This is a genomic window from Hydrogenophaga sp. A37 (genome assembly GCF_002001205.1).
GTDB lineage: Bacteria > Pseudomonadota > Gammaproteobacteria > Burkholderiales > Burkholderiaceae_C > Hydrogenophaga.
In genome coordinates, this window is sequence record NZ_MUNZ01000150.1 from 1 (window position 1) to 54791 (window position 54791).

64 protein-coding genes and 1 pseudogene (1 of these 65 running past the window's edge) are annotated in these 54791 nt (G+C 64.5%); 35 read left to right on the forward strand and 30 right to left on the reverse strand.

What is annotated here, in order from left to right; translation table 11 throughout:
- The 9 genes and pseudogenes from B0E41_RS20785 to rfbF all read left to right on the forward strand — a co-directional run.
- Positions 1-422, forward strand: a pseudogene (locus B0E41_RS20785) (hypothetical protein); the annotation flags it as partial.
- Between the two features lie 22 nt (positions 423-444).
- Positions 445-2295: a hypothetical protein gene (locus B0E41_RS20790; RefSeq protein ID WP_077334153.1), complete on the forward strand. Its 1851-nt coding sequence runs from the start codon at positions 445-447 to the stop codon at positions 2293-2295.
- Between the two features lie 6 nt (positions 2296-2301).
- A complete protein-coding gene (locus tag B0E41_RS20795) occupies positions 2302-3126 on the forward strand; it encodes a GH25 family lysozyme (protein WP_077334021.1) in 825 nt (274 codons plus the stop codon).
- Between the two features lie 49 nt (positions 3127-3175).
- Positions 3176-4360, forward strand: a complete 1185-nt coding sequence (locus tag B0E41_RS20800; RefSeq protein ID WP_143433941.1) for a hypothetical protein — start codon at positions 3176-3178, stop codon at positions 4358-4360.
- A 707-nt stretch (positions 4361-5067) separates the two neighbouring features.
- A complete protein-coding gene (locus B0E41_RS20805; RefSeq protein WP_077334025.1) occupies positions 5068-6090 on the forward strand; it encodes an SDR family oxidoreductase in 1023 nt (340 codons plus the stop codon).
- The gene (gene rfbC, locus B0E41_RS20810; protein WP_077334027.1) at positions 6090-6620 is read left to right on the forward strand and encodes a dTDP-4-dehydrorhamnose 3,5-epimerase; all 531 of its coding nucleotides are present in this window, start codon (positions 6090-6092) and stop codon (positions 6618-6620) included. The genes B0E41_RS20805 and rfbC overlap by 1 nt, the downstream gene beginning before the upstream one ends.
- 67 nt (positions 6621-6687) lie before the next feature.
- A complete protein-coding gene (locus B0E41_RS20815) occupies positions 6688-7983 on the forward strand; it encodes a Gfo/Idh/MocA family oxidoreductase (RefSeq protein WP_077334029.1) in 1296 nt (431 codons plus the stop codon).
- A gap of 39 nt (positions 7984-8022) precedes the next feature.
- The gene (locus tag B0E41_RS20820) at positions 8023-8958 is read left to right on the forward strand and encodes a glycosyltransferase family 2 protein (protein ID WP_077334031.1); all 936 of its coding nucleotides are present in this window, start codon (positions 8023-8025) and stop codon (positions 8956-8958) included.
- Positions 8959-9030: 72 nt separating this feature from the next.
- Complete coding sequence (rfbF, locus tag B0E41_RS20825; protein ID WP_077334155.1) at positions 9031-9804, forward strand: glucose-1-phosphate cytidylyltransferase; 774 nt, start codon at positions 9031-9033, stop codon at positions 9802-9804.
- A gap of 28 nt (positions 9805-9832) precedes the next feature.
- Here rfbF and modC read toward each other — a convergent pair whose 3' ends face one another.
- The 5 genes from modC to B0E41_RS20850 form a co-directional block, all read right to left on the reverse strand.
- Positions 9833-10906, reverse strand: a complete 1074-nt coding sequence (gene modC / locus B0E41_RS20830) for a molybdenum ABC transporter ATP-binding protein (RefSeq protein ID WP_077334033.1) — start codon at positions 10904-10906, stop codon at positions 9833-9835.
- A 61-nt stretch (positions 10907-10967) separates the two neighbouring features.
- Positions 10968-11639, reverse strand: a complete 672-nt coding sequence (gene modB / locus B0E41_RS20835) for a molybdate ABC transporter permease subunit (RefSeq protein ID WP_077334035.1) — start codon at positions 11637-11639, stop codon at positions 10968-10970.
- Between the two features lie 33 nt (positions 11640-11672).
- Complete coding sequence (gene modA, locus B0E41_RS20840; protein ID WP_077334037.1) at positions 11673-12431, reverse strand: molybdate ABC transporter substrate-binding protein; 759 nt, start codon at positions 12429-12431, stop codon at positions 11673-11675.
- 39 nt (positions 12432-12470) lie between these two features.
- On the reverse strand, positions 12471-12857 hold the full coding sequence (locus B0E41_RS20845; RefSeq protein ID WP_077334039.1) for a hypothetical protein: 387 nt from the start codon (positions 12855-12857) through the stop codon (positions 12471-12473).
- 22 nt (positions 12858-12879) lie between these two features.
- Positions 12880-13704, reverse strand: coding sequence for a TOBE domain-containing protein (locus B0E41_RS20850; protein WP_077334041.1), 825 nt, complete (start codon positions 13702-13704; stop codon positions 12880-12882).
- Positions 13705-13841: 137 nt separating this feature from the next.
- Here B0E41_RS20850 and B0E41_RS20855 point away from each other — a divergent pair, with 137 nt between their 5' ends.
- Positions 13842-14270, forward strand: coding sequence for a TOBE domain-containing protein (locus B0E41_RS20855; protein ID WP_077334043.1), 429 nt, complete (start codon positions 13842-13844; stop codon positions 14268-14270).
- A gap of 18 nt (positions 14271-14288) precedes the next feature.
- On the opposite strand, the gene B0E41_RS20860 is transcribed toward B0E41_RS20855, so the two are convergent.
- From B0E41_RS20860 to nifB, 18 genes are all read right to left on the reverse strand, one after another.
- The gene (locus B0E41_RS20860; RefSeq protein WP_077334045.1) at positions 14289-14531 is read right to left on the reverse strand and encodes a hypothetical protein; all 243 of its coding nucleotides are present in this window, start codon (positions 14529-14531) and stop codon (positions 14289-14291) included.
- Positions 14528-14920, reverse strand: a complete 393-nt coding sequence (locus B0E41_RS20865) for a hypothetical protein (protein ID WP_077334047.1) — start codon at positions 14918-14920, stop codon at positions 14528-14530. The genes B0E41_RS20860 and B0E41_RS20865 overlap by 4 nt, the downstream gene beginning before the upstream one ends.
- Before the next feature lie 766 nt (positions 14921-15686).
- Positions 15687-16046 (reverse strand): hypothetical protein, encoded by a 360-nt coding sequence (locus tag B0E41_RS20870; RefSeq protein WP_171984838.1) that lies wholly within the window; start codon positions 16044-16046, stop codon positions 15687-15689.
- Positions 16047-16064: 18 nt separating this feature from the next.
- Positions 16065-17675, reverse strand: a complete 1611-nt coding sequence (locus tag B0E41_RS20875; protein ID WP_077334051.1) for an NAD(P)/FAD-dependent oxidoreductase — start codon at positions 17673-17675, stop codon at positions 16065-16067.
- Between the two features lie 129 nt (positions 17676-17804).
- Entirely contained in the window at positions 17805-18101 is a 297-nt protein-coding gene (locus tag B0E41_RS20880) for a 2Fe-2S iron-sulfur cluster-binding protein (RefSeq protein ID WP_077334053.1), read from the reverse strand.
- A 48-nt stretch (positions 18102-18149) separates the two neighbouring features.
- Positions 18150-18989 carry an SIR2 family protein gene (locus tag B0E41_RS20885; RefSeq protein ID WP_077334055.1) on the reverse strand — a complete coding sequence of 280 codons (840 nt, stop codon included), beginning with the start codon at positions 18987-18989 and terminating at the stop codon, positions 18150-18152.
- A 9-nt stretch (positions 18990-18998) separates the two neighbouring features.
- Complete coding sequence (locus B0E41_RS20890; protein ID WP_077334057.1) at positions 18999-20162, reverse strand: DegT/DnrJ/EryC1/StrS family aminotransferase; 1164 nt, start codon at positions 20160-20162, stop codon at positions 18999-19001.
- A 106-nt stretch (positions 20163-20268) separates the two neighbouring features.
- On the reverse strand, positions 20269-20529 hold the full coding sequence (locus tag B0E41_RS20895) for a hypothetical protein (RefSeq protein WP_077334059.1): 261 nt from the start codon (positions 20527-20529) through the stop codon (positions 20269-20271).
- 5 nt (positions 20530-20534) lie between these two features.
- A complete protein-coding gene (nifT, locus tag B0E41_RS20900; RefSeq protein WP_077334061.1) occupies positions 20535-20759 on the reverse strand; it encodes a putative nitrogen fixation protein NifT in 225 nt (74 codons plus the stop codon).
- A 26-nt stretch (positions 20760-20785) separates the two neighbouring features.
- Positions 20786-21931 carry a cysteine desulfurase family protein gene (locus B0E41_RS20905; RefSeq protein WP_077334063.1) on the reverse strand — a complete coding sequence of 382 codons (1146 nt, stop codon included), beginning with the start codon at positions 21929-21931 and terminating at the stop codon, positions 20786-20788.
- The gene (locus B0E41_RS20910; protein WP_077334065.1) at positions 21928-22260 is read right to left on the reverse strand and encodes a hypothetical protein; all 333 of its coding nucleotides are present in this window, start codon (positions 22258-22260) and stop codon (positions 21928-21930) included. Before B0E41_RS20910 ends, B0E41_RS20905 begins: the two co-directional genes overlap by 4 nt.
- Complete coding sequence (locus tag B0E41_RS20915) at positions 22257-22538, reverse strand: nitrogen fixation protein NifZ (protein WP_077334067.1); 282 nt, start codon at positions 22536-22538, stop codon at positions 22257-22259. Before B0E41_RS20915 ends, B0E41_RS20910 begins: the two co-directional genes overlap by 4 nt.
- Positions 22535-22912 carry a nitrogen fixation protein NifZ gene (locus B0E41_RS20920; RefSeq protein WP_077334069.1) on the reverse strand — a complete coding sequence of 126 codons (378 nt, stop codon included), beginning with the start codon at positions 22910-22912 and terminating at the stop codon, positions 22535-22537. Before B0E41_RS20920 ends, B0E41_RS20915 begins: the two co-directional genes overlap by 4 nt.
- Positions 22905-23795 (reverse strand): 4Fe4S-binding leucine-rich repeat protein, encoded by an 891-nt coding sequence (locus B0E41_RS20925; RefSeq protein ID WP_077334071.1) that lies wholly within the window; start codon positions 23793-23795, stop codon positions 22905-22907. Before B0E41_RS20925 ends, B0E41_RS20920 begins: the two co-directional genes overlap by 8 nt.
- Positions 23792-24376 carry a hypothetical protein gene (locus B0E41_RS20930; RefSeq protein WP_077334073.1) on the reverse strand — a complete coding sequence of 195 codons (585 nt, stop codon included), beginning with the start codon at positions 24374-24376 and terminating at the stop codon, positions 23792-23794. The genes B0E41_RS20925 and B0E41_RS20930 overlap by 4 nt, the downstream gene beginning before the upstream one ends.
- A gap of 10 nt (positions 24377-24386) precedes the next feature.
- Positions 24387-24794 carry an iron-sulfur cluster assembly accessory protein gene (locus B0E41_RS20935; RefSeq protein ID WP_077334075.1) on the reverse strand — a complete coding sequence of 136 codons (408 nt, stop codon included), beginning with the start codon at positions 24792-24794 and terminating at the stop codon, positions 24387-24389.
- Between the two features lie 160 nt (positions 24795-24954).
- Positions 24955-25149: a 4Fe-4S binding protein gene (locus B0E41_RS20940; RefSeq protein WP_077334077.1), complete on the reverse strand. Its 195-nt coding sequence runs from the start codon at positions 25147-25149 to the stop codon at positions 24955-24957.
- Positions 25150-25189: 40 nt separating this feature from the next.
- Positions 25190-26791 (reverse strand): nitrogenase cofactor biosynthesis protein NifB, encoded by a 1602-nt coding sequence (gene nifB / locus B0E41_RS20945; protein ID WP_077334079.1) that lies wholly within the window; start codon positions 26789-26791, stop codon positions 25190-25192.
- 241 nt (positions 26792-27032) lie between these two features.
- On the opposite strand from nifB, the gene B0E41_RS20950 reads away from it, so the two are divergent.
- Positions 27033-27398, forward strand: coding sequence for a helix-turn-helix transcriptional regulator (locus B0E41_RS20950; RefSeq protein WP_077334081.1), 366 nt, complete (start codon positions 27033-27035; stop codon positions 27396-27398).
- On the opposite strand, the gene B0E41_RS20955 is transcribed toward B0E41_RS20950, so the two are convergent.
- Positions 27370-28140, reverse strand: a complete 771-nt coding sequence (locus B0E41_RS20955; RefSeq protein ID WP_077334083.1) for a DctP family TRAP transporter solute-binding subunit — start codon at positions 28138-28140, stop codon at positions 27370-27372. The two genes, B0E41_RS20950 and B0E41_RS20955, sit on opposite strands and share 29 nt — an antisense overlap.
- Before the next feature lie 599 nt (positions 28141-28739).
- The gene (nifA, locus tag B0E41_RS20960) at positions 28740-30428 is read right to left on the reverse strand and encodes a nif-specific transcriptional activator NifA (protein WP_253195059.1); all 1689 of its coding nucleotides are present in this window, start codon (positions 30426-30428) and stop codon (positions 28740-28742) included.
- 331 nt (positions 30429-30759) lie between these two features.
- On the opposite strand from nifA, the gene B0E41_RS20965 reads away from it, so the two are divergent.
- From B0E41_RS20965 to fdx, 6 genes are all read left to right on the forward strand, one after another.
- Positions 30760-32004 carry an IscS subfamily cysteine desulfurase gene (locus B0E41_RS20965; protein ID WP_077334085.1) on the forward strand — a complete coding sequence of 415 codons (1245 nt, stop codon included), beginning with the start codon at positions 30760-30762 and terminating at the stop codon, positions 32002-32004.
- A gap of 45 nt (positions 32005-32049) precedes the next feature.
- Positions 32050-32487: a Fe-S cluster assembly scaffold IscU gene (gene iscU, locus B0E41_RS20970; protein ID WP_077334087.1), complete on the forward strand. Its 438-nt coding sequence runs from the start codon at positions 32050-32052 to the stop codon at positions 32485-32487.
- 30 nt (positions 32488-32517) lie between these two features.
- Positions 32518-32895, forward strand: a complete 378-nt coding sequence (erpA, locus tag B0E41_RS20975) for an iron-sulfur cluster insertion protein ErpA (protein ID WP_077334089.1) — start codon at positions 32518-32520, stop codon at positions 32893-32895.
- 93 nt (positions 32896-32988) lie between these two features.
- Entirely contained in the window at positions 32989-33312 is a 324-nt protein-coding gene (gene iscA / locus B0E41_RS20980; protein WP_077334091.1) for an iron-sulfur cluster assembly protein IscA, read from the forward strand.
- Positions 33313-33365: 53 nt separating this feature from the next.
- A complete protein-coding gene (gene hscA / locus B0E41_RS20985; protein ID WP_077334093.1) occupies positions 33366-35243 on the forward strand; it encodes a Fe-S protein assembly chaperone HscA in 1878 nt (625 codons plus the stop codon).
- Positions 35244-35250: 7 nt separating this feature from the next.
- On the forward strand, positions 35251-35586 hold the full coding sequence (gene fdx, locus B0E41_RS20990) for an ISC system 2Fe-2S type ferredoxin (RefSeq protein ID WP_077334097.1): 336 nt from the start codon (positions 35251-35253) through the stop codon (positions 35584-35586).
- 22 nt (positions 35587-35608) lie between these two features.
- Here fdx and B0E41_RS27225 read toward each other — a convergent pair whose 3' ends face one another.
- Positions 35609-35782: a hypothetical protein gene (locus B0E41_RS27225; protein WP_171984839.1), complete on the reverse strand. Its 174-nt coding sequence runs from the start codon at positions 35780-35782 to the stop codon at positions 35609-35611.
- Between the two features lie 593 nt (positions 35783-36375).
- Between B0E41_RS27225 and nifV the strand changes: the two genes are divergently transcribed.
- The 9 genes from nifV to B0E41_RS21035 all read left to right on the forward strand — a co-directional run bounded on the left by nifV (position 36376) and on the right by B0E41_RS21035 (position 43439).
- Positions 36376-37533 carry a homocitrate synthase gene (gene nifV, locus B0E41_RS20995; protein WP_077334099.1) on the forward strand — a complete coding sequence of 386 codons (1158 nt, stop codon included), beginning with the start codon at positions 36376-36378 and terminating at the stop codon, positions 37531-37533.
- Positions 37530-38324, forward strand: a complete 795-nt coding sequence (gene cysE / locus B0E41_RS21000) for a serine O-acetyltransferase (protein WP_077334101.1) — start codon at positions 37530-37532, stop codon at positions 38322-38324. Before nifV ends, cysE begins: the two co-directional genes overlap by 4 nt.
- A 6-nt stretch (positions 38325-38330) precedes the next feature.
- Complete coding sequence (gene nifW, locus B0E41_RS21005) at positions 38331-38669, forward strand: nitrogenase stabilizing/protective protein NifW (protein WP_077334103.1); 339 nt, start codon at positions 38331-38333, stop codon at positions 38667-38669.
- A 20-nt stretch (positions 38670-38689) separates the two neighbouring features.
- Complete coding sequence (locus B0E41_RS21010) at positions 38690-39538, forward strand: electron transfer flavoprotein subunit beta/FixA family protein (protein ID WP_077334105.1); 849 nt, start codon at positions 38690-38692, stop codon at positions 39536-39538.
- 115 nt (positions 39539-39653) lie between these two features.
- Entirely contained in the window at positions 39654-40754 is a 1101-nt protein-coding gene (locus tag B0E41_RS21015) for an electron transfer flavoprotein subunit alpha/FixB family protein (protein WP_077334107.1), read from the forward strand.
- Positions 40755-40778: 24 nt separating this feature from the next.
- Entirely contained in the window at positions 40779-42089 is a 1311-nt protein-coding gene (locus B0E41_RS21020) for an FAD-dependent monooxygenase (protein WP_077334109.1), read from the forward strand.
- Positions 42086-42391 carry a ferredoxin family protein gene (locus B0E41_RS21025; RefSeq protein WP_077334111.1) on the forward strand — a complete coding sequence of 102 codons (306 nt, stop codon included), beginning with the start codon at positions 42086-42088 and terminating at the stop codon, positions 42389-42391. Before B0E41_RS21020 ends, B0E41_RS21025 begins: the two co-directional genes overlap by 4 nt.
- A gap of 138 nt (positions 42392-42529) precedes the next feature.
- Positions 42530-42853, forward strand: coding sequence for a (2Fe-2S) ferredoxin domain-containing protein (locus B0E41_RS21030; protein ID WP_077334113.1), 324 nt, complete (start codon positions 42530-42532; stop codon positions 42851-42853).
- Positions 42854-42983: 130 nt separating this feature from the next.
- Positions 42984-43439, forward strand: coding sequence for a DUF192 domain-containing protein (locus tag B0E41_RS21035; protein ID WP_077334115.1), 456 nt, complete (start codon positions 42984-42986; stop codon positions 43437-43439).
- A gap of 100 nt (positions 43440-43539) precedes the next feature.
- Here the strand turns inward: B0E41_RS21035 and B0E41_RS21040 are convergent, their stop codons facing one another.
- From B0E41_RS21040 to xseA, 3 genes are all read right to left on the reverse strand, one after another.
- Positions 43540-45780 (reverse strand): NADP-dependent isocitrate dehydrogenase, encoded by a 2241-nt coding sequence (locus B0E41_RS21040; protein WP_077334117.1) that lies wholly within the window; start codon positions 45778-45780, stop codon positions 43540-43542.
- Positions 45781-46012: 232 nt separating this feature from the next.
- On the reverse strand, positions 46013-46594 hold the full coding sequence (locus tag B0E41_RS21045) for a Fe-Mn family superoxide dismutase (protein ID WP_077334119.1): 582 nt from the start codon (positions 46592-46594) through the stop codon (positions 46013-46015).
- Positions 46595-46725: 131 nt separating this feature from the next.
- Positions 46726-47952 (reverse strand): exodeoxyribonuclease VII large subunit, encoded by a 1227-nt coding sequence (gene xseA, locus B0E41_RS21050; RefSeq protein WP_077334121.1) that lies wholly within the window; start codon positions 47950-47952, stop codon positions 46726-46728.
- 417 nt (positions 47953-48369) lie between these two features.
- Between xseA and B0E41_RS21055 the strand changes: the two genes are divergently transcribed.
- The 6 genes from B0E41_RS21055 (at position 48370) to adk (ending at position 52361) form a co-directional block, all read left to right on the forward strand.
- Positions 48370-49011, forward strand: a complete 642-nt coding sequence (locus tag B0E41_RS21055) for a MotA/TolQ/ExbB proton channel family protein (RefSeq protein WP_077334123.1) — start codon at positions 48370-48372, stop codon at positions 49009-49011.
- Between the two features lie 55 nt (positions 49012-49066).
- Positions 49067-49507: a biopolymer transporter ExbD gene (locus B0E41_RS21060; RefSeq protein WP_077334125.1), complete on the forward strand. Its 441-nt coding sequence runs from the start codon at positions 49067-49069 to the stop codon at positions 49505-49507.
- Positions 49508-49523: 16 nt separating this feature from the next.
- Positions 49524-50627: a tetraacyldisaccharide 4'-kinase gene (gene lpxK / locus B0E41_RS21065; protein WP_077334127.1), complete on the forward strand. Its 1104-nt coding sequence runs from the start codon at positions 49524-49526 to the stop codon at positions 50625-50627.
- Entirely contained in the window at positions 50608-50808 is a 201-nt protein-coding gene (locus B0E41_RS21070) for a Trm112 family protein (RefSeq protein ID WP_077334129.1), read from the forward strand. Before lpxK ends, B0E41_RS21070 begins: the two co-directional genes overlap by 20 nt.
- Positions 50805-51593 carry a 3-deoxy-manno-octulosonate cytidylyltransferase gene (kdsB, locus tag B0E41_RS21075; protein ID WP_077334131.1) on the forward strand — a complete coding sequence of 263 codons (789 nt, stop codon included), beginning with the start codon at positions 50805-50807 and terminating at the stop codon, positions 51591-51593. Before B0E41_RS21070 ends, kdsB begins: the two co-directional genes overlap by 4 nt.
- Positions 51594-51704: 111 nt before the next feature.
- Positions 51705-52361 carry an adenylate kinase gene (gene adk, locus B0E41_RS21080; protein ID WP_077334133.1) on the forward strand — a complete coding sequence of 219 codons (657 nt, stop codon included), beginning with the start codon at positions 51705-51707 and terminating at the stop codon, positions 52359-52361.
- Between the two features lie 64 nt (positions 52362-52425).
- Here the strand turns inward: adk and B0E41_RS21085 are convergent, their stop codons facing one another.
- On the reverse strand, positions 52426-53388 hold the full coding sequence (locus B0E41_RS21085; protein ID WP_077334135.1) for an asparaginase: 963 nt from the start codon (positions 53386-53388) through the stop codon (positions 52426-52428).
- A gap of 109 nt (positions 53389-53497) precedes the next feature.
- Here B0E41_RS21085 and lexA point away from each other — a divergent pair, with 109 nt between their 5' ends.
- The 3 genes from lexA to B0E41_RS21095 all read left to right on the forward strand — a co-directional run.
- Positions 53498-54178: a transcriptional repressor LexA gene (lexA, locus tag B0E41_RS21090; protein ID WP_077334137.1), complete on the forward strand. Its 681-nt coding sequence runs from the start codon at positions 53498-53500 to the stop codon at positions 54176-54178.
- A 134-nt stretch (positions 54179-54312) separates the two neighbouring features.
- A complete protein-coding gene (locus B0E41_RS26795) occupies positions 54313-54687 on the forward strand; it encodes a hypothetical protein (protein ID WP_143433942.1) in 375 nt (124 codons plus the stop codon).
- A 95-nt stretch (positions 54688-54782) separates the two neighbouring features.
- Positions 54783-54791: the 5' portion of a D-2-hydroxyacid dehydrogenase family protein gene (locus tag B0E41_RS21095; RefSeq protein WP_077334139.1), read on the forward strand. It continues 999 nt past the right edge of the window; 9 of the gene's 1008 nt are visible here — the first part of the coding sequence; its start codon is at positions 54783-54785; its stop codon lies beyond the right edge, outside the window.

The following is a 54791-nucleotide window of genomic DNA, read 5'->3' on the forward strand; positions in this document are numbered from 1 at the left end:
CCCCAACAACCGCCCCAACAACCGCTGCGGCACCGCTGCCAGCGTCGCCACCAGTCACCGCGCCCCTCACACCGCCGGCCGCCACCCCCAGCGATGCGCCAGCCGTCGACCCGGCCAGCGCCGCGATGAAGATCGCGCAGGCCCAGATCGACGCCGCTGTGGCCAGCGCCGCCGCAGCCGCCCAGGCGGCCGTGGCCGCCACCTCCAACGCCGCCGGGTCGCAGGCCGCAGCGCAGGCGGTCGCCCAGGCCGAGGGTGCGCTGCAATCCAACGTATCGGCCATGCAACAAGCCATGCAGCAAGCCATCGATGCGCAAACCCAGGCGGTTGCCCAGGCCCAGGCGCAGGTGCAGGCGGCGATGGCGGCGGCCAGCGCGTCGCTGGCCAACAAACCGCCAGCGCCACCCGCCGCGGGCAGTTGATCGCCCACACCAGGGACACCCCATGCCGGAATCCCCACTGGTTCGATCCATCCGCCGCGACCTGAGCCGTCAACTCACGGGCGCCATCAACGATGCCGCCACCTACCCCGCGGTGCGGATCACCGTGCTGCAGTCCCTGTCGACGCTCTGGGGACGGTTGCTCTCATTAAAGGACGCGCTCTACCAAGACCTCGGCCTGAACCCGGAACAGCCCCTGTTCTACTTCTACATGAAGGGTGGCAATGCCTTTGACTGCGTCATCAACCCGGCCGGCCCGGCGGTGACGCAGCAAGGGGGCGGAAAGTCCGACTGGGACACCCAGATCGTGGTCGACCCCTGGGCACCGATCCCGATCCAGAACCACATCTACGCGGTGATCGAAGACCTGATCCTCGATGAACTGCGCAACTGCGCCGTTGAAATCGCCCGCTGGAAACCAGAGATCACGTCACCGGATCAGCGCCGGAGCCAGCAGTCGGCGCTGCTGTACCTGTACGAGGTCACCCGCGACGAGCAGCAGACCATCCGCCAGGTCTTCGATCACAACCGAACCGGTCTGTGGCTGAACATGCAACGCAAACTCACCGACACATCGATGCCCGGAGCGGAGCTTCCCGGCATGATCTTCAACGACGGCATCGAACCGTTTCTGCTCTTCAGGCTGGGCTACACCTGGCACGCGAAACCGCTCGAATGGCCGGCGCCCTTGCTCCCGGGTCAGGCGACGGGGCCGCAAATCGAGCGCCCGCTGCTGATGGAACTGATCGACGTGACGCTGCCACGCATGAACACGGTGGAGGCCGTTGAAGTGTGGGAAGACCTGCGCTCGGGCCACATGCAAATCGACCCCATCGGCGTCTCGCTCCTGTACCAGGGGACGACGATCACGCAAACCCTGCCCCTGCCCTCGCTGGTCTACCACTTCGACGAGCAGGTGCTCATGTTGTGCGAGGTGGCCGCGGGCGTGTCCAAGAGCGTTGACAAGGTGTCCAGACGCTTTGCCCGCCTGGCGCTGATCTACAACGCGGGCACGCCGCTGCAGCAGGCGGACTATCAGGCGCGCATGGCGGCCAGCGCCGGCATCCCGGTGGCGCAGCTGCCGGTTCGTCCGCCCGTGGTGGGGGCGGTCAATACGCTGCTCATCAACAACGGTGCCGGTGCCGACCTGGCCACTGGCCCAGGCACGCCGGAATACCTGGCGGTCAACATGATGTACCTGGTGGCGAGCCGGCAGATGCCGTACGACGGCGCGCAGGCGCTCGCGGGTCGGCAGACGATGGGCCTGATGATCGCCGGCCTACTGCCCCCCCTGACCATCAGTGATGTCGGGGCCAGCGACGACCTGGCGCTCTATTCCACCATCGTGCGCAACGGCTACATCTCGACCGACGCATTCCCCGGTTCCGGCATCGACATGGCGGCGTGGTTGCGGGTCCGTGATGCCAGCAAGCTGGAAGACACCGCACACCTGCTGCGCGACAACCTGCCCCGCTGGCTCGCCAACCGGGCGACACAGGCGAATGTTCCTCCGCTCACGCCGCTCAACCAGTGGATCACGCAGACGTTTTTCGGCAAGGTCATCCGGGTTGAACTGCGCGAGCACACCACGCTGCGCCAGCCAGGGACGAGCCGTGAACAAACCCTGGTGGTTTTTTGCGACGACCGGGCTGTCGCCTGCATCACCCTGACCACCGCCATCGCCTCACAGGCGCCGTTCATACCCGATCCGCTGATGCCCACGGTCTATCTGGCATCTGTGCTGGACATGACCGAACAACACAAAGTCGCCGCCGCAGCCATCAAGGACTTCTGCATCCGCAATGCGCTGTCCAAGCAGTTCAACATGCTCAACCGACTCTTCCCCAGGGTCTGATGCCCGATGAACCCACACGCCCAAGACGCAGTTCCAACCCCACAACGCCACGCAGCGCTGCGCAGGCTCTGCATCCCCTTGCTGCTGGTGGCCCTCAGCGCCTGCGAGCCGCGCGCACCCTCGGTGGCTGAACCGGTGAGCGCCCCTACTGCCCCTATTGCCCCTGCGGCGCCGGCACCGCTGCCACTGGCTTCCACGCCTGCGCCAGCGCCCGCCAGCGTGGCCGAGGGTGTCGACGGGGTGGACCTGTCCAACTGGCAAGGCGGTGAAGTGAACTTTGTGCAGATCAAACAGGCCGGCAAGCACTTCGTGTTCGTCAAGTCGAGTGAAGGCGCCACAGTCGTCGACCCCGACCACGCCCGCAACGTGCAGCGGGCCCGCGCCGCGGGCCTGGCGGTGGGCAGCTACCACTTCTACGAGAGCGACGACACGCCGCAGGCCCAGTTCCGCAACTTCGCCGCGCAGCTGAGCCTGAAACCGGGCGATCTGCCCCCGGTGGTGGACATTGAGCGGCTGAGCAAGGGCGACGCCCAAGCCCTGGCGCCGGCACTGCAACAGTTCCTTGGCCTGCTCGAACAACAGGTCGGCGTCAAACCCATCCTCTATTCGGGCGAGCACTTTGCCAACGAGTACCTCTCTGTCTTTGCCGACTACCCGCTCTGGCTGGCCGAGTACAACAGCAACGCCAGCCCGCAGCTGCCCAAGGGCTGGACGCGCTGGACCTTCTGGCAGCACAGCCAGAGCGGCAGCGTGGCCGGTGTGCCAGGCCCGGTGGACCTGAACCGCTTCAATGGCGGTCCGGCCCAGCTCCAGGCGCTCACGGTCCGATAGCCAGGAAAGCCCGGCCCAAGCGATTGCTGACACCCCGAAGGACTGAACCATGCCCTGGATGACCGACCTCTTTTACGATCCTGCGCTGGAAGGGGCTCCACTGGGCCCCTTCCAGAATCGGTCCCTGCACCAGATCACGCTGCCCGGCACCCACGACTCGGGCTGCTACCGGGACCAGCGGATTTCCAACGTCTACTCCGCCACGCAGACCCAGGACATCTTTCAGCAACTCGCCGGTGGGGTGCGCTATTTCGACCTCCGGCCCTGCGCCAGGGGCACCGAGTTCTGGACTTACCACGGCCAGCTCTACTGGGGCGGGGAGTTGACCGGCGCCGACGGGATCCTGCAGCAGATCAGAGACTACTTTGACAGCCTGGCCCCGACCGACCGCGAGCTGGTGATCTTGAACGTGTCGCACTTCTACAAGTTCACCAACCTGATGCATGCCAACCTCGTCGCGGCCATCCGCGCCGCCTTGGGGCCTTATCTGGTCGAGTACACCCAAAACAACATCGACCTGTGCAACTGCCCCTTTTGGCAACTCCTGTCCACGCCGCCCATTGCCAACGGGCCACCTCCAGGCGCCGTCGCCGGCGCCGTTCTGCAGTCGCGTGTGCTGGTCCTGTACGACGGCGCGCTCGACACCCCGCAGGAGGCCTATGTCACGGGCCTGCCTTTCACCGCACCACCCAATGGCATCCCGGGCTTTTTCGTCTTGGCGCCCAAGTACGCAGCACCCGCCAACCCGATTGAACTGTTTGACCAGTATTCCAACCTGGGTCGGGTGGAAGATGGTTACGTGCTCTCCGGCATGCGCACCGACCAGCTCAACAAACTGCGCAACCGGCAAAATTTTGCCTACACCACCCAGCCCTTCAACCCGGGCAACTGGACGCCCAATGCGGTGGGCGGCGTGGCCAGCACACTGCACCTGTTGTCGTGGACGCTGACGCCGCAGTTCTCATTGACCCTCACCGGCACTTGGGACCCGCTGGAGGCCGCGCAACAAGTCACCAACCCCTTGCTGCTGAACCTGTTCTGCGGCCCCAATCGCGGCTGGGCCGGTGTTTGCTACAACGCGGCCCTGGACCCCCAGATCAACATCATCTATGTGGACGACTACGACTCCACCAAACACCAGAACGCCGGGTCACCCTGGAATGGCATGGCAATCCCCGTGGCCATTGCGGCGCGCATGAATGTGGGGCCGGTGGGGGAGAGAAATACTTGGTGATTCGGGTTCAGGGCGGGCGTCACTGAGATCCTGATCGCGGTCGTTCTTCCAAGCGACCGAAGTGACGCCGAACCCGCTTTCGCGTCGCTCAGTTCTACCCGATCAAAGCCACCGCCTTGATCTGCGCCCCATCGCCTGCCGCAAAAGGCTGCCCGAGCGGTTGCACCCAGCGTGCCAAAGCGCTCGCACCCGAAGTGTTACGGCATTGAGCCTCGCGCTCTCGCGCTGCTGGACACCACACACCCCCGACCGTCATCAGGCCCGAAACCCCGATCACACCAAGCATCGACTTTCTCCGCCATACATGCGCACCACTTAAGCACGGCTTAAATTCGGCAAATTGCGCCACACAGCGGGATGAAAACCCCGTTCCGTGCAATCCGGCATTGAGCCATGTCAAGTTCCATGCAATCCGGCATTGAGCCAGTCGGACTTGCGGATTATCCTGCCGTTCGAGTTGGGGAAACACTTCGCCGTGCTGCGCACGTGCTTAACTGGATTTCCTCCATTTTCGACAAAGCATGCTCGCCACTTGGATACCGTCTTACTTGATCACGCCTTGCCGCGCCGTTTTACGCACACGCGACACAACAAAGTGGCGACCATTAAATTCATTCAGTGCATTTCCGGCTCAGGACACCTGCGCATGCATGAAAACAAACTCACCTGTGGAAAAAACCTAAACATTTGCAAAAGGCGAAATAGTCGTGAAAATTCTAGTTACCGGGACAGATGGTTATATTGGAAGCTTGCTGGGCTCGGTCCTGTTGGAGCGTGGTCATGACGTGGTGGGCATCGACACCGGTTTCTACCGGGATGGCTGGCTGTACAACGCAGTCAAACAATCGCCACGGTGGATAAGAAAAGACATTCGCGATATCACAGAAAAAGACCTCGAGGGTTTCGATGCGGTGGCGCACCTGGCCGAGTTGTCCAATGACCCATTGGGAAAACTCAACAGCGACATCACATATGAAATCAATCATATGGGCTCGGTGGAGCTGGCCAAGAAATGCAAGAACGTCGGTGTCAGCCGCTTCGTCTACACCTCTTCTTGCAGTGTGTATGGCATTGGTGGTGACGATTTCAAAACCGAAGAATCTGCCACCGACCCACAAACCGCCTACGCCAAGTGCAAGGTAAGGGTCGAGCGCGATGTATCGCCACTGGCATCGGATCACTTCAGCCCGACTTTTCTGCGCAATGCCACAGCCTATGGGCCTTCGCCCCGAATGCGCTTTGACATTGTGCTGAACAACCTGTCCGGACTGGCATGGACAACCAAGGAAATCAAGATGACCAGCGATGGACAGCCGTGGCGACCGCTGGTTCATGTGCTGGATATTTGCGATGCCATTGCCTGTGTGCTGGATGCGCCGCGCGAGAAAACTCACAATCAGATTTTCAATGTGGGCGCCACATCGGACAACTACCGGGTAAAAGAGATCGCCGAGATCGTTGCCGAGACCTTCACCGGTTGCTCGCTCAGCTTTGGCACAAATGATGCCGACAATCGAAGCTACCGGGTTTCATTTGACAAGATCAGCACCCAGCTGGGCTTCAAGTGCAAGCGAAATGCCAAGATTGGTGCAGAACAACTCCACGAGGTGTTCAAGAGAATCGACATGCCGCCCGAGATCTTCAATTTCCGGGCCTTTACCCGCCTCAAGCAGATTGAATACCTGATCCGCACCCGGCAGATTGACGACAAGTTCTTCTGGAGCGTTTGATGATATTCACCGAAACCAAGCTGGCAGGGGCATACATCATTGACCTGGAAAAGCGCGGAGATTCCCGCGGTTTCTTCGCCCGGTCTTTTTGCCAGGACGAATTTGAGCGGCATGGTCTGGTGAACAAAGTGGTGCAAACCAATGTTTCGCTGAGCAAACATCAGGGCACATTGCGTGGCATGCACTATCAGGAATCACCCTATGCCGAAACCAAATTGGTACGATGCACCCAGGGCGCCATTTACGATGTCATTGTAGATATTCGCCCTGATTCCCCAACCTTCAAACAGTGGATTGGGGTTGAGCTCTCAAGCAGCAATCACCGCATGCTGTTTGTGCCGCAACACTTCGCGCACGGGTTCATTACGCTGATGGATGACAGCGAAGTCACCTACCAGGTTTCACAGGTTTATCACCCCGGTTCGGAGCGCGGCCTCCGGTACAACGACCCGGCCCTGGGCATCGTCTGGCCGCAAGCGGTTAATGTGATTTCCGACAAAGACGCCGCCTGGCCAGACATGAAACAGTGAGCCGGGCGCTCGCCCTATCAGCCCCACCATGCTCGGGTGACGCATTCAGAATCAACAGACAAAAATCATGATCATCATTGACAGCGCGCTGAAGAAACGCCAGGCCGAGAACAACCCGATTCGGGTGGCCATGGTGGGTGCAGGGTTCATGGGTCGCGGGGTTGCCCTGCAAATCATCCAGTCAACCCCGGGCATGAAACTGGTGGCGGTCTCCAACCGCAATATCGATCTGGCCCGGCGCGCTTACAACGAAGCCAATGTCCAGGACGTGGTGGTCGCAGAAAGCCTTTCGCAACTGGAAGATGCCATCGCAAATGACCGCTACGCGATCACCGATGACGCCTTGCTGCTTTGCCAGGCGGGGGGAATCGACGCCATCGTCGAGGTCACCGGCGCCGTGGAATTCAGCGCCCAGGTGGTGTTCAAGGCCATTCAACATGGCAAACATGTGATCATGATGAATGCCGAACTGGACGGCACAGTCGGCCCGATTCTCAAGGTGTATGCCGACAAAGCGGGCGTGGTGCTCACCAACGTCGATGGCGACCAGCCTGGTGTCATCATGAATCTGTACCGGTTTGTCAAGGGAATCGGCGTCAAGCCCGTCTTGTGCGGAAACATCAAGGGCTTGCACGACCCCTATCGCAACCCGACCACACAAGAAGGTTTTGCCCGGAAATGGGGGCAAAACCCCGCGATGGTGACCTCGTTTGCCGACGGCACCAAAATTTCGTACGAGCAGGCCATCGTGGCGAACGCGACCGGCATGCGGGTGGCCAAGCGCGGCATGTTCGGGCCCACGGTTGAAGCCGGCACCCCGATCACCGAGGCCGCCAACTGGTATCCGCACGAGGAACTGCTGCAAGGCCCGGGAATCGTGGACTACGTGGTGGGAGCCGTTCCGGGCCCAGGTGTATTTGTGCTGGGCACCCATGATCATTCCCAGCAAAAACACTACCTCAATCTGTACAAACTGGGCGAAGGTCCGCTGTATTGCTTTTACACGCCCTATCACCTGTGCCACTTTGAGGTGCCCAATACGGTTGCGCGGGCGGTGTTGTTTGCCGACGCTGCCATCGCACCCATTGCGGGGCCGTGCGTTGATGTGGTCGCCACCGCGAAGATAGACCTGAAGGCAGGCCAGATCATTGATGGCATTGGCGGCTACATGACCTATGGATTGGCCGAAAACTCGGCTGTCGTCAACCAGGACCATCTGCTCCCGATGGGTTTGGCCGAGGGATGCCGTCTCAAACGCGATGTCCCCAAGGATCAGGTGCTGTGCATGGATGACGTCATCGTGCCCGATGGCCGCCTGAGCGACAAACTCCGCGCCGAGCAAAACGCGTATTTCAGCCATTGAACCCGGGTTTCCTGCTGCACAGCCGATCTGAGGCTCCATATGAACAATACTCCGCTGGTTAGCATTGGTGTACCGGTGTACAACGGTGAAGAATCCCTGGCGCGCACCCTCGATTGCCTGCTGGGACAAACCTATCAAAATATTGAACTGGTTTTGTCTGACAACGCCTCTACCGATGCAACAGCGCAAATTTGCCAAAAATATTGCGCTCAGGACAACAGAATCAGGTACGTGCGGCAAGAAAAGAACCTCGGGCTACACGGCAACTGGACGTTTGTTGCAGACCAGGCCCAGGGCGAATTTTTCATGTGGGCGGCGGCAGATGATTACTGGGAACCGGAATTCATAGAGGTACTGGTTAAAAAACTGCAGGCCGAACCTGAAGCCATTTCGGCATTCTGCCCCTACCGCCTTTTCAACAAAGAGACGCAGCAATATGAAGGCGAAGCGGTTCTCGAAGACTACGGGCACCGCAACGCTTGGGTGAGGGTCTACAAGCTCACCAAGCTGTTTCTCGACCGCAGCAATCACGCACTCATCCGGCGACAGCGTGCCAAAGACATTGAATACAAGCTTTGGCTATTCCCGAAAATGACAACGGTCTACAACATCGCCTTTCCGTCGTTGTATTTTCTTGTCGCCAAGGGAAACTTCGTTTTAACTTCCCTGGACAAGCCCTTGTGGCGCAAGACCATGACCAGCAAGCCGGCTCATGATTTGCCCCACGCCCGCAACCCTGCATTGACCTATCTGGGCCATGTCATTCGAAAAATACACCTGTTTTTTCGATCGTTGGCTTACATCAGGCGCGGGGCAGATTCAACCCTGTTCATGCTGACGTGCGTACCGATCCTGTTTGCCAGAATGGCTTTCGACATTGTCATGCCGGTGTGGGTGGTGCTGAAAGTTCTGCTCTCAGGCAAGAGCATCAAGGGTTTGTCTCCCCATGAATTTTGGAAGATGGGCGTTCGCTGACCACAGCGCGCTGAATTTTCAAAAGATCATTCACACAGACAGATCAGATATCCCAACCTAGGACACATGGATATGAAAGCGGTCATTTTGGCAGGCGGCTATGGAACCCGGATCAGCGAAGAAAGCGCCACCAAACCCAAACCCATGATTGACATTGGCGGAAAGCCCATGCTCTGGCACATCATGAAGATATATTCCAAAGCAGGAATCAACGACTTCATTATCTGCTGCGGCTACAAAGGCTATGTGATCAAGGAGTATTTCGCCAACTATTTCCTCCATACGGCCGACTTCACTTTCGATATCAAGAACAACAAGATGGAGGTGCACCATACCCAGGCTGAGCCATGGCGGGTAACGTTGGTCGATACCGGCGAAGCAACCATGACCGGCGGGAGAATCAAGAGAATCAAAGACTATGTCGCTGGTGAACCTTTCTGCCTGACCTATGGCGACGGCGTGTGCGATATGGATATGAATCAGCTGCTCGCATTTCACCGTGAGCAAAAGACGATCGCCACTCTCACCGCTGTGCAGCCACCGGGACGCTTTGGAGCTTTTACGCTAAAAGAAGACGACAGCAAAATCCACAACTTCAGTGAAAAGACAAAAGGGGACGGCGCGTGGATCAATGGTGGCTTTTTTGTCATGGAACCTGAGGTATTTGATTATTTTTCGGGCGACGAAAGTGTTTTAGAGCAAGAACCACTCATGCAGCTGGCCCATCAAGGCAAGCTGGGGGCTTATCGTCACGACGGCTTTTGGCAAAACATGGATACCCTTCGGGACAAGAACTACCTTGAAAGTCTCTGGGCTGGCACCAAAGCACCCTGGAAGATCTGGTAATTGTTGCCGTCTGATCACCTGCGCAAAGCTATCCAATCAACGCCACCGCCTTGATTTGCGCCCAAACCGGCTGCCCCGGCTGCAACCCCAGCGCAGCCGCCGAGCGTCGCGTCAAACGCGCGAGCAGCGACGACGACGTCCCCACCTGCAAGCGGCACAAGGCCAGCGCCGGATGGTTCTCGTCGGCCAACTGGTCCACCACCACCGGCAGGCTGTTGAGCAGGCTCGTGTCGGTCGCGGGCGAGAGCGCCAGGCTCACGTCGCGCGCCAGGATGCGGATGCGCACCGTGGTGCCCTGGGTTTGCCCGCCGTCGCGCACCCAGAGGCAGCCGCCGGGGAACGCCACCCGGGCCAGGCTCCAGGCCGCGTCGCGCTCGACCACCACGCCCTCCAGCACCACGCCCGCGTCTTCGCCCAGGCGGATCGGCAGGTCCACCCGCGACAGCACCTCGGCCAGCGGGCCTGAGGCCAGCACCCGGCCCGCCTCCATGGCCACGATGTGGTCGGCCAGGCGCGCCACCTCGTCGGGCGCGTGGCTCACGTAGATCACCGGCACGTCCAGCTCGCGGTGCAGGCGCTCCAGGTAGGGCATGAACTCGTTCTTGCGCGCCAGGTCCAGCGCGGCCAGCGGCTCGTCCATCAGCAGCAGGCGTGGGCTGGTGAGCAGCGCGCGCGCGATGGCGATGCGCTGGCGTTCGCCACCCGAGAGCCCGGCGGTGCGGCGCTCCAGCAGGTGGCCAATGCCCAGCAGCTCAATGGCGCGGTCCCATTCCACTTGCTGGGCGGCGCCTGCGGTGCGCTTGCGGCCGTATTGCAGGTTCGCGCTCACGCTCAGGTGTGCAAACAGCGCCGGTTCCTGGAACACGTAGCCCAGCGGGCGCTGGTGCGTGGGCAGCGCCTGGGCGCCGTCTTGCCAGACCTCGCCGTTGACCACGCAACGGCCGCTGGGCGCGGCGTTGAGGCCGGCGATGCAGCGCAGCAGAGTGGACTTGCCACAGCCCGAGGGGCCGAACAGCGCGGTCACGCCGCGGCCGGGCAACTGCAGGTCCACGTCGAGCGTGAAGCCGGGAAACGTTTGTCGAAAACGGGCTTCGATGGTCATTGGACTGCCCTCCGTGCTGCGCACTGCGGGGCTGAGCGCCTTCGGAGCGGCCGGGCAGCGCTCATGGCGACCGGTTCCAGCCGCGGCTGTTGAGCAGCAGCAGCACGGCGAAAGAGAACACCAGCATGCCGCCGGCCAGCCAGTGGGCGTTGTCGTATTCCATCGCCTCGACATGGTTGTAGATCGCCATCGACAGCACCTGGGTCTTGCCCGGGATGTTGCCGCCGATCATCAGCACCACGCCGAACTCACCCACGGTGTGCGCGAAGCCGAGCACGGCCGCCGTGATGAAACCGGGCCGCGCCAGCGGCAGTGCCACGGTGAAGAACGCGTCCAGCGGCGAAGCGCGCAACGTGGCCGCCGCCTCCATGGGTGCGCGGCCGATGGCGGCAAAGGCCTGCTGCAACGGCTGGATCACGAAGGGCATGGAATACAGGCACGAGGCCACCACCAGACCAGCGAAGGTGAACGGCAGCTGCCCCAGGCCGAGCGCCTGCGTGAGCCGGCCCACCGGCCCCTGCGGCCCCATGAGAACCAGCAGATAAAAGCCCAGCACCGCCGGAGGCAAGACCAGTGGCAGCGTGACCACCGAACCGACCAGGCCTTTCAGGCGCGAGGGCGTGCGCGCGAGCCACCACGCAACCGGCGTGCCCAGCGCGAGCAACAGCACGGTGGTGAGTCCGGCAAGTTTGACCGTGAGCCACACGGCGGCCAGGTCGTCGTTCGACAGCATGTGATTCAGCCTGTGAGCGTCAGCCGCCCCGCCTCACAGCGCGATCTCGTAGCCAAAACTCCGGATCACCGCCTGCGCCTTGGCACCCTGTAGGTACTTCAACAGCGCGGCCGCGCCGGCCTTGCCATTGCCCGGGGTCAGCAGCACCGCATCCTGCCGGATGGGGGTGTAGAGGTTGGCAGGCACCACCCAGGCCGAGCCTGCAATCTGGCCGTCTTTGAGCACCTGCGACAGCGCCACGAAACCCAGCAGGCTGTTGCCGCTGCTGACGAACTGATAGGCCTGGGCGATGGTTTCGGCGGTCACGAATTTGGGGGTCAAGCTGTCGAGCACGCCCATGGCTTTCATGGTTTCCATGGCCGCCGCGCCGTAGGGCGCGAGCTTGGGGTTGGCCAGCGCGATGTGGTCGAAGCCGCCGCCCTTGAGCACCTCACCCTTGGCGTCCACCACGGCCGGCTTGGCCGACCAGAGCACCAGCTTGCCGATGGCGTAGCTGTACTGGCTGCCCGCCACCCCGGCGCCTTCCTTGATCAGCTTCGCCGGGGTTTCGTCGTCGGCCGCGAGCAGGATTTCAAACGGCGCGCCGTTCTTGATCTGCGCGTAGAACTTGCCGGTGGAGCCGAAGGACGACACCACTTTGTGGCCGGTTTCCTTTTCGAACTCGGCGGCGATCTTGTTGAACGGCGCGGTGAAGTTGGCGGCCACGGCCACCGGGATTTCGTCGGCGCGGGCCGCCGTGGCCACCAGCAACAGGCCGGCGAGCAGCGAAGAGACGAAGGGTTTGAAGTTCATGGAAACGCTCCTTGGATGGATGAAAGAAGAAAAGAAAAATCAATGGCTGGAAAACAGGTCGCGCACCTTGCACAGCGCGGTGGTCACGTCGAAGCGCGTGTCGGGCAACGCCTCGCCGGCCAACACCTTCTGCAGCGCAGCGCGGGGGTCGGTCTCGCCGGTGAGCAGCACCTGCGCACCCCAGCCCGCCATGTGGCGCAGGAAGCCGTCGCCCGCGCTGCCCGCGATCAGCAGCTGCACGCCATGCAGCGGGTGCGGGCCGTCGTCTTTGAAGTGGTGTGGCAGCTGTTCCTTGGTGAGCGTGATGCGCTGCGGCTCGGGCAGCGGCTGGTCGCTCTGGCAATGAAACAGCAGCCACTCGCGGGCCTGACCCGCGTGGCCGCTGACCTGGCTCCAGTCTTTATGGGTGGCGATGGCGACTTTCATGAAGGGCTTTCAGAAGAAGAAATCAATCGGTGGAGACGAGGAAGACGCTGGAGGCCTTGAAGATCGCGGTCGCCGGCTGGCCCACCGCGAGGCCCAGGCGCTCCACGCTCGGGTCGGTGACCACGGCGGTGAGCACGTGGTGGCCACCCGGCAGGTCCAGCGTGACCTCGGTGTTGACGGGGCCGTGGTGGATCTTCTGCACCAGGCCGCGGAAGCGGTTGCGGGCCGAGACGCGCGCGCCCTCTTCTTCCACCATCAACACGATGGACGAGGCCTTGACGAAGGCCAACACGTCGCGGCCCTCGGCCAGGCCGAGGTTCTGCACCGACTCGTTGGTGACGATGGCGGTCAGTTCCAGCGACGGCCCCAGCTTCAAGATGACCTCGCTCTCGACCACGCCGGAGCGGATGGCGGCTATGGGGCCGGCGAACTGGTTGCGGGCACTGGTTTTCATGGTGAGCCTCCGGAGGACTTGGCGGAATTCGGCGATGTCGGGTTCACCGCGCTGCGCGAGCTGGCCGCTCAGGCGCGCCAGCGCGGCCTGCGACTCCTGCTCCAGCGCGCGGTAGAAAGCAATGAGGCGGCGGCCAAACGCGGTCAGCTCGCTGCCACCGCCGTGGCGCCCGCCGGTGGCGCGCAGCACCAGCGGCTCGGGCGCCACGTTGTTCATGTCGTCAACCGCGTCCCACGCAGCCTTGTAGGCCATGGGCACGGCCTTGGCGGCCTGCAGGATGGAGCCGTGTGCAGCAATGGCTTCGAGCAGGCGGATGCGCTTGTCGCCTAGGAAGCTGCCCATGGCGGTGTCGATCATCAGCTTGCCCATCAGGGGCGTGCCCGTGTTTTTCATGCTCGTCTCCGGCCTGTCACCAGGCCCCAGCAGCGCGCCCAGAAACGGCGCTGGGCTTGAAAAAACACAGCGCCTTCAAACAGACTGCCCACAGACGCCACCTCCGGCGTCCATCCCAACATACAAGGAAGTTCTCCATGCCCATCAGCGCACGCAATGGTTTCAAGGGTTCGGTCACGGCCATCAAGGAAGGCCCGATCCACGCCGAAGTGGTGATCACCACGCCCGGAGGCGACAGCATCGTCGCCACGCTCACCGAGGCCAGCGTGGTGTCGCTGGGTTTGAAAGTGGGCAGCCCGGCCATCGCGGTCATCAAGGCGCCGTGGGTCAGCCTGATGAGCGGCGCGCCAGAGTACCGCTTCAGCGCGCGCAACCAGCTCAATGGAACGGTCAGTGCCATCCACGCGGGAGCCATCAACAGCCAGGTCACGCTCACGCTGGCCGGCGGCTCGAAGCTGGTCGCCGTGGTCACCAACGAGGCGGTCTCCGAGCTGGGCCTGAAGCCTGGCGAGGCTGCTGTGGCCTTGTTCAAGGCGGGCAGTGTGCTGGTCGGTGTGCCGGTCTGATCGCATGCTCATGTCCTTTCAGCGGCAGCCACGCAGGGCCGGGTGGCGCACCTGGCGCAACACCCACTCATAGGGGTAGCGCGGCGCGCGCTGAGCCGACTGCGAGGTCATGCACAGCGACCAGGCCACGGCCCAGGTCCAGCAGGCCTTGCGCTCCCGCTCGGACAGCTCCGAGCGGTCGAGCGAGCGCATGAAATCGAACAGCCAGGCCTGGCGCTCGACGGCGCCAACCAAACCGACCTCGCGGAACGCGGCGTTCATCGCGGCATGCCCCTGCTAAGCGAGAGCCGGGGAATGACGGCGCCAGCGCCAAAGCGGTTGATCACCTTGTGGCTGGCGAGCCAGCGGTTGTCGGGCAGGCGCCAGGCGGTCACGGTTTCGGCGTAGACCGGGGCCTCGTAAAAGATCTCGTCGTCGTCCGAGCGCAGCGCCGTCTGCACATAGCGGAAAGCGCAGAAGCAGGCCTGGCCTTCGGCGTCCAGGCCGAGGCTGCGGTCGGCCGCGATCTCGTGTTCCTGCTCGACAGCAAAGCTCACCGGCGCCACGACCAATCCGACCAGGTCGGACGGCAGTTCTTCCATCCACGCCACCGGCGCCTGACCACGCGCGGGGCAGGCGTTGGGTAGCGGGCTGTACAACGGTTGGGGCATGACGGGCTCCTGTATCGATCACGACATAAACAACGGATCTCACGACAGCGTTGTGTGCTTTGCTACACAACGTCCACGTTTGCGTGGTTTGTGGGTCTGGTTTGCAAAACGTGGGCCAGCTTTTGGAAGAGAAGGCTTGTTTCTTTCTCTGTGTTTTTTGGTTGAGCGCAGATGTCGTTCGTGGCGGTTCGCGTGCTGCGGCAGGCGCTGTGTGGTGGGGGCTTCCGGGGTGGTCGGCTGCGCCGACTTCGCTGTGTGCGCCCGTCTGGGGCCGGCGCGGCCAAACTCGCGCCGTTCGCTGCGCTCTCTCTGCTCAAACAATGGCCGCGAGTCAGACAACGATGCGCGCACTTGCGCGCCCGGCCCCAGACGGGCGCACACAGCCACCCCGGAAAATCGCCCCCACCGCACAGCGCCTGCCGCAGCAACCAACGTGTGGGTGTTCCAACGGTGGCACGCCAACACCTTTGGTTGCCAAGGCGTGTGCGCTCAGGCCGCAGCGCGCCTTGTGAGGCGCCGAGAAGCGCAGTGGCCGTGGCCGCGCGCGCAGCGCGCTTCGTCAACTGATTCGTCGCCATGTCTGAGCAGAGAGAGCGCAGCGAACGGCGCGAGTTTGGCGACGTGGCCACGGCCGCGAGCATCGCAGGGCAGTCGGTGCGCAGCGCCGACCGCTTCACTCAAGCGCTGCGGCCTGAGCGCACACGCCTTGGCACGCGAGGTGCCACGAGTGAGATCGACGGCTCACCCAGAGAGAGTGCCAACGCCTTCAAGCCAGACTCATGCGAAACAGCTCGGGCTGGCTCTGCCGGTACACCCGCAACCACAGCAGCGTCGCGGGCACCAGCGACTGGCTGGCGAACCACAGGGCTTCGTCCAGGGTTTCGCCGGGTGGGCCGGCGAGTTGCACTTGCATCAGCGCCCAACCCCACCAGTCGAGTTCGGGCATGGTGGCGCGCTGCTCGGGTTCGATCTGCGCCACGCTGGCGGCCAGGGTGGCGAGCTGGCGCTGCACCTCGGCGCGCGTGAGGCGCGAGCGCATCAACTCCTCGCGCGGCAACTGTTCGACCAGGATCAGCACCGATTCGCAGGCGCCCTGGATCAGGCCCAACAAGGCGCTGTGCAACATGGGTTGGCTCATGATCGTTCAGGCGCTGAGCGCCATGGGTTGGGCTTGCAGCAACCGGGTGTTGAGCTCGATGGCGAACTCTCGCCAGGCAGCGGCCAGGTCGAGCGTGATGGCGCGCTGGGTCTCGGCGTCGGGTGCCTGGTCTTGCGCGAAGTTCGACAGCGCACACCAGCCGGCGTTGAAGGCCAGCGCGGCCTGCAGCAAGCCCTTGTTCCAGCCCGCGAACGGTGCCAACAGCTGGGGCGTGAGCGCGTGTTGGCCTTGCGCCACCGCGGCGTCGGCGGCGTCGAGCGCCGGCAACAGCGCGTCGATCTGCGCCAGGCTCTCGCTGTAGACGCGGTCCACCGTCGCCAGCAGCGCGCGCTGCGTGAGCAGATCGCGTTGCTGGCTGGAGAGGAGGCGCGTGAGGTGGCGGCGGTACTGGTCGGGTGCGGCGGCGGCGCGCGCGGACACGCCCTCGGCAAAGGCTTTCAGCGCTGCTTCGCGGTCCTGGGCCACAGGCTCGCGAGTGACGGCGGTGGGCGCCTTCTGGCGCAGCAGCGCGTGGGCGATGCGGTCGGCCGCTTCGAGCGCGCCTTCCATGTGGCCCGCACCGTGTGCCGCTGTTTCGCTGCCGCCCAGAAACACCCGGCCGCTCCACAGCGGCTGGCGCAGCAGCGGGTCGGCCAGCGGCGGTTCGGGCGGGGTGGCGCGGTCGGTGTCGCTGCAGGTCCAGGGCTCCAGCGACCAGTCTTGCAGCTGCAGCCGGCCGCTCTGCGCGGCCTGGCCGTAGAGCTGCGCGAGCTGGCTGTCGATGAGCAGCGGCAGGCCGCGCTGGAAGTGCTCGCGCTGCGCCGGGTTCAGCGCCACAAAGCCGCCCAGCGCTGCGCCGTTGGCGTCGTCGCAGGCGTCGAACACCTCGCCCAGCACGGCCTGCGGGTGGCGCACGAAGGCGTTGCCCGACTGCCCGGCTTCGCGCCAGAAGGCGTGGTCAAAAGCGACCAGGACCTTGGCGTGTGTTGCCATCCAGGTGGCGGTGTTTTCCATCGCGTCCCAGACCGTCGCCGGCATGGGTGGATCGAACAGCATGCGGTCATGCACCAGGCGCGGCGGCAGCGCCAGCACGACCTGGCGCGCACGCAGCGGTGCGCCGGTCTCCAGCATGACTTCGATGTGGGAACCGCGGTCACGCAGCACGCGCACGGGCTTGCCGAGTTGCAGGCAGCCATCGGGCAGATCGGCGGCCAGCGCGTCCACGAGCCGGGCCGCGCCACCCTGGATGCGCCGTGCGCCGGCGTGCACACCTCCCTCTTCCTGCCGCCACTCGGGCTGGCGATTCGGGTCGGTGAGCCAGAGCGAGTCGCCCGGATCGTGTTGGGCCAGCGAGGCCAGACCCAGCTCGTCCAGCAGCGCGCTGATGCGCGGCTCGGTCTCGGGCCAGTACCAGGTGGCGCCCAGGTCGAGCGTCTGGCCGGTCTGCGCATCGGTGCGGGTCAGCACCCGACCGCCGATGCGCTCGCGCGCTTCGAGCAGGGTCACGCTCAGGCCGCGCGCGACCAGGCTGCGGGTAAGCGCCAGGCCACACAGGCCCGCACCGACCACCAACACGTCGGCCACGTTCTGGGTAGGAAGTTGCAGCAGATGGGCCATACAGGAACCTCACTCAGTAGCGAGCACAGCGGCGCGCGACACCTTCCAACCGGGAACACCGCGGAACCGGCTTTGCCGGGCCGCAGGTGTTGCCCCCTGGAGGGTGCGCCGCAGGCGCGCGGGGGGTGCTTACGTTGTCATCAAGAGCTCGACCGTGATCGGGTCTTCGCCCAGCACCGCCTGGCAAGCCAGGCGCGAGGCCGATCCGATGCCGACCATGCCGTCGAGCTTTTCGTTCTCCTTCGGCTGGATGCGCGACAGGCTCTTGCGGCCGCTGGTGACGAAGACGTGGCAGGCCTCGCACTTGGCGTCACCGCCGCATTTGCTCATGACCGGCTCGCCGACGCCGAGCAGGGCTTTGAGGATGGTGGTGCCGGCGGCGACTTCGTAGGATTTGCCGGAAGGAAGGACGGTGATCGTGGTCATGGTTGTGGCCTCATGGCTGGGGGTTGGGAAACGGGAAAAGTCAGTGGCTCAGGCGGCCAGTGCTGGCTGCATCGCGTCAATGAACGCCGCCGAAAAATCGGCCAGCGGCATGTTGATGCGCCTGATGCCCTGCTCTTGGAGAAAACGCGCTTCCATGCGGGTGGGCTCGTTGGGCAACACGGCCCAGTGCAGGTCGCTGGAGCGTTTCATGATCTGGCGCGCGAAGCAGCGCGTGAGCTGGTCGTCGAAACGGCAGCCGAGGAACAGGAAGCTGCGGCCGGTGCGCCAGGCCTGCACGGCGGCGGGGATGGGGGTCTGGATGTCGATCTCGGTCAGCACCTCGACGTAGTCGCTGTCGGACACCAGATAGTTGCCGGCCGGGCTGTGGCCGCCCCAGGGTTTGTAGTGCGTGGGCGCCACGGGCAGGTCTTCGAGCGCCTGGCCCTGGGCGTCGTAGGCGCCGGTCCACTGGCCGAAATGTTCGGACTGCGACAGGCCCTGCACCTGGTTCCAGCCATTGCCACCACGCATCCGGGTCAGCGCGTTCAGCATGGTGTCGTCGTACCAGGTGTCGACCCAGAGGCCGGCGTTGCTGCCCGCCAGGGCCAGCTGCAGGGCCGAAGGCTCGGGCGAGCTGGCAAAGGCTTCGTTCATCAGGTGCACCACCGATTTGCGGTGCTTGAAGTTCTCGATGAACTGGGCCGCCTGCGTCAGGCGGTGGCGCACCTTGTGCGGCACGCTGACCTTGGCCGTCATGAAGGTCGCCAGGTCCAGCGGCGTGGCCGGCACCTTGCCGGGTTCACACAGCGACAACATGTCCGGGCCCATGTAAGGGATGACGCTGCCGGCGTCGAGGCGGCTGGCGATGTCTTGGATCAGGTCGGTCATGGGTTTTCCTTAGAGGTAAATGGCGGCGCCGGCACCGACGTTGGTGGCCGTGTCTTTGAGCGTCGTGACGATGTACTGCACCTGGACCGCGTCCATCTGGGTGTGCAGCGGCAGGGCCAGGGCGCGGTCGCCGATGCGGTCGGTGTCGCGCAGCAGGCCTCGCTGCTGGCCGATGGACTCGGTTGCGTTCATGTAATAGAACTGCTGGTGCAGCGGGTGGCTGTAGGCGGCGGTCTCGACGCCGCTGGACGCCATGTCGTCCACCATCTGCGCGCGGGCGCTGGCGGTGAAGCGTTTGCCCAGGTGCACCACGTAGAGCATCCAGTGCACCTCGTCCACGTTCTCGGCCAGGTAGGGCGGCTTCACGCCCTCGAAGCTCTGCATCTGTTCGTGGTACCAGAGCTCCACCTGCTTGCGCTCCAGCAGCCGGTCGTCCAGGCTGGCGAGCTGGGCCAGGCCGAGCGCGGCGGTCATCTCGCTCATGCCGGCCTGCAGCGGCACGCGCGAACCGACCGAGACCGAGTGCCGGTCGCTCACGCGGCGCTGGCGCAGGTAGCGCAGCTCGTGCACCAGCACGTCGTCGTCGGTGACCAGCATGCCGCCCTCGCCGGTGCACAGGGCCGAGGGCTGCGAGAAGTCGAACACCGAAACGTCGCCGAAGCTGCCCACGGTCTGGCCCTTGTAGCGCGAGCCCAGGGCTTCGGTGCTGTCTTCGATCAGGTGGATGCCGTGCGCTTTGGCGAGCGCACGCAATGGGTCCCAGTCGGCTGGGTGGCCGTTGGTGTTGCCGGCCAGGATGGCCCGGGTCTGCGGCGTGATCTTGAGCGCGGCCTTCTCGGGGCTCAGGCAGCCGGTCCAGTAGTTGATGTCGGCGAACACCGGCGTGGCGCCCGCGAGCGTGATGGCCTGCGCCACCTGGTGCCAGGCGTGGCTGCTGCAGACCACCTCGTCGCCCGGGCCGATGCCGTAGGCGCGCAACGCGATCCAGGTGCCCAGGGTGCCGCTGCCCACCGCGACCGCATGGCGGCGCCCGGCCCAGCCGGCGAAGGCGCGCTCAAACGATTCCAGCATGGGGCCATCGCCCCAGCGGGCCGAATTCAGCACGGCGGTGACGAGTTCAATCTCGCGCTCGCCGCACTCGGGCTCGTAGAGGGAGATGGCATCGATTTCCATGATTTTCAACTCGTTGAAAAGGTGCGAAGCGCAGGGCCGCCCCAAGCAAGCACAGCCCCCTCGGGGGGCAGCGCAGTACACGGAGTGACAAGCGTGGGGGTCATGTTCACTCCTGGGTGAGGATCAATGCATCGGCTTCTTCGGGCTGCTCGGTCACGCTCCAGCAATGGCCGTTGGAAGTGGCCAGGTAGACCTTGCGGGCGCCCAGCAGCAATGCCGGTTTTTCGTCGCGCATGTCCATCGCATCGACCAGCACCACCTTCATGTCGGGGTGCTGGGAACGCCAGATCGAGGCCGCGTCGCGCAGGGTGGCGGCAGCGCCCACGAGTTCGCCGGCCGCGCGCAGGTGTTCGGTGCTGATGGACATGGTGCTCAGTCCTCGGAGACCGAAGAGGCCAGGCGGCGCGCTTCGACGGTGATGGGCAGGGTTGTGCCTTCGGGCATGACCGGCAGTTCAAGCTGCCAGCCGTTGCCCAGCGTGACCAGGCCACCCCACATGCCGGGATTCACCATGTCAACGATGGGCTCCTCCAGGTCTTTCTTCGGCACATAGGCGCTCAGCACACCTTTGGCATCGCGGCGGATCATCACTTTCATCATCGGCTCCAGTAGGCAAACAAAATTCAAGACGCAGCGGTTTCGGCGCTGAGCAAGGGTTCGAGCAAGGCGGGCAGGCTGTTCAGCAGCAAGGCAATGTCTTCAGCGCGGGTTTCATCGCCGAGCGAAAAGCGGATGGCGCACAGCGCCTCGTCGCGCGGCACGCCCATGGCGGTCAACACGTGCGATGGCTCGCTGCCACCCGAGGAACAGGCCGCGCCGCTGCTGGCGGCCACGTTGAGGCGCGAGAGGCGCTGCAGCACGACGTCGGCGTCCACCTGGCCAAAGCGCAGGTAGCTGGTACCCGGCAGGCGCGGCACACCCTGGCACCACACGTGCAGGCCCGGCAGTTCGGCCAGGCCGCGTTCGAGCGCGTCGCGCAGGCCGGCCACGCGCTGGGCTGAGTCCTGCAGATCGCCCAGGCGCTGCAGCGCCGCGGCCAAACCGACGATGGCCGGCAGGTTCTCGGTGCCACCGCGGCGGCCTCGCTCCTGGCTGCCCGGCACCGGCGACACGAAGGCCAAACCCTGGCGCAGCAACAAGGCGCCCGCGCCCTTGGGGCCGTGGAATTTGTGGGCCGAGAGCGACACCGCGTCGGCCGGGTATTCGGCAAATGAAAACGGCAGCTTGCCGATCCACTGCGTGGCGTCCACGTGCATCGGTGCGCCGGCCGCGTGGGCCAAGGCGGCAACCTCGGCGACGGGCATGAGCGCACCGGTTTCGTTGTTGGCCGCCATCAGCGAGACCACGGCCAGGTCCGGGCCCATCAGGGCCGCAGCGGCGGTGAGGTCGATGCGCCCCTCGGGCGCCACAGGCATGAAGTCCACGGGCACGCCCTGCTCGGCCAGCGAACGCGCCAGGCGCAGCAGCGCCGAGTGTTCGACCGCGCCGATCAGCAGGCGGGCGCGGCCTTGCGCTTTGGCCGCCGCGAGCAGGCCGGTCAAGGCCATGTGGTTGGCCTCGGTGGCGCCGCTGGTGAAGATGAGTTCACTGGTCTTGCAGCCCAGCGCCTTGGCCGCCGTGGCGCGGGCCGCGCCGAGCACCCGCTTGGCGTCCTGCCCCGGGCCGTGCTGCGACGAGGGATTGGCCCAGGCGGTGACAAACACCGGCCCCATCGCATCCAGCACCTCGGGCGCGGGCGGTGTCGTGGCGTTGTGGTCGAGGTAGATCATGGCCAGAACTGGCGTTCGCTGTCCAAGCAGAGCAAGTCCAGCAAGGGTTCAATCTGGTCGGCCCGCTCTTTCTCCACCCAGGCTTGCTGTTGGTGGTCGCGTGCGCACAGCGTCCAGCAAGGGTGCTCGCCCACGGGCGGCTTCAGCAAGGCAATGGCTATGGTGCCGCCGCTCGAGTCCACGTTGCGCGAGCAGCAAGGGCTTTCAACACGGTAGCCCTGCTCGTCGATCAACACGGTGGGTTGCACGAAGCGGTAGCGCACGCGTTCCTTCAGCGCCCGCTCCAGGCGGTGCAGCGTCAGGTCACGCGGTGCGCGGGCAGCGTTCATGCCAGCTCGTCTTCGGTCTCGGGCAAGAGGCCGGCCGGGGCGGGCACGAGTTCGATCTCCAGGCAGCCGACCACACAGCCGGGGAACTGCACCAGGTAGACCGGTTCGTTGAGGTCCTGCGCGTGGCCGATGTTGACGATCTCACCCACCGTGCCGCGCGCGGCGAGCAGGGCGTCGGGTTCGCGTTCGGGGTGGCTGCCGTCGTTGATCAGGTCGTCCAGCGCGATCACGCGCTGGCCCCAGGCGTAGGCGGGTTCGCGGGGTTCAATGCCGTTCATGGGGCCTCCGTGGCGGTGGTGGTGTGGGTGGGTGTGGCTTGGCCGAGGGTGGTGATGGAAGCGGCCTTCTCGCCGAGCTGCGCCAGCACCTCGTCGGGCAGGTTGTCCAGGGTGCAGAGTTCTTTGGCGCGCATGCCGACGCGGTGGCCGGAGTCGACGAAGTCGACGGCGTAGATGTAGAACTGCTGCAGGAAGGTGTTGATGTTGATGACGTAGCCGATCTCGCCCTTGTTCACCAGCACCTCGCCGATGTCCTTGCCGTTGTAGGTGCCGTCGTTGCGCACCACGGAGCGCGCGATCACGCGTTCGCCGTACTGGAAGCGCGGAGGGAAAGCGAGTTCGATCTCGGCGTCGTCGCGGTTGATGTCAGCCATGGGGCGCTCCCGGAACCAGTGAAAGGGCCTGGCGCGTGTCCTGGCGTTCGAGCACGCACTGGCGCACCAGGGGGTCGTCGTCCTCGCGCAAGGGGTCGAGCAGGGACGGGTCGGCGCGCTGCGCCACTTCCCAGCGCACACGCCAGTCGGTGTCGGTCATCAGGCGCGGCAACAGGGGCGCGGGCAGGCGCTCGGCGACCGTGCGGCGCACCTCGGGCGACTTGTCGCTGAGCAGGATCTGCAGCGCAGGCATCTCCAGGCGCTGCGCCACGATCAGGCGCACGGCGCGGTCGGGGTCGCGCGCCATGGTCGGCAACAGCGCCAGCGGCAGGCGCCGCGCCACCCATTCGCGAACGCCGTAATCGGTGTCGTTGCGCATGGCGGCCAGCTCCGCCGTTTCCAGGCGCTGGGCGACGCGGATGCGCACCTCGCGGTGCGGGTCGTGTGCCATGCGGCCGAGCAGTTGCTGCGGCAGGCGCAGGGCGATCTGCAGGCGCACGGTTTCGTCCGGGTCGTCCATCAGCGAGGCCAGGCGGAACACGTTGGCGTGGCGCGCGGCGATGGCGCGCACCTCGAAGTACGCATGGCCGAGCTGGCGGTCGCCCTGCTCCGGATGCCAGCGGAAGAAGCGGTCGATGCGGCGCGCGTACACGTCCTGCATGCAGGCGTGTCCCGGTTCGCAGCCCTGTTCGGCCGGGCGTTCGCGCAAGGCCTGGTATTCGCAGGCGCTGCAGTCCACCGGGCCACCCTGCCAGTGCGAGGCCTCGATGTCACCAGCGGGGGCGCGGGTGCCGATGAAGTCGCTCAGCGCAGCCACCGTATGACCTCCGCCCTGCGGGCTGCGGTGCGAGCTTGCTTGGGAACGGCCCGGCGCGGCGCTCATAACTTGGCCCCAGTCCCGCTCCAGCCGCGCACCGGGTAGGCGCTCAGCGGGTCCACTGCGTCGGGCGTGTCGGCGGCCTCGCGGCGCGCCAGCACGTGCGAGAGCAAGGCGCCACCCAGGTGGTCTTTCGGGTCGAGCTGGCGCAGCGCGGCCAGCATCAGGCGCGCCTCTTCAAAGTCGCCCAGGCGCAGGTTCAGGTAGGCCAGGCCCTTGAGCGTGAACAGGTAAAAGCGCACAGCCGGGTCGTGGCGCAGGGCGTCGTCGTTGGGCGGCTGGTCGCCAAAGTTGGGGCCGAGCGCGGCGCGTGCGATGGCCAGCGCGTCTTCACCCACCGCACGGGCCTTGTCGAGCGCGTGGCCGTAGAAATGAAACCGGTAGAGCGCGATCAGCGGGCCGGGGTGGCTGGGCGCCAGCGCCCTCGCCTTTTCCAGCAGTGCCAGGGCCTCCTCAGGCTGGTCGCGCTTAAGGCCCGCTTCTTTGATCAGCGCATCGACCTCCGGACTGACCGCACCGCCAATCGCACCGGCGCCGAACGCGTCGAGCGCGTCGTCCAGCCCCAGGTTGACGACGGCAGCGTTCATGGCCCGTGCCTCAGGAGGCCAGCGATGCCGGACGGCCGCGCCCGATGGCGCCGATCTCGATCTTGGTCACCCCCACGGTGGGCGCGCTGTCGGTGGAAGCGCTGCTGCAGCCGCAAGCGGCCTGGTTCGGGTTGGTGAAGGTCAGGCCCGACTGCGTCGGCGTGTCGGCGAAATCGACGATCACGCCTTCGAGCATCAAGCGGCTCTCGGCCCCCAGGAACAGGCGCAGACCTTCGATCTCCAGCACCTGCTCACCCGGGCCGGGCGCGGCTTCGGCGCTGAATTCCGAGCTGTAGCCCGAGCAGCCACCCGGGCTGACCGCCAGACGAAAACCCGCGCCCGCCGGCAGGCCGGAGAAGCGCACGATGCGCGAAATGAACTTGACGGCGGCGGGCTTGAGGACGATGTTGGGCAGCATGGTGGTGGTCTCTGTGGATTGGGAACAAAGGTCTGGTTTCAAGCAACAACTGCAAGCGCCGCGATGCCCTTCCAAGGGCACCCGCGGAACCGGCTTTGCCGGGCCGCCAGGTGCGCCCCCTTGAGGGGGTGACGCGCCCTTAGGCGCGGCGCAGGGGTGTTCAGACTTTTACGATGCAGCCGTCAACGGGGCAGACCGCGACGCACTGCGGCTCGTCGTAGTGGCCTTCGCAGTCGGTGCACTTCTTGGGGTCGATGACGTAGGTGCCGCCTTTTTCGCGGATCGCGACGTTGGGGCACTCGGGTTCGCAGGCCGAGCAGGCGGTGCAGGTGGAAGCGATGATCTTCATGGGCATGGTGGCTCTCCTTCTGGGGGACGTCGTGGGGAAATGAGGGTCAGGCGGCTTCGGCGATGCCGCCGGTGAAAGCGCCCTGGCGGATCTGCGCGTCGCCGCGCGGCTGGTGCGTGATGGCGCCGCTGGCGATGCGGCTGCGGTAGTCGTTGAACCACTCCAGTGCGGCCTTTTCGATGAACTCGCCGACGTACTGGTCCACCGGTTCGACACCGGCGGCCAGCAACTCGTCGCGCGGGCAGGCGCCGATCTTGGCGACCAGCACGGCGTGGCAGTCGTTGATGGCGTTGACCACCGAAGGCAGCTGCTCGTCGTCGCCGTGGCCACCCTGGCAATACAGGTCGACGCGGCGGTGGCCGACAAACAGGGCCTGCGCGGCCGAGACTTCAAACACCTGGAATTCGGTGACGTGGCCGAAGTGCTCGTTGACCCGGCCGCCGCCCTTGGTGGCGACCGCGACCAGCACCTTCAGGTCGTCGTCCACGCCCACGGCGTTGGCCGCGGCGGCCAGGGCTTGATGTTTGGCGGCCTGTTGCGCCTGGCGCTCGACCTCGACCTTGTCCTGGTAGCTCTTGCGCTTGTCCAGGTCGTAGACCACTTCCATCTGCTCCAGCTTGTCGAGCGTGAACTCTTCCGAGCGGTCTTCGCCCAGCAGGCCCACCGCGTCGGCGCGACACTGGCGGCAGTGGCGCATGAGGTTGGCGCCGCCCATGCAGGCGTCCTGCACGGCCTTCAGCTCAGAGGCGGTCGGGCCACGCTGGCCGGTCAGGCCGAACACCGTGCCGTGTTCGGCTTCGGAGATGAGCGGCATGATGTTGTGCAGGAAGGCGCCGCGCTTCTTCACTTCGCGGTTCACCTCGATCAGGTGCTCGTCGTTGATGCCGGGGATCAGCACCGAGTTGATCTTGGTGAGCACGCCGCGCGCGGTGAGCATTTCCAGCCCGAGCATCTGGCGCTCGTGCAGGATCTTCGCGGCCTCGTAGCCGGTCACGCGCTTGTGGTTCCAGAAGATCCAGGGGTAGATCTTTTCGCCCACGGCCGGGTCCACCATGTTGATGGTGATGGTCACGTGGTCGACGTTGTATTTGCAGATCTCGTCGACCTGATCGGGCAGCGCCAGGCCGTTGGTGGACAGGCAGAGCTTGATGTCGGGCGCCTGCTCCTGCAGCATGCGGAAGGTGTCGAAGGTCTTGGCCGGGTTGGCCAGCGCATCGCCCGGGCCGGCCACGCCGAGCACCGTCATCTGCGGGATCTCGCTCGCCACGGCGACCACTTTTTTCACGGCCTGTTCGGGCGTGAGCTTTTGCGACACCACACCCGGGCGCGACTCGTTGCTGCAGTCGTACTTGCGGTTGCAGTAGTTGCACTGGATGTTGCAGGCCGGCGCCACGGCGACGTGCATGCGCGCGTAGTGGTGGTGCGCCTCTTCGGAGTAGCAGGGGTGGTTCTTGACCTTGTCCCAGACTTCCTGTGGCATGTCGTCCGGTCCGTCCGACGTGCCGCAGCTGGCTTTGCCTTCACCGCCGGAGGTGCCGCAGCCACCACCGGCGGCGGGCAGTTCTGGCGTGGCGCCCAAGGATTTGATCTGGCCGATGCCGATGTAGGTCTTGGCCGGCAATGAACCACTGGCTGCGCTGGTTTGCATGGGAACCCTTTTCGCGTCCGACACTTGGCCGCATGAGGGGACCTATAGCCAAATCCGTGCCACGGAAAAATCGTTCTAAATCAACAGATCCAGAGGTTTTTCGGTTGTCGGATATGGGACAGGGGCGACGCACAACGCGGTGGGCGCGTCGGGGTTGCGACAAAGGGCACAGCGGCGCCGAATGCGCCACCCTCCCCCTGTAACTGCTCCACCAGGACGACCCAGCTACCTGGGCGAGGCTATGTACGACTTGCTGGGGTCCATGCTGTTCGCCAACGGCACGCCGGCGCGCAGCATCGATGCGGACGTGGGCAGTGCCCGTTTGCTTGAACGCGCGGTGGCCTACATCGATACGAACCACACCGACAGCGAGTTGACCATCCAGCGCATGGCCGTCGATCTCAAGGCGTCGAGCCGCCAGCTGCAAAGGGCCTTCACCTCACTGGACATCACGCCCACCGAGTACCTCTTGCAAAAGCGCCTGGCCAGCGCCTGCGAAGCCCTGAAGCAGCAGCGCATGCGCCGATGCGGGGCCGGACTGCCTTCCGATGTGAGCCGCACCGATTCAAGCCCGAGGGCTATTTTCTTGCCGACCGAATCTTGCTGAGTTCATTGGTCATGCTGATCCAGAGGCTCAGACCGGCCTGTTGAGCGATCGGCGCAATCACGCGCTCCAGCCGACGTTCGATCAGCACCCGTTCACCGATCTCAAGATCGGAAACCTTGACGCCAGCGTCCTTGATGACTTTCAGCGCCTCGTCGGTTGCCCGCTGCGACTCCGCCCGCTGAAACTGCCGGGCATCCACCAGTGCATCGCGAACGATGGTCCGGTCCGCCTCGCTCAGCGTGTCCCACCACTTCTTCGACGCCATCACGCCGTAGATGCCGTACAGGTGCTTGGTGATGGTCAGGTATTTCTGCACCTCATGCAGTTTTGCCGAAACGATGGTGGGCAAAGGATTTTCCTGCCCATCAAAAGCGCCTGATTCCAGCGCCGGTCGAAGCTGTGGAAACGGCAGAGGCTTGGCGTCGGCCCCCAGTCGCTTGAACGTGCTGATGGCCAGCTCGGTGGGCATCGTGCGCAGTTTCATCCCCTGAAGATCGGCCAGGTGGGAAACGGGGCGGAGGTTGTTGGTCAGGTTCCGGAAACCAAGCTCCCAAAATGAAAGCCCCACCAAGCCACCCACCGAGACGCCTCCCAGCAGTTCCTGGCCGACCTTGCTATCCAGCAAGGCATGCGCCTCTTCCCGACTCGCAAACAGGAATGGCGTATCGAGAATCGCCAGCGGTTTGTGAACAGGAACAATCCAATCGGTTTGAGCACCAGGCGGCCCGCCGACTCCCGGGATATGCGTTCGGCGGCCTTGGTCAACGCGCGGCCGACGTGCGAGTCATCCGACAGCGCATGGGCAACACGAATCTCCACGGCCCCCGCGGCCTGCACCGCGGTGGCAAGGGCCACAAGGCAGAAAGCGCGCGACCAATGGCGCTGCTTGAACACCACCCCAAAAAAGGCACCAAAAGTATTTATTTTTAGACTCAATTACATCTCCTGATAATTACATTTATTTATTCATTTGATTAAAATCCCAAACCAATGGGATTGCCGAGGATATTGGAACCTCATGCCATTTGGAATATCGGGTGAACCCTATAGGTTTGCCATTTCACAGGCAAACATGGGCACTTCTGGAAATTGCAGGGATTTCCATCAAACAGCTTGAACCCAGGGCTTCGACAGCATGGGTGCGCCCCCAAAACGAGCCGGGGGACGGGCGTGGGGGCGATGGGTGCAAGGTGGCCTGAAAAGCGGCCAGAAGCGCATGGGGCTGCGACGAAAACCGGCGTCGAATGCGGCTTCTGCCGCACAACCGTTCAGTCGTTCAATGACGGGGCGCGTGCCTTGCGGCCATGGCACGTCCCGAAGTGCCCCGCTGGGATTCGCTGGTCAAAACTTCCGCACCTCAATGCCGTGCTTCTGCAGCGCATAGCCCATCTGCCGGGGGGTGATCTTGAGCAGGCGCGCCGCCTTGGCCTGCACCCAGCCGCTGCGCTCCATGGCCCAGACCAGGCGCTCGGCTTCGCCTTCGGGCTTGCCATCGACGACGGCGATCGGCGTGGCGGCGGCCGGCTCAGGCGACACCTCGATGGGTGTTGACACGGCGGCCTCGGCCCCGGCTGGCGCCATGGGCCGCTCCTGGATCGGGATCTCCGTCAGCCGGCTCGGCCGCACCGCGTCTTCGCGCTCGATGTGGTGCAGCACCTGCGTCAGGCAGCGGTTGCCCTGGCAGGGAAAGGCCAGGTCGGTGATCACGTCGCTGTGCGCCATGGTGGCGGTGCGCTCCACGCAGTTCTCGAGCTCGCGCACGTTACCCGGCCAGTAGCAGCTGCTCAGCACCCGCATGGCCGTGGGGCTGAACTGGGTGGACCGTGCGTTCTCGCGGTTGAAGCGCTCCAGAAAATGTTTGGCCATGGCCGGAATGTCTTCGCGGCGCTCGCGCAGCGGTGGCAGCTGGATGCTGACCACGTTGATGCGGTAGTACAGGTCGGCGCGGAACTCGCCCGCCTTCACCATGCGCTCCAGATCGCGGTTGGTGGCGAGGATCAGGCGCACGTCCACCTTCACCGGCGTGCCGCCACCGACCCGCTCGAACTCGCGCTCTTGCAACACGCGCAGCAGCTTGGCCTGGAACGAGGCCGAGATGTCGCCGATCTCGTCGAGGAACAGCGTGCCGCCGTGTGCCATTTCGAAACGGCCCTTGCGTTGCCCTTGCGCGCCGGTGAATGCACCCTTCTCGTGACCGAACAGCTCGCTCTCCAGCAGCGACTCGGTGAGCGCAGCGCAGTTGACGCTCACGAAGGCTTCGCGCTTGCGCAGCGACAGGCTGTGGATGGCGCGCGCGATCACCTCTTTGCCGGTGCCGCTCTCGCCGCGCAACAGCACGGTCGTGCGCGCCGGGGCCACCTGGTGCACCTGGTCGAACACCTCCAGCATCGGCGCTGAGGTGCCCACCACGTGCTCGATCTTGTGGCCCGGTTTGCCGCTGTGGTTGAGCGCCTTGGACATGCGGCGCACCTCGTCCTGGATGTTGTCGTGGGCCGCGCTGACACTGCGGTGCAGCAGCAGCGCCTGGCCCATCAGGGTGGCGACCATCTTGAGCAGCTGCAGCTCGTCGCCGAAGTGGCTGCGGGTCTCGGGGTTCAGGTAGTCCACCGCCAGCACACCCACCGTGCGCCGGTCGGCGCGGATCGGCACCGCCAGCATGCTCACGCAGGCGCCGGGGCTCTGGTCGGCGCCGCCGGTGCGGTTCAGGAACAGCGGCTCGGCGCGCAGGTCGGGCACCGAGTACGGCACGCCGGTGGCGTACACCCGGCCGACGATGCCTTCGCCGGGCAGGAATTTCAGGCGCTGGCTCTCATCCTGGCTCAGGCCCACGGCGCACAGGCCTTGCAACTCGGCGGAGCCCGGTTGGGACACCACGACAAACGCCCGGCGCCAGTCCAGGGCCTGCAACAAATAGTTCAGGGCTTCGCGAAAGGTTTTGTGGACATCGAGCGAGGTCGCGAGCGTCTTGCTGATCTCGTAGACCACATTCAACTCACGCCGCGCTGCGGTCACTTGTGCGTTCATCACCATGGTGCGCTCCGGGTAGGTGCAAGGCAGGACCTGTGAAAGGCAACGTCGGGTCTCGCGCGGTCGGTGAGCACCAACGCTGGGATTTCTGACGCTAAAAACCACCTTCTGAACCTGGCCCACGCAAGAACCGAACCAGCGGCGCCGCTGCGAGCGCCGCCGGTCGCCTGCCACCCGGCTTTCCGACAAACCGGACAGGTCTGTCAAACCGACCGGCGGTGCACGCCAACAAAACCAACAAAGCGGGCCCAAAAACGTCGCGAACGGGCATCAAAAGGCATGGCACCGAAATTGCGGAAAGCGTTGCGGCCCCCTACTTTTTCTGGAGTCCTCCATGTCGCTCAGCAGCCGTGATCCCGCCCCTACCCGCTCTGCCGCCAGCGTCTACCTCGACTACGCCGCCACCACCCCGGTGGACCGCCGCGTGGCGAACAAGATGATTCCTTATTTGACGGAGCTTTTCGGCAACCCCGCGAGCCGCTCGCACGCCTTTGGCTGGGCCGCCGACGAGGCCGTGGAGCTGGCGCGCGAACAGGTCTGCTCGCTGATCAACGCCGACCCGCGCGAAATCGTCTGGACCTCGGGCGCCACCGAATCGAACAACCTCGCCATCAAGGGCGCGGCGCATTTCAACCGCGCCAAGGGCAAGCACCTGATCACGCTCGCTACCGAACACAAGGCGGTGCTCGACAGCATGCGCGAGCTGGAGCGCGAAGGCTACGAGGTCACGGTGCTGCCGGTGCTCCCCAGTGGCCTGCTCGACTTCGCGGTCTTCGAGGCCGCCATTCGGCCCGACACCGTGCTGGCCTCGGTGATGATGGTCAACAACGAGACCGGTGTCATTCAAGACATCGCCGCGCTCGGCGCCCTGTGCCGCGAGAAGGGCGTGGTCTTCCACGTGGACGCCGCCCAGGCCGCTGGCAAGGTGGTGATCGATCTGGACGTGCTGCCGGTGGACCTGCTCTCACTGTCGGCCCACAAGCTCTACGGCCCCAAGGGCATCGGTGCCTTGTACGTGCGCCGCAAGCCGCGCGTGCGCATCGACGCGCAGATGCACGGCGGTGGGCACGAGCGCGGCATGCGCTCGGGCACGCTGGCCACGCACCAGATCGTGGGCATGGGCGAGGCCTTCTGGCTGGCGCGCGAAAGCATGGCCGCCGACAACGCCCGCATCAAGACCCTGCGCGACCGCCTCTGGGCCAGCTTCCAGAAGCTGGACTGTGTGGCGCTCAACGGCGACGAGACCCAGCGTGCCGTGCAGTACCTCAACTGCAGCTTCAACTACGTCGAAGGCGAGTCGCTGCTGATGGGCATCAAGGGCGTGGCGGTGTCCAGCGGCTCGGCCTGCACCTCGGCCAGCCTGGAGCCCAGCTACGTGCTGCGCGCCATGGGCCGCAGCGACGAACTCGCGCACAGCTCGGTGCGGTTTTCCATCGGCCGCTTCACCACCGTTGAAGAGATCGATTTCACGATTGCCCAGGTCACCGAGGTGGTGAACCGCCTGCGCGCCATGAGCCCTTTGTGGGACATGGTTCAAGCCGGCATCGACCTCAGCACGATCCAGTGGTCTGAACACTGATCTGGTCCCCATTTCATTTGTCACACACCCTCCCGGAGAAGCACCATGGCCTACAGCGAACAAGTCGTCGATCACTATGAAAACCCGCGCAACGTGGGCGCCTTCGACGCCAACGACGCGAGCGTTGGCACCGGCATGGTCGGCGCGCCGGCCTGTGGCGACGTGATGCGCCTGCAGATCCGCGTCAACGCCCAGGGCGTGATCGAAGACGCCAAGTTCAAGACCTACGGTTGCGGCTCGGCGATCGCGTCGAGCTCGCTGGTGACCGAGTGGGTGCGTGGCCGCACGCTGGACGAAGCGCTGGCGATCAAGAACTCGCAGATCGCCGAAGAACTGGCCCTGCCGCCCGTGAAGATCCACTGCTCCATCCTGGCCGAAGACGCCATCAAGGCGGCCGTGGCCGACTTCCGCTCGCGCCAGGCCACGGGCGAAGCCACCACCCTGGTCTCGGAGCAGCCCGCCTGCGCCTCCAGCACGCGTTAAACCCCTGTCACACCCACCGGAGTCACCACCATGCAAGTCGCTGCCGCTGCCTCAACCCCCGCCGACCCCATCGCCATGCCGCCCATGCTGGAGTTCACGCCAGCGGCCGCGGCCAAGGTGGCCGAACTGATCGTCGAAGAGGGCAACCCCAACCTCAAGCTGCGCCTGTACGTGACCGGCGGCGGCTGCTCGGGCTTCTCGTACGGCTTCGCCTTTGACGACCAGGTCAACGAAGACGACACCCTGACCGAGACCGCCGGCGTGGCCCTGGTGGTCGATGCCATGAGCCAGCAGTACGTGCTCGGCGCGCGGGTCGATTTTGAAGACGGCCTGGAGGGCTCGCGCTTCGTGATCCACAACCCGAACGCGGCGACCACCTGCGGATGCGGTTCCTCGTTCTCCGTGTGAGATGGAACAGCCCTTTGCGCCTCTTGCTCCCTCGCCCCTCTGGGGAGAGGGCTGGGGTGAGGGGCCAGCCAGCCAAAGAAGAAAGGAAACCCCATGCAAGTTTCACTGACCCCCGCCGCCGCGCGGCACGTTGAAAAATCGCTGGCCAAGCGCGGCAGCGGCATCGGTCTGCGCCTCGCCGTCAAGACCAGCGGCTGCTCGGGCTTCGCCTACGCGCTGGAGTTCGTCGACACACTGAACGCCGACGATCAGTGCTTCGAGACCCAGGGCACCAAGCTCATCGTCGACGCCAAGAGCCTCGCCATGCTGGACGGCACAGAGCTCGACTTCGTGCGCGAAGGCCTGAACGAAGGCTTCAAGTTCAACAACCCCAACGCTAAAAATAGCTGCGGCTGCGGCGAATCCTTTGCCGTGTGAAGGCGCTTCACTGTCTCGCCGTTCCGGCCGATCCGACCTGAGCAACAAACACCATGGCCCTGCTTCAAATCGCTGAACCTGGACAAAGCGCTGCGCCTCACCAGCACCGCCTGGCCGCAGGCATCGACCTGGGCACGACCAACTCACTGATCGCCAGCGTGAAGAGCGCGGTGGCCGAGTGCCTTCCCGACGAACACGGTGCCATGCTGCTGCCGTCGGTGGTGCGTTACCTGGAAGACGGTGCCACGGTGGTCGGGCGTGATGCCCAGGCGCAGCAGGCCATCGACCCGCACAACACCATCGTCTCGGTCAAACGTTTCATGGGCCGCTCGCTGGCCGATCTGAAAGACGCGGCCGCCCTGCCCTACCAGTTCAAGGACGGGCCGGGCATGGTGGGACTGCACACCGTGGCGGGCGAGCGCTCGCCGGTGCAGGTGTCGGCCGAGATCCTGAACACGCTGCGCCAGCGCGCCGAAGCCTCGCTGGGTGGCCCGCTCTCCGGCGTGGTGATCACCGTGCCGGCCTACTTTGACGACGCGCAGCGCCAGGCCACCAAGGACGCGGCGCGCATCGCCGGCCTGCACGTGCTGCGCCTGCTCAACGAGCCCACCGCCGCGGCGATTGCCTACGGCCTGGACCAGCAGGCCGAAGGCACCTTTGCGGTCTACGACCTCGGCGGCGGCACCTTCGACATCTCCATCCTCAAGCTCACCCAGGGCGTGTTCGAGGTGTTGTCCACCGGCGGCGATTCGGCCCTGGGTGGCGACGACTTTGACAGCGCCATTGCGGCCTGGTTCTGCGCCGAGCACGGTTTGAACGGCGTGGCCGCGTTGCCGCCGTCGCAACAGCGTGCCCTGCTGACGGCGGCACGCGCGGCCAAAGAAAAACTCTCCAGCCACGACAGCGCCGAACTCTGCCTCATGCTGGCCGACGGCCAGTCGCTCGCGGCCATCCTCTCGCGTACCCAGTTCGCCACGCTCGGCGCACCGCTGATCGCGCGCACGCTCAGCGCCACCAAACGCGCGCTGCGCGACGCACAACTCTCCACCGCCCTGATCACCGGCGTGGTGCTGGTGGGCGGCTCGACCCGCATGCCGATCACGCGCGACGCGGTGCGCGACTACTTCGGTCTCGAACCGCTGGCCGACCTCGACCCCGACCAGGTGGTCGCCATCGGCGCCGCCCTGCAGGCCAACGTGCTCGCCGGCAACGGCAGCGGCGACCAGTGGCTGCTGCTTGATGTCTGCCCACTCTCTCTCGGCATTGAGACCATGGGTGGCCTGGTGGAGAAAGTGATTCCGCGCAACTCCACCCTGCCCACGGTGCGCGCGCAGGACTTCACCACCTTCAAGGACGGCCAGACCGCGATGTCGCTGCACGTGGTGCAAGGCGAACGCGAGTCGGTCGCCGACTGCCGATCGCTGGCGCGCTTCGAGCTGCGCGGCCTGCCCCCCGCCGTGGCCGGCGCGCTGCACATCCGCGTGAGTTTCCAGATCGACGCCGACGGCTTGCTCTCGGTCAGCGCGCGCGAGCAGAGCAGCGGCATTGAGGCGCACATCGAGGTGAAGCCGAGCTACGGCTTGGGTGATGAACAGATCGCATCCATGTTGCAGGACGCGATTGCGGCCTCTCAATCCGACATGCGGCTGCGCGCGTTGCGCGAGGCGCAGATCGACGCGCGGCGGCTGCTGGACGCGACCGAAAGCGCGCTCGCAGAAGACGGCGCTCTGCTCAACCCAAGCGAACTCGACGCCATTCACAAAGCGCTGTACGCGGTGGCCGACAGCCTGGAGACCGAGGCCCCGGTGGAAGCGCTGCGCCAAAGCACCAACGCGCTCTCCGCCGCCACCGACGCTTTTGCGGCGCGGCGCATGAACGCCTCGATCCAGAAAGCATTGGCAGGCCGCGCCATGGACAGTTTGATTCCCTAGGAACCCCATGCCCAAAGTCCGCCTGCTGCCCCACCCCGACCTCTGCCCCGAGGGGCGCGAGATCGAACTGCCCAAGGGCGAGTCCTTGTGCGAGGGTTTCCTGAACCACGGCATCGCCATCGAACACGCCTGCGAGATGGTGGCCGCCTGCGCCACCTGCCACGTCTACGTGCGCGAAGGCGGCGCTTCCTTGTCAAAGCCGAAAGACGACGAGGAAGACCAACTGGACCACGCCTGGGGGCTGGACGCGCAGTCGCGCCTGGCCTGCTGCGTCAAGCTGCGCGAGGCCGATCTGGTGATCGAGTTTCCGCGCCACACGCGCAACCATGCGCGCGAGCATTGATCTTGCCTTCTTGCTTTTTGCTTTATGGGTAGGCCGCAGATTTCGTTCGTGGCGCCTCGCGGCCAAGGCGTGTGCGCTCAGGCCGCAGCGCTTGAGTGAAGCGGCCGGCGCGGTGCGCCGACTCCCCTGCGATGCTCGCGGCCGTGGCCCCGTCGCCAAACTCGCGCCGTTCGCTGCGCTCTCTCTGCTCAGACATGGCGACGAATCAGTTGACGAAGCGCGCTGCGCGCGCGGCCACGACCCCTGCGCTTCTCGGCGCCTCACAAGGCGCGCTGCGGCCTGAGCGCACACGCCTTGGCAGGAAAGCTGTTGGCGTGCAACCCTTGGAACACCCACACGTTGGTTGCTGCGGCAGGCGCTGTGCGGTGGGGGCGATTTTCCGAGGTGGCTGTGTCCGCCCGTCTGGGGCCGGGCGCGCAAGTGCGCGCTTCGTTGACTGACTCGCGGCCACTGTCTGAGCAGAGAGAGCGCAGCGAACGGCGCGAGTTTGGCCGCGCCGGACCCAGACGGGCGCACACAGCGAAGTCGGCGAAGCCGACCACCCCGGAAGCCCCCACCGCACAGCGCCTGCCGCAGCACGCGAGGGGTAACGAACGAGAGGCTCCGCATTGAGAAGCACCGCGGCTGTCCGAAACAACACATTTCCGACAGAGGCAAAGCAAGGGCAGAACACACCCAGCAGACCAGACCCGACAAACCGGCCCCACACGCCGCGAGAAAGCGGGTTTTGAAGCGTCCAAACAGGTGGCACGGTGCTTGCGATCAAGCCCACCAAAGGATGCTGCTCACATGCCACGCAATCTCATCATCAACGACACCACGCTGCGCGACGGCGAACAAACCGCCGGGGTGGCGTTCACAGTGTCCGAGAAATGCGCCATCGCCACGGCCCTCTCGGCCGCGGGTGTGGCCGAGATGGAGATCGGCATCCCCGCCATGGGTGAAGAGGAAATCGCCTGCATCAACGCCATCGCCGCACTCAAGCTGCCCGCCAAGCTCATGGTCTGGGGCCGCCTGACAGAGACCGACCTGGCCAGCGCGCTGCGCTGCGACGCGCAGATCGTGCACCTCTCGATGCCGGTGTCTGACATCCACCTGCAGTACAAACTGCGCCAGTCGCGCGAATGGGTGCTGGAGCAGGTCACGCGCCTGATCAGCAAAGCCGCACAGAGCGGGCGCCAGATCTCGTTCGGCGCCGAAGACGCTTCGCGCGCCGACAGCGACTTTTTGATCGAGGTCGCGCGCCGCGCCCAGGCCTGCGGCGCCAGCCGCATCCGCTTTGCCGACACCCTGGGTGTGCTCGACCCGTTTGCCACCTTTGATGCCATCGCCCGCCTGCGCGACGCGGTGGAGATCGACATTGAAATGCACGCCCACGACGACCTGGGCCTGGCCACCGCCAACACCCTGGCCGCCGCGCGCGCTGGTGCGAGCCACGCCAACACCACCGTCAACGGCCTGGGCGAACGCGCCGGCAACGCCGCGCTGGAAGAGGTGGTGATGGCCGCTCGCCACCTGCAGCAGACACACACCGGCGTCGACACCCACGCTCTGCTCGGTATTTCGCAACTCGTGGCCCGCGCCTCGGGGCGCTCGGTGGCCTTCAACAAGAGCATCGTCGGCGAAGCCGTGTTCACCCACGAGTCGGGCATCCACATCGACGGGTTGCAGAAGCACCCCTCGACCTACGAAGGTTTCGACCCAGGCGAGCTCGGCCGCGAGCGCCGCACCGTGCTCGGCAAACACTCGGGCTCGCAGGCGGTTCGCCTAGCCTTCGGCGCCATGGGCCTGACCATCGAAGACGATGCGCTGACCGAACGCGTGCTGGCCCGCATCCGCGAACACGCCATGCGCGTGAAGCAGGAAGCCACACCCGAAGAGCTGCGCGGCTTTCTGATGGACGCGCACAACCTGGCCCACGTGGCCCCGGCCTGGGGACGGGCATGAACGCACAGGGCAGCAGCGACACCACGGCCACCGGCGCAGCAGTGCCCGCAGGCTGGTGGACCCTGCTGCGTGAAGACGCGCGCTGCGTGCTGAAGCGCGACCCGGCCGCGCGCAGCCTGATCGAGGTCTGGACCATCTACCCCGGCCTGCAGGCGATCGCCCTGCACCGCCTGGCCCACGCGCTGTGGACCCGCGGCTGGCGCTACCTGCCACGCTGGCTGTCGTTTGTGTCGCGCCTGCTGACGCAGATCGACATCCACCCCGGTGCCCGCATCGGCGCCCGCTTCTTCATCGACCACGGCACCGGTGTCGTCATCGGTGAAACGGCCGAGATCGGCAACGACGTCACGCTCTACCACGGCGTCACGCTGGGCGGCACGAGCTGGCGCGCCGGCAAGCGCCACCCGACGCTGGGCCACCAGGTGGTGGTGGGCGCCGGCGCCAAGATCCTCGGTCCGATCAAGGTCGGCGACGGCGCCCGCGTGGCGGCCAATTCGGTGGTGATCGAGGCCGTGCCGGCCGGTGCCACCGTGGTCGGCATCCCGGGCCGCGTGGTCGCGCCGGCGCGCCGCACCACGCACGGCTTCGACCTCGAACACCACCTCATCCCCGACCCGGTGGGCAAGGCGATTGCCTGCCTGCTCGACCGCGTGGCCCAGCTGGAACGCAGCCTGGCCCACAGCCAAGGGCTCGCCAGCGCCGACAGCGCCTGCGGTCTTTGTGACGATCAATGTGCCGAACCGGGGTTCGCGACCGCGAAATCCCATCTACAACCCGCCACCGTGGAGTAACGCCCAATGGAAAACTTCGTTCAACAGCTCAAGGCCCTGTCATCGGCCGAGGACTTTCTGCAGTACTTCGGCGTGCCGTTCGAGCAGTCGGTGGTCAACGTGAGCCGGCTGCACATCCTCAAGCGCTTCTTCCAGTACATCCGCCAGCAGACCCTGCCTTCGGCCGACGACGAGCTCGCGCTCTACACCGTCTACCGCGAACAGCTGGTCAAGGCCTACGCCGATTTCGTGACCTCCACGCCGGCACAGGAAAAGGTGTTCAAGGTGTTCCAGGACGTCGGCGGCAAACAGCACGTCACGCTGGACAGCCTGAAAACATCGCTGCCGCAACGCGCTGTCGCCTGAACCCCGCAACGGAGAAAACCATGCACATCGTCGTCTGCATCAAACAAGTGCCGGACTCGGCACAGATCCGGGTCCACCCGGTCACCAACACCATCATGCGCCAGGGCGTGCCGGCCATCGTCAACCCCTACGACCTGTTCTCGCTCGAAGAAGCCCTGCGCCTGAAGGACAAGTTCGGCGGCAAGGTGACCGTGATGTGCATGGGCCCGCCACAGGCCGAAGAAGCGCTGCGCAAATGCATCAGCTTCGGTGCCGACGACGCGGTGCTCGTGACCGACCGCGCCTTCGCCGGCGCCGACACGCTGGCCACCTCCTATGCGCTGGCCGCCGGCATCCGGCAGATCGCCAAAGAGCAGGCGGTGGACATCGTCTTCACCGGCAAGCAGACCATCGACGGCGACACCGCCCAGGTGGGCCCGGGCATTGCCAAACGCATGGGTCTGCAGCTGCTGACCTATGTGTCGCGCATCGTCGAGACCGATCTGGACGGCCGCACGATCACGGTGGAGCGCCGCGCCGAAGGCGGTGTGCAGGTGCTGAAGACCGCCCTGCCCTGCCTGATCACGATGCTGGAGAACACCAACGAGATGCGCTTCGCCAACCTGCCCGCCATGATCCACGCCGCCGCCTACCCGGTGCGCAAATGGAGCAAGGAGGACGCCGCCATCGAAGACCTCGGCAAGATTGGTCTGAAGGGTTCGCCAACCGTGGTGAGCAAGGTTTTTGGACCTTCTCCGCGCACCGAGAAGGTGGAGATGCTGGACCTGGAAACCTCCAACCTGCGCGACATCTCGCTCAACCTGCTGCAGAAGGTTTTCACCCGCCACCCAACACTCGAAGCCGATTTGTTGATGAAGGAAATGTCATGAACAAGACCACCCCCGTCGCTGCGCTCCGCCCCTCAAGGGGCAACACCAGAAGCCCGGCAAAGCCGGTTCTGCGGTGTTTCCCGGTTGGCTTCCCTTCGTTCGCTGGAGATCTGAAATGACCGAACCTGCTGCACCCGCCAAGCGCCCCGCCGGCCGCGGCCGCAACCTCGAACTGTCGGAAGAGCTCAAGGCCTACAAGGGCGTCTGGGTGTTCGTCGAACACGACCGCGGCCATGTGCACAGCGTGTCGTGGGAGCTGCTGGGCGAAGCGCGCAAGCTCGCCGACACGCTGGGCAGCCCGGTCGGCGCGGTGCTGCTGGGCGGCGCCGACGAGCACCTGGACAAGTTCGCGGCCGAGGCCATCAGCTTCGGCGCCGACACCTGCTATCTGATGACCGACCCGGTGCTCAAGGGTTACCGCAACGAGCCCTTCACCAAGGGCCTCACCGACCTGGTGAACAAGTACAAGCCCGAGATCCTGCTGCTGGGCGCCACCTCACAAGGCCGCGACCTCGCGGGATCGGTGGCCACCACGCTGCTCACCGGCCTGACGGCCGACTGCACCGAGCTCAACATCGACCCGGTCTCCAAAGCCCTGGCCGCCACACGCCCCACCTTCGGCGGCTCGCTCTACTGCACCATCATGACCCTGGCCTACCGGCCGCAGATGGCCACGGTGCGTCCGCGCGTGATGCTGATGCCCAAGGCCGACAGCAGCCGCAGCGGCACTCTGGTCCACGACATGCTGGGCATGGTGGAGACACAGATCGTCACCAAGCTGCTGGACTTCATCGCCGACGCCCACAGCAACAAGATCAACCTGCCCTACGCGGACGTGATCGTGAGCGGCGGCAAGGGCCTGAAGAACCCCGACAACTTCAAGCTGGTGTTCGAGCTGGCACGGGTGCTGGGCGGCGAGGTGGGTTCCACCCGGCCCTGCGTGCAGGCGGGCTGGGTCGAGGCCGAGCGCCAGGTGGGCCAGACCGGCAAGACGGTGCGGCCCAAGCTCTACATCGCCGCCGGCATCTCGGGCGCGGTGCAGCACCGCGTGGGCATGGAGGGATCGGATGTGATCGTCGCCATCAACACCGACCCGAACGCGCCCATCTTCGAATTCGCGCACTACGGCATCGTCGGCAACGCGATGCTGGTGCTGCCGGCTTTGACGAAGGCGTTCGCCGAACACCTGTCCAAGCGCAGCGCACAAGTTGCCTGATCCCATACACCTTCGGGGAACGCCATGAAAAAACCCTCTCAATTCGACGCCATCGTGGTGGGCGCGGGGCCCTCGGGCAATGCCTGCGCCTACACCTTGGCCAAGGCCGGCCTCAAGGTCCTGCAGATCGAACGCGGCGAATACCCGGGTTCGAAGAACGTGCAGGGCGCCATCCTCTACAGCGACGCGCTGGAGAAGATCATTCCCGACTTCCGCGACGACGCGCCGCTGGAGCGCCACATCATCGAACAGCGCGTCTGGGTGCTCGACGACAACAGCTTCGTCGGCACGCACTACCGCAGCGATGAATACAACAAGCCGCCCTACAACCGCTACACCATCATCCGCGCGCAGTTCGACAAGTGGTTCAGCTCCAAGGTGCGCGAAGCCGGCGCGCTGCTGATCTGCGAGACCACGGTCAACCACCTCATCATGGACGGCGAGCAGGTGGTGGGCGTGCAGTGCGACCGCGAGGCCGGCGACGTGTACGCCGACGTGGTGATCCTGGCCGACGGCGTGAACAGCACGCTGGCGCGCAAGGCCGGTTTCCACGGCGAGATCAAGGACAGCAACGTCGCGCTCGCGGTGAAAGAGATCCTCTTCATGCCCGAAGACACGATCCGCCAGCGCTTCAACATCGGTGAAGAAGAAGGCGTGGTGATCGAGATGGTCGGCAAGATCACCGACGGCATGATGGGCACGGGCTTCCTCTACACCAACAAGGAATCGCTCACCATTGGCATCGGCTGCATGCTGGGCGATTTCAAGGGCAGCGTGAACAAGACCAGCCCCTACGCCCTGTTGGAAAAGCTCAAACAGCACCCGTCCATCGCCCCGCTAATCCAGGGCGGTGAGATGAAGGAATACGCCGCCCACCTGATCCCCGAAGGCGGCTTCTACGCCATCCCCAAGGTCTATGGCAACGGCTGGATGATCGTGGGCGACTCGGGCGGCTTCGTCAATGCGGTGCACCGCGAGGGCTCCAACCTGGCCATGACCACCGGGCGCCTGGCGGCCGAGACCGTGATCGCCGCCAAGGCCGCCGGCAAACCCATGAGCGAAGCGGTGCTCAAGACCTACAAGAACGAGCTCGACAAGAGCTTCGTCATGAAAGACCTGCACAAGTACCGCGACATGCCCGAGGTGTTCCACAAGAACAACCAGTTCTTCACCACCTACCCCGAGCTCGTGTCCAAGGCCGCGCACAAGATGTTCACGGTCGATGGCGTGGACAAGAAGACCAAGGAACGCGAGATCCTTTCCAGCTTCCGCACCTCGCGATCACTCACCGGCCTGGTGGGTGACGCCGTCAAACTCTGGAGGGCTTTCCGATGAGCGCCGCTGCCGTACATGTGAATGTCGAAGAGAAACTGTTTCAGAACCGCTACCGCGTGGATGCGGGCCGGCCGCACATCCAGATCAAGGATGCCAGCATCTGCGCCAACGACTGTGCGCAGAAGTCATGCACCTATGTGTGCCCGGCCTCCTGCTACAAGACCGAAGGCAACGGCAGCGTGACCCTGATCACCGACGGCTGCCTGGAGTGCGGCAGCTGCCGGATCATCTGCTCGGAGTTCACCAACGTGAACTGGGAGTACCCGCGCGGCGGGCACGGCATCTTGTTTAAATTCGGTTGAACAGGTTCGACCCCGTTGCTTGCTCGCTGCGCGTAGCCGCATCCCCCTTCCAGGGGCAATGCCTGCGGCCCGGCGAAGCCGGTTCCGCGGCATTTCTAGTTGAGACATCGGCACTTCGATCACACCAAAGGAACTCCCATGCCCCGTCCTGCCCGCCACGTCTTCGTCTGCACCCAGAACCGTCCGCCGCAGCACCCGCGCGGCTCGTGCGCGAGCAAGGGCGGCACCGCCGTGCTGCAGGCTTTCTGGGCCGAACAGCAGAAGCGCCAGGCCTACGACCAGCTGTCGGTGACCTACTCGGGTTGCCTGGGCCCTTGCGATCAGGGCGCGAATGTGCTGATCTACCCGGAGGCGGTGATGTACCGCAACGTGACCGAAGCCGACGTGGCCGAGATCTTCAACAGCCACCTCGACGGCGGTGTGCCGGTCGAGCGGCTGCTGGCGCCGCAGACGGTCTGGTGAACCTGCTGACGGGGGGCCTGTTCGGTGGTGCGGTGTCGCCGGCCATCGAACGGCTGGTCGCCCAGCGCGCTGAAGGCCGCGTGCATGAATGAAGCACAATGCCTCATTCAGTGACCACTGCCCACCCCACATGAACCGACTGCTCGCCCTCTTCGCCGCCCTGCTCGTGACCGTGTCGGCACCCGCGTGGTCCCGCGACGAACCGCAAACCAACCTGCCGCGCGTGACATTGACCGCTGGCATGCACCTGATCCATGCCCAGGTGGCGGCCACGCCGACACAACGCGCGATCGGGCTGATGTTCCGCCAGGACATGCCCGCCAACGAGGGCATGGTCTTTGTGTTCGATGAGCCCGCCGGTCAGTGCTTCTGGATGAAGAACACTTTGCTGCCGCTCACCGCCGCCTTCGTTGCCGACGATGGCACCATTGTCAACCTGGCCGACATGAAGCCGCAAACCGAGGACTCGCACTGTTCCGCCAAACCGGTGCGTTACGTGCTGGAGATGAACCAGGGCTGGTTTGCCAAACGGGGTTTGAAAGCAGGAACGAAGCTCAGCGGGTCGCTGTTCGAGCCACGCCGCTGACAGCACCACCTGCACAACAAAACAGCCCGGATCGCTGACGCGAATCCGGGCTGTTTTGTTGGGGGGCTGCGCCGTCCATTGGGCGGTGCAGCCTGGCCGATCAGGCCTTGGCTGCCGCCTCCAGGACCGCGTTGAGCGTCTGGCTGGGGCGCATCACCTGCGAAAGCTTGTCGAAATCTGGCTTGTAGTAGCCACCGATGTCCACCGGCTGGCCCTGAACGGCCGCGAGTTCGGCCACGATGGTCTTCTCGTTGTCGGCGAGTTGCTGGGCCAGTGGCGCAAACTTCGAGGCCAGCGCGGTGTCCTCGGTCTGCGCTGCCAGCTCCTGCGCCCAGTACAGGGCCAGATAGAACTGGCTGCCGCGATTGTCGAGCTGGCCGGTTTTGGGCGACGGGTTCTTGTTGTTGTCCAGCAGCTTGCCGGTGGCGCTGTCCAGCGTCTTGGCCAGGATCTTGGCCTGGTTGTTGCCGGTCTTGAGACCGAGGTCTTCGAGCGACACCGCGAGCGCGAGGAATTCACCCAGCGAGTCCCAGCGCAGGTGGTTTTCCTCCACCAGCTGCTGCACGTGCTTGGGCGCCGAGCCACCCGCACCCGTTTCGTACATGCCCCCACCTGCCATCAGCGGCACGATGGACAGCATCTTGGCCGAAGTGCCCAGCTCCATGATGGGGAACAGGTCGGTCAGGTAGTCGCGCAGGATGTTGCCGGTGGCGCTGATGGTGTCCAGCCCGCGGACCACGCGCTCCAGCGTGTAACGCATGGCACGCACCTGGCTCATGATCTGGATTTCCAGACCGGCGGTGTTGTGCTCGTGCAGGTACATCTTGACCTTGGTGATCAGTTGGGCCTCGTGCGGACGGTAGGCGTCGAGCCAGAACACGACCGGCATGCCCGAGTTGCGCGCGCGGTTCACGGCCAGCTTGACCCAGTCGCGAATGGCGGCGTCCTTGACCTGGCACATGCGCCAGATGTCGCCCTTCTCCACGTTCTGGCTCAGCAACACTTCGCCGGTGGCGAGGTCGGTGATGTTGGCCACGCCGTCTTCGGTGATCTCGAAGGTCTTGTCGTGCGAGCCGTATTCCTCGGCCTGCTGGGCCATCAGGCCGACGTTGGGCACCGTGCCCATGGTCTTGGGGTCGAAGGCGCCGTGCCACTTGCAGAAGTTGATGATCTCCTGGTAGATGCGGGCAAAGGTCGACTCGGGCATCACGGCCTTCACGTCCTTCAGGCGGCCGTCGGCGCCCCACATCTTGCCGCCGTTGCGGATCATGGCAGGCATCGAGGCATCGACGATGATGTCGTTGGGCGAGTGGAAGTTGGTGATGCCCTTGGCAGAGTCCACCATCGCCAGCTCAGGGCGGTGCTCGTGGCAGGCGTGCAGGTCGCGCTTGATCTCGTCCTGCTTGCTTTGCGGCAGCGTGGAAATCTTGTCGTACAGGTTGGCCATGCCGTTGTTGACGTTCACGCCCAATTCTTCGAACAGCTTGGCGTGCTTCTCGAACGCATCTTTGTAGAAGATCTTGACGCAGTGGCCGAACACGATGGGGTGCGAGACCTTCATCATGGTGGCCTTCACGTGCAGCGAGAACATCACGCCCGTCTTGTAGGCGTCGTCGATCTCTTTCTCGTAGAACTCCATGAGCGCCTTCTTGCTCATGAACATGCTGTCGATGACTTCGCGGTCAAGCAGCGACACCTTGGGCTTGAGCATGATGGTCTTGCCGCTGGCGGTGATGAGTTCCATCTTCACGTCGCGGGCCTTGTCCAGCGTGATGGACTTTTCGCCGTGATAGAAGTCGCCGTGGTGCATGTGCGAAACGTGCGAACGCGAAGCTTGGCTCCAATCGGCCATGCTGTGCGGGTTCTTGCGCGCAAACTCCTTCACGGCGCGCGGCGCGCGGCGGTCGGAGTTGCCCTCCCGAAGCACCGGGTTCACGGCGCTGCCGATGCAACGGGCGTAGCGGGCGCGAATGGCCTTCTCTTCTTCCGTCTTGGCCACTTCGGGGTAGTCGGGCACGGCATAGCCCTTCTCTTGCAGCTCCTTGATCGCAGCGATCAGCTGCCCCTGAGAGGCGCTGATGTTGGGCAGCTTGATGATGTTGGCACTGGACTGCAGCGTCAGCTTGCCGAGTTCCGCCAGGTAGTCAGGCACCCGCTGCTCTTCGGTCAGGAAGTCCGGAAACGTGCCGAGAATGCGCGCAGCAACCGAGATGTCGCTGGTCTCCACATTCACACCTGCCGGCGCGGTGAACGCGCGAATGATCGGCAGAAAAGCGCTGGTGGCCAACAGCGGCGCTTCGTCGGTCAGCGTGTAAATGATGGTGGATGGTTGGGTGCTCATGAGATGGCTCCTGATGTCGTTGTTGGAGTTCCGCTGATCCGTACGAGGATCGGCCGAACCGGGAGATGGTGTGAGATTTTGCTTTCAGTCCTCTGACCTCAAACCCAAAATTCGAATCGTTATCCCATATAGCGAAAATTGCTGGCAAATAGTTGAACTTTTTTTCGCAGCGCAAAGCAAAAAGGGCCCGAAGGCATGGCCTTCGGGCCCTTTCAACCAGCGTGCAATCCGATCAGGCGAAGTTGGCTTCGGCGAACGACCAATTGACCAGCTTGTCGAGGAAGGTTTCGACGAACTTGGGGCGCATGTTGCGGTAGTCGATGTAGTAAGCGTGTTCCCACACGTCCACTGTCAGCAGCGCCTTGTCGGCGGTGGTCAGTGGGGTGCCGGCGGCGCCCATGTTGACGATGTCCACCGAGCCGTCGGCCTTCTTCACCAGCCAGGTCCAGCCCGAACCGAAGTTGCCCACGGCGCTTTTGACGAAAGCTTCCTTGAAGGCGGCGTAGCTGCCGAACTTCGTGTTGATGGCCGCAGCCAGTGCACCGGAAGGTTCGCCGCCGCCGTTGGGCTTCATGCAGTTCCAGAAAAAGGTGTGGTTCCAGATCTGGGCCGAGTTGTTGTACACGCCGCCGCTGGACTTCTTGATGATGGACTCCAGGTCCATGGCTTCAAACTCGGTGCCCTTTTGAAGGTTGTTGAGGTTGACCACATAGGCGTTGTGGTGCTTGCCGTGGTGAAACTCCAGCGTTTCCTGGGAGTAGTGAGGCGCCAGGGCGTCGATGGCGTATGGCAGTGGTGGCAGGGTGTGTTCCATGTGGGGTCCTCTTGTGTGGAAAGTGAAAAAGGAGCGGTCGGTGTTGAGTCAGGCCGCAGGGTGCTGGGGCATTGTAGGCAAGACCACGCCCGGCTGCAGGCGACGGAAATTCCGGCGCCGGCACGATGGTCTTAATGGTCGACCGTGATGCCCAGTTCGCCGTCGGCCAGCGTGGCCCGCAGCGCTTGCCCGGGTCTGGCCTGGCTCTTGCGCATGATGGCCAGTCCTTGTGGATCGGTCAGGAACGCATAGCCGCGCTCCAGCACCAGGCGCGGATCGAGCAGCGCCAGCGCGGCGGCGCTTTGGTCGATCCGCCGCGAGTGCGCCTCCAGCGCCCGGTGCGCGCCTTGCGGCAGAGACCGCTGCAGCACATCCAGGCGGTGGTTCTGGTGTTGCCGGAACAGCATCAACGCACTTTGTATCCGGTGCTGCACCCCAGCAAGCTGCTGGCGACTGTCGTGCAGGCGGCCAGAGGGCCGTCCCAGGCGCTGAGCCAAACGGTCCAATCGCTGGGCGCGCTGATCGACGGCGCTGTAGACGGCCTCATCGAGGCGATCCTGAAGGTAGACCAGTTCGCCGAGCCGGGTCTCACGCGACGGTGCGCACAGCTCGGCCGCGGCCGTCGGTGTGGGCGCACGCAGATCGGCCACGAAATCGGCCAAGGTGAAATCGGTCTCATGCCCGACACCACAAACCACCGGCATGGGCGCGCGGGCCAGGGTGCGCACCAGCGCCTCATCATTGAACGACCAGAGGTCTTCCAGCGATCCGCCGCCCCTCACCACCAGCAACACCTCGCTCTCGCCGTGCACTTGGTGGCGCTGGTAAACGGCTTCAAGAGCGCGACACAGTTCGGCGGGCGCCTGCATACCCTGCACCGCGGCGGGATAGATCAACACCGGGATGTGGGGCACGCGCCGCCGCAAGGCCGTGACCACGTCCCGGAGCGCTGCAGCCCCCAGCGAGGTGACAACCCCGATGCTGCGCGGCTGGGCTGGCAACGGGCGTTTGCGCGCCGGGTCGAACAGGCCCTCGGCTTCCAGCTTCGCCTTGAAGCGCAGGAACTGCTCGAACAGCGCTCCCTGTCCGGCGGGCTTGAGGCTCTCAACGATGAGCTGGAGATCACCCCGGGGACCATAGACATCAAGCTTGCCTTGTGCCTCGACCAACAAGCCATCGCGGGGGGTGAAGTTCAGTTGCTCCGCAGCGCGCTTGAACATGGCGCACCGCACCTGCCCGCTGTCGTCCTTCAGCGAAAAATAACAATGGCCGCTGGCTGCACGTGAAAAGCCCGAAACCTCGCCGCGCACCGCCACTGGATTGAATCGCACCGACAAGGTGTCAGCAATGGCGCGCATCAGGGGACCAACCGCCCAGACACGCCGCGTCAATGGGGTCTCCGCGTCGAAAAATGGCTCAGACACAGGCGTCTCCGGGGAGATTGTGTCCACAGACTGCGCAAACACTGAGGTTTTCGCATCCAGAAGGGCTCGAGGCCAAAGCGGTCGGGCAAGCCATTGATTTCAAACGATTTTGCACTGCCTGTTTGGTCATCGAAATGTGGAATTCCAGCCAGGCTGCGGGATTGGAGCGAATGGGGCAGTGGTTCTGCACAAAGTTATCCACAGAATCTGTGCATGACCCAAGGGTCACAAAACACATGGGCTTCGCCGAGTTAACCGGGCCTGCAGCCGACCGGACGGGGCCAGAGCCTGAGACATAATCCCACGATTGCACTGGAGCCGCGACGCGGCTGTTTGTCTGGAGCCCTGATTTTGTTTTCCATCATACAAGCCGCTGGCTGGCCGATCTGGCCGCTCATTTTCTGTTCCGTCGTCGGTCTGGCCTTGGTCATCGAACGGTTCATCAGCCTCAAAAGCGACAAGATCCTGCCGCCCAAATTGCTGGACGAAGCGATCATGGTGTCCCGCAACGGTGTTCCCGGGCCCGATGTGGTGACCCAGCTGGAACAGAACTCCGCCTTTGGCGAGGTGTTGGCCAGCGGTTTCCGTGCCCTCAACAGCAACCCCCGCGCCAGCGAGGAGGATCTGCGCTCCAGCCTGGAAGGCGCGGGGCGCATGGCGGCCGCCAAACTGCAGCGGTACCTGGGCGCGCTCGCGACCATCGCCTCGGCCGCGCCGCTCTTGGGTCTTTTGGGCACCGTGATCGGCATGATCGAGATCTTCGGCTCCCAGGGCGGCGACGGTGGCATGGGCACGGTGCCCGGCGGCGGCAATCCGGCTCAGTTGGCCAATGGCATTTCGATCGCGCTGTACAACACCGCCTTCGGTCTCATGGTGGCCATCCCTGCGCTGATCTTCTGGCGCTATTTCCGCGGACGGGTGGACGAGTACCTGCTGGGCATGGAGTTGGCCTCCGAACGCTTTGCGCGCCATCTTGTCACGCTGCGCAAATGATCTGCACCCACCTGCGCATGAAGACGATCAAACCACTCCCGCCAAGGACGTCAGCATGAACTTCCGCCCGGGCACCCGTGATGAACCCGAGATCAACCTGATCCCGTTCATCGACATCCTGCTGGTCGTGTTGATCTTTCTGATGCTCACCACGACCTACAGCAAGTTCACACAGCTGCAGGTGAACCTGCCGGTGGCCGACGCCCAAGCGCAACGAACCACGCCCAAGGAAGTGATCGTGTCGGTGAGCAGCGACGGCCGCTATGCCCTCAACCAGGACGTCCTGGACGGTGTGAGCGTCGAGGTCCTCACCCGCGCTTTGCAACAGGCCGCGCAGGACACGCGCGAAGTCGTGATCATCATCAGCGCCGATGCGGCCGCAACCCACCAGTCGGTCATCAACGTGATGGACGCGGCCCGGCGCGCCGGGCTGGTGCAGATCACCTTCGCCACCCAGCAGTCGGGCACGGCTCCCTCGCGCGGCAAGAAGTCCTGATCTTTTCAGCGCCAACATGAGTCGCGCAGAAGCACAAGCCCGCTGGCACTCGATCTGGGCGCGGCGAGGCTGGCAGGCGACGATCCTGTGGCCGCTGTCGCTGCTGTACGGGGCGCTGTCCAGCGGCCGACGAAGGCTCTACACCCTTGGCATTTTTCGCACGGAGCGTTTGCCCGTGCCGGTCATCGTCGTGGGCAATGTGGTGGTCGGAGGTGCCGGCAAAACACCCACGGTGTTGGCGCTGCTCGATCACCTCAAAGCGCGTGGCTGGACGCCCGGCGTCGTCTCGCGCGGCCATGGTCGCCAAGGCCATGACACTCGGGAGGTGCTGGCCGACACCACTGCCGACGATGGGGGCGATGAGCCGACCCTGATCCGTCGTGCCAGCGGCCTTCCGGTGTTTGTGGCGCGGCATAGGGTGCAGGCCGCGCAGGCTTTGCTGGCCGCTCACCCCGAGGTGAATGTGCTGCTCTGCGACGACGGTCTGCAGCACCTCGCGCTGGGGCGTGACCTCGCCATCGCCGTGTTCGACGACCGGCGCACCGGCAACGGCTGGCTGCTGCCTGCTGGCCTGCTGCGCGAACCCTGGCCACCAAAGTCCGGCCAAATCTACGCACCCGACATGGTGTTGCGACAACAGCGTGAAGGCGCTGGAGAGCCCGGCCCTTTGGCGCTGCCCGACGGTGTTGCCGCGTACTGGGCTCCACGGCGGCTGGCTGACGAGGCGCTGGGGCCCCACGGTGAGCGGTGCGCCCTGACTGCCTTGCAAGGCCAACCCCTGACGGCCGTGGCGGGCATTGCGCGACCCGAGGTGTTTTTCGAGATGCTGCGTGAACGTGGGTTGACCCTGAACCGCACGGTGGCCCTGCCCGATCACGCCGGGCCTGAGCATTTCCGCGATCTTCTGTCCACGTCGACTGGCACCTTGCTCTGCACGGAAAAAGACGCCGTCAAACTGTTCGCTTGTCTGCCAGGCTTGAGCGGAAACCAGGCGCCTGCCTGCTGGGCCGTTCCCCTGCAGCTTCGTCCCGAAGCGGCCTTCTTCGATGCCCTTGATCAACGGCTGGCGGCGCTGCCGCACGCCCGACTATCATCGACGCATGGACACCAAACTGCTTGAACTTCTGGTCTGCCCGGTTACCAAGGGCCCGCTGGTTTTTGATCGCGAAAAACAGGAACTGATCTCGCGCAGTGCCCGTCTGGCCTACCCGCTGCGTGATGGCATCCCCATCCTCCTCGAACACGAAGCCCGCACCTTGACCGACGAGGAAGCGGCCCGCCCGCCCGCCCCCTCCGCATGAACCGAAGCGCTGGTTTCTGCGTGCTCATCCCGGCGCGCATGGGCTCCAGTCGCCTGCCCAACAAGCCGCTGGCCGACATCGGGGGCGTGCCCATGGTGGTTCGCGTGGCCCGGCAGGCCGAACAGAGCGGCGCGTCGCGCGTAGTGGTCGCGGCCGACGACGAACGCATCGTGCAGGCCTGTGCCACGCACGGGGTCGCTGCACTGCTCACGCGGACCGACCACGCTTCCGGCAGTGACCGCTTGGCCGAGGCCTGTGAGTTGCTGTCTCTCAGCGATGAAGCGGTGGTGGTCAATGTGCAAGGCGATGAACCTCTGATCGATCCACAGCTGATTCGGGCGGTGGCCGACGAGCTCGAACGGCGGCCCGACTGCGTGATGAGCACCGCTGCCCACGCCATTGATCGATTGGCGGACTTCATCAACCCGAACGTTGTCAAGGTGGTGACCGACCGGCATGGCACCGCGCTGTATTTCAGCCGCGCCCCCATTGCCTGGTGGCGCGATGGCATGGCCGGCGGGACGCCGTCAGATCTCCCCACCCCGGCGCCCTTGCGCCATATCGGCTTGTACGGTTACCGGGCAGGCTTCCTTCGCCGATTTCCCACCATGGAGGCGGCGCCGATGGAACGCACCGAAGCGCTGGAGCAGTTGCGCACACTCTGGCATGGCGAGCGCATCTCCGTGCATCTGGCCGCTCATGCACCCGGTCCAGGTGTGGACACCACCGAAGACCTTGAGCAGGTGCGCGCGCTGGTCGCGGGCCGTTCACGGCTTCTGCTGTAAGCCAGCGTCGAGGTCGCCCATGCTATCCTCAAATGATCGCCCCCTCCCTGCGAAACAGGGAGCCGCTACCGGAGACCGGCGGTCCCGATTGAAACGCTGAAAAGGAAGACGATGAGACTGATTCTGTTGGGCGCTCCCGGTGCCGGCAAAGGCACCCAAGCCACCTTCATCTGCCAAAAATACGGCATTCCCCAGATATCCACTGGCGACATGCTTCGCGCTGCGGTAAAGGCTGGCACGCCACTGGGCCTGCAGGCCGATGCGGTGATGAAGTCGGGTGGTTTGGTCAGCGATGACCTCATCATCAATCTGGTCAAGGAGCGCATCGCCCAAGCCGACTGTGCCAATGGTTTCCTGTTCGATGGATTTCCCCGCACCATTCCCCAGGCCGACGCCATGAAGGCCGCTGGCGTGAAGCTGGATTACGTGCTCGAAATCGACGTGCCCTTTGACGCCATCATCGACCGCATGAGCGGCCGCCGTTCACATCCAGCCTCAGGCCGCACCTACCACGTCAAGTTCAATCCGCCCAAAACCGAAGGTCTGGACGACGTGACCGGCGAACCGCTGATCCAACGCGAGGACGACAAGGAAGAGACCGTCAAGAAGCGCCTGGAGGTATACAGCGCCCAGACGCGTCCACTGGTGGACTACTACAGCAACTGGGCCAAATCCGACGCTACCGCCGCACCCAAGTACCGCGCCATTGCCGGGACAGGCTCGGTGGAAGAAATTACCGCCCGGGCCTTCGAGGCTTTGTCGCGCTGACACCGTCTTCCTTCAAAAAAACCCGGTCTTGGCCGGGTTTTTTGTTGTTGCAGATGATCTCACCTCATTCACTCAAAAGGTCCAGCGCCAACGCCAGGCGGGCCTTGACCGGCGACAGACCGGCCGAGTCCCGCAACGGGTTCTTGGCATCAGGGATCACGCGTCCGCGCGCGCAACGCGTGGAACGAATCACACGAACGCCGCGCAACTGCGCTTCGCGCAAGGCCGCCTCCAGGTCACGGTGAACGGTGCCGTTGCCCGTCGCAGCGACCACCAGGCCGCGTGGCAGATGTGCAGCATCCACAGCGCTCGCGGCCAGCAGCGCGCGAACCAATCCACCGTCGGTGTCAGCATGACTCGTCACGATGTCAACTCTGGGCAATGCATCGGCACTCAGAACCTGCTCCAGCAACGCCGTGCCGCCCGCGGCGTACGCAGATCCCCGACGGGACGAATGAAACCAGCGCACTTCACCCTCTTCAACGCAAGCCACAGGACCGGCGTCCCCCGAGTCAAAGGCATCAACCCGATAGCTGTGCACCTTAACCACGTGTTCCGCACGGTGAACCATGCCCGCACAAACCACCACCACCCCTGAAAGGTCGACGCATCCCGCCACATTCACGGCGTCGAGCAGGTTCTGTGGCCCATCTGGCACCAGCGCCGTGGAAGGACGCATGGCACAGGTGAGCACCACGGGCTTGTTCGGCCGCAGCACCTTTTCCAAAAAGTAGGCCGTTTCCTCCAGCGTGTCTGTGCCATGCGTGATCACCAGGCCGGCGACATCCTCTCGGGCCAAGTGGTGGGCAACCCGCTCCGCCAACCGTTTCCACAAACCAAAGTGCATGTCCTTGCTGTCAATCTGATCCACCTGCTCGACCTCCAGAGACATGTCAGACAACGCGGGAATGCGCGCCATCAGGTCTTCTACCCGCACCTCTCCGGCCACATATCCCACGTTGTCGCCCTGCCGGTCTGATCGCCCGGCAATGGTCCCGCCCGTGCCCAAAATCACCCGACGCTGCACTTCTTTTGTCCTAGCCACTTGCCAAGCCTTTGAAACTGGTTAAAAATACAGATACTGGATAAGAAAACAGTGATTTACCCAGCGCCATCAGTCCAACCACGAGGTTTTCATGATCGAGTCGTTTCCGCCCAAACTCACCGCCCGGCAACAGCAGATTCTGGAATTGATCCAGAACGCCATTGCTCGCACCGGCGCACCACCGACCCGTGCAGAAATCGCTTCTGAGCTGGGGTTTAAATCGGCCAATGCGGCAGAGGAGCATCTGCAAGCCCTGGCACGAAAAGGGGTGATCGAACTGGTCAGCGGCACCTCCCGTGGCATCCGCCTTCGCAGCAGTGACCTGCGAACCATCAACGAGCAACGGGCGCAGCAGCTTACACTGCCTCTGCCCAGCCTGACGCAGCTCATGCTGCCTCTGATTGGGCGTGTGGCGGCAGGCTCCCCCATTCTTGCCCAAGAGCATGTGGATCAGACCTATCACGTTGAGCGCAGCCTGTTCCAGCGAACGCCGGACTACCTGCTGCGGGTCCGAGGCATGTCCATGCGAGATGTCGGCATCATCGACGGCGACCTTCTGGCAGTGCAATCCTGCAAGGATGCGAAAAACGGCCAGATTGTGGTCGCCCGCCTGGGGGATGACGTGACCGTGAAACGGTTCATGAGGCGCGAGCATCAGATTGAGTTGCACGCCGAAAACACCGACTACAAGACCATACTGGTTCAACCCGGAGAGCCATTTGAAATCGAGGGTCTTGCCGTGGGCTTGATCCGCAACAGCTTCCAGATCTGACCCGACGGGTCGGTATTGTCTCAGCAGGTGGCGGGCGTTTGGTCCATCCGGCCTTTGTGCCGGCAGGACACATCCCTGTGGAGACAGCCATTCCGTCAATCCTGCCTGTGTTCAACCCCTAACAGGAGTTTCGCATGGGAATCCGCATCAACACCAACACATGGCGCGCGCCGCTTCAATTGATCGACAGCTGGCTGCCCGCCCCGGCACCCAGAACCGCCACACACCGCAGCCTTCCCCAACTGGTTCAGCGTTTCACTCGTGCAGGGTGGTTGGGGCGAAACCGGATCGCATCGGGCATCAGCACCCCTGAAATGAATGGGTTACCGCCAACGACTTGTGTGCTCACGTCATCCCGCGTCGGCCGGGTACGGGTCGTTCCCGGTGGGGGCAGCGGTTTGCGCAATGACGCACGGATGGTGATCTCCGGTCGCATGGCAGATGTGTGTGCTGAACTGGATCGACTTGCTGCGGAGGAGCACCAGTCGACCGAAACCGCTTGCAACTGAAGCCAGTTGAAGGAGCTTTCAGACCTGAGCAAAGGATGTTGACCCTCCCTTGTCGCACCTGATCCTGGTAGATCCTTGCGGGCACAATAGCCCTCATGAACATT

Coding starts and splice junctions, on each gene's coding strand:
- B0E41_RS20790 (WP_077334153.1), top strand. CDS start 445: ATGCCGGAATCCCCACTGGTTCGATCCATCCGCCGCGACCTGAGCCGT.
- B0E41_RS20795 (WP_077334021.1), top strand. CDS start 2,302: ATGAACCCACACGCCCAAGACGCAGTTCCAACCCCACAACGCCACGCA.
- B0E41_RS20800 (WP_143433941.1), top strand. CDS start 3,176: ATGCCCTGGATGACCGACCTCTTTTACGATCCTGCGCTGGAAGGGGCT.
- rfbC (WP_077334027.1), top strand. CDS start 6,090: ATGATATTCACCGAAACCAAGCTGGCAGGGGCATACATCATTGACCTG.
- B0E41_RS20815 (WP_077334029.1), top strand. CDS start 6,688: ATGATCATCATTGACAGCGCGCTGAAGAAACGCCAGGCCGAGAACAAC.
- B0E41_RS20820 (WP_077334031.1), top strand. CDS start 8,023: ATGAACAATACTCCGCTGGTTAGCATTGGTGTACCGGTGTACAACGGT.
- rfbF (WP_077334155.1), top strand. CDS start 9,031: ATGAAAGCGGTCATTTTGGCAGGCGGCTATGGAACCCGGATCAGCGAA.
- modC (WP_077334033.1), bottom strand. CDS start 10,906: ATGACCATCGAAGCCCGTTTTCGACAAACGTTTCCCGGCTTCACGCTC.
- modB (WP_077334035.1), bottom strand. CDS start 11,639: ATGCTGTCGAACGACGACCTGGCCGCCGTGTGGCTCACGGTCAAACTT.
- modA (WP_077334037.1), bottom strand. CDS start 12,431: ATGAACTTCAAACCCTTCGTCTCTTCGCTGCTCGCCGGCCTGTTGCTG.
- B0E41_RS20845 (WP_077334039.1), bottom strand. CDS start 12,857: ATGAAAGTCGCCATCGCCACCCATAAAGACTGGAGCCAGGTCAGCGGC.
- B0E41_RS20850 (WP_077334041.1), bottom strand. CDS start 13,704: ATGAAAAACACGGGCACGCCCCTGATGGGCAAGCTGATGATCGACACC.
- B0E41_RS20855 (WP_077334043.1), top strand. CDS start 13,842: ATGCCCATCAGCGCACGCAATGGTTTCAAGGGTTCGGTCACGGCCATC.
- B0E41_RS20860 (WP_077334045.1), bottom strand. CDS start 14,531: ATGAACGCCGCGTTCCGCGAGGTCGGTTTGGTTGGCGCCGTCGAGCGC.
- B0E41_RS20865 (WP_077334047.1), bottom strand. CDS start 14,920: ATGCCCCAACCGTTGTACAGCCCGCTACCCAACGCCTGCCCCGCGCGT.
- B0E41_RS20870 (WP_171984838.1), bottom strand. CDS start 16,046: ATGTTGCACAGCGCCTTGTTGGGCCTGATCCAGGGCGCCTGCGAATCG.
- B0E41_RS20875 (WP_077334051.1), bottom strand. CDS start 17,675: ATGGCCCATCTGCTGCAACTTCCTACCCAGAACGTGGCCGACGTGTTG.
- B0E41_RS20880 (WP_077334053.1), bottom strand. CDS start 18,101: ATGACCACGATCACCGTCCTTCCTTCCGGCAAATCCTACGAAGTCGCC.
- B0E41_RS20885 (WP_077334055.1), bottom strand. CDS start 18,989: ATGACCGACCTGATCCAAGACATCGCCAGCCGCCTCGACGCCGGCAGC.
- B0E41_RS20890 (WP_077334057.1), bottom strand. CDS start 20,162: ATGGAAATCGATGCCATCTCCCTCTACGAGCCCGAGTGCGGCGAGCGC.
- B0E41_RS20895 (WP_077334059.1), bottom strand. CDS start 20,529: ATGTCCATCAGCACCGAACACCTGCGCGCGGCCGGCGAACTCGTGGGC.
- nifT (WP_077334061.1), bottom strand. CDS start 20,759: ATGAAAGTGATGATCCGCCGCGATGCCAAAGGTGTGCTGAGCGCCTAT.
- B0E41_RS20905 (WP_077334063.1), bottom strand. CDS start 21,931: ATGATCTACCTCGACCACAACGCCACGACACCGCCCGCGCCCGAGGTG.
- B0E41_RS20910 (WP_077334065.1), bottom strand. CDS start 22,260: ATGAACGCTGCCCGCGCACCGCGTGACCTGACGCTGCACCGCCTGGAG.
- B0E41_RS20915 (WP_077334067.1), bottom strand. CDS start 22,538: ATGAACGGCATTGAACCCCGCGAACCCGCCTACGCCTGGGGCCAGCGC.
- B0E41_RS20920 (WP_077334069.1), bottom strand. CDS start 22,912: ATGGCTGACATCAACCGCGACGACGCCGAGATCGAACTCGCTTTCCCT.
- B0E41_RS20925 (WP_077334071.1), bottom strand. CDS start 23,795: ATGAGCGCCGCGCCGGGCCGTTCCCAAGCAAGCTCGCACCGCAGCCCG.
- B0E41_RS20930 (WP_077334073.1), bottom strand. CDS start 24,376: ATGAACGCTGCCGTCGTCAACCTGGGGCTGGACGACGCGCTCGACGCG.
- B0E41_RS20935 (WP_077334075.1), bottom strand. CDS start 24,794: ATGCTGCCCAACATCGTCCTCAAGCCCGCCGCCGTCAAGTTCATTTCG.
- B0E41_RS20940 (WP_077334077.1), bottom strand. CDS start 25,149: ATGCCCATGAAGATCATCGCTTCCACCTGCACCGCCTGCTCGGCCTGC.
- nifB (WP_077334079.1), bottom strand. CDS start 26,791: ATGCAAACCAGCGCAGCCAGTGGTTCATTGCCGGCCAAGACCTACATC.
- B0E41_RS20950 (WP_077334081.1), top strand. CDS start 27,033: ATGTACGACTTGCTGGGGTCCATGCTGTTCGCCAACGGCACGCCGGCG.
- nifA (WP_253195059.1), bottom strand. CDS start 30,428: ATGGTGATGAACGCACAAGTGACCGCAGCGCGGCGTGAGTTGAATGTG.
- B0E41_RS20965 (WP_077334085.1), top strand. CDS start 30,760: ATGTCGCTCAGCAGCCGTGATCCCGCCCCTACCCGCTCTGCCGCCAGC.
- iscU (WP_077334087.1), top strand. CDS start 32,050: ATGGCCTACAGCGAACAAGTCGTCGATCACTATGAAAACCCGCGCAAC.
- erpA (WP_077334089.1), top strand. CDS start 32,518: ATGCAAGTCGCTGCCGCTGCCTCAACCCCCGCCGACCCCATCGCCATG.
- iscA (WP_077334091.1), top strand. CDS start 32,989: ATGCAAGTTTCACTGACCCCCGCCGCCGCGCGGCACGTTGAAAAATCG.
- hscA (WP_077334093.1), top strand. CDS start 33,366: ATGGCCCTGCTTCAAATCGCTGAACCTGGACAAAGCGCTGCGCCTCAC.
- fdx (WP_077334097.1), top strand. CDS start 35,251: ATGCCCAAAGTCCGCCTGCTGCCCCACCCCGACCTCTGCCCCGAGGGG.
- B0E41_RS27225 (WP_171984839.1), bottom strand. CDS start 35,782: ATGTCTGAGCAGAGAGAGCGCAGCGAACGGCGCGAGTTTGGCGACGGG.
- nifV (WP_077334099.1), top strand. CDS start 36,376: ATGCCACGCAATCTCATCATCAACGACACCACGCTGCGCGACGGCGAA.
- cysE (WP_077334101.1), top strand. CDS start 37,530: ATGAACGCACAGGGCAGCAGCGACACCACGGCCACCGGCGCAGCAGTG.
- nifW (WP_077334103.1), top strand. CDS start 38,331: ATGGAAAACTTCGTTCAACAGCTCAAGGCCCTGTCATCGGCCGAGGAC.
- B0E41_RS21010 (WP_077334105.1), top strand. CDS start 38,690: ATGCACATCGTCGTCTGCATCAAACAAGTGCCGGACTCGGCACAGATC.
- B0E41_RS21015 (WP_077334107.1), top strand. CDS start 39,654: ATGACCGAACCTGCTGCACCCGCCAAGCGCCCCGCCGGCCGCGGCCGC.
- B0E41_RS21020 (WP_077334109.1), top strand. CDS start 40,779: ATGAAAAAACCCTCTCAATTCGACGCCATCGTGGTGGGCGCGGGGCCC.
- B0E41_RS21025 (WP_077334111.1), top strand. CDS start 42,086: ATGAGCGCCGCTGCCGTACATGTGAATGTCGAAGAGAAACTGTTTCAG.
- B0E41_RS21030 (WP_077334113.1), top strand. CDS start 42,530: ATGCCCCGTCCTGCCCGCCACGTCTTCGTCTGCACCCAGAACCGTCCG.
- B0E41_RS21035 (WP_077334115.1), top strand. CDS start 42,984: ATGAACCGACTGCTCGCCCTCTTCGCCGCCCTGCTCGTGACCGTGTCG.
- B0E41_RS21040 (WP_077334117.1), bottom strand. CDS start 45,780: ATGAGCACCCAACCATCCACCATCATTTACACGCTGACCGACGAAGCG.
- B0E41_RS21045 (WP_077334119.1), bottom strand. CDS start 46,594: ATGGAACACACCCTGCCACCACTGCCATACGCCATCGACGCCCTGGCG.
- xseA (WP_077334121.1), bottom strand. CDS start 47,952: ATGCGCGCCATTGCTGACACCTTGTCGGTGCGATTCAATCCAGTGGCG.
- B0E41_RS21060 (WP_077334125.1), top strand. CDS start 49,067: ATGAACTTCCGCCCGGGCACCCGTGATGAACCCGAGATCAACCTGATC.
- lpxK (WP_077334127.1), top strand. CDS start 49,524: ATGAGTCGCGCAGAAGCACAAGCCCGCTGGCACTCGATCTGGGCGCGG.
- B0E41_RS21070 (WP_077334129.1), top strand. CDS start 50,608: ATGGACACCAAACTGCTTGAACTTCTGGTCTGCCCGGTTACCAAGGGC.
- kdsB (WP_077334131.1), top strand. CDS start 50,805: ATGAACCGAAGCGCTGGTTTCTGCGTGCTCATCCCGGCGCGCATGGGC.
- adk (WP_077334133.1), top strand. CDS start 51,705: ATGAGACTGATTCTGTTGGGCGCTCCCGGTGCCGGCAAAGGCACCCAA.
- lexA (WP_077334137.1), top strand. CDS start 53,498: ATGATCGAGTCGTTTCCGCCCAAACTCACCGCCCGGCAACAGCAGATT.
- B0E41_RS26795 (WP_143433942.1), top strand. CDS start 54,313: ATGGGAATCCGCATCAACACCAACACATGGCGCGCGCCGCTTCAATTG.